The sequence below is a fragment of the Nocardioides cynanchi genome (assembly GCF_008761635.1).
In the GTDB taxonomy this organism is placed as follows: Bacteria; Actinomycetota; Actinomycetes; order Propionibacteriales; family Nocardioidaceae; genus Nocardioides; species Nocardioides cynanchi.
Window position 1 is genome coordinate 387,996 of record NZ_CP044344.1, and the last position, 54,924, is coordinate 442,919.

The following is a 54,924-nucleotide window of genomic DNA, read 5'->3' on the forward strand; positions in this document are numbered from 1 at the left end:
AGGACGGCACGCCGTACCGCGTCTTCACGCCCTTCTCCCGCGCCTGGCGCGAGCACGGCTGGGCCGAGCCCGCGACGGCGCCTCGCGACCTGGCGCTCGGCGACGACCGGAGCGACGACCGGGCCGCCCGGCGGCTCGACGACGCGCTCGCCGACTGCCCGGTCGGCCTGCCGACCGCGGGGGAGGACGCCGCGCTGCGGCGCTGGCGGGCCTTTCGCGACGACCGCCTCGCGGCCTACGCCGACGGCCGCGACCGGCCCGACGTGGCGGGCACGTCCCAGCTCTCGCCGTACCTCAAGGTCGGGGCGATCCACCCGCGCACCATGCTCGCCGACCTCGCGGGATCGCGGTCGCGCGCGGCCGAGGTGTTCACCAACGAGCTCGGCTGGCGCGAGTTCTACGCCGACGTCCTGCACAGCAACCCCGAGTCCGCCTGGCACGACCTGAGGCCCGAGCTCGGGTCCATGGCGTACGACGCCGACCCGGCGCTGGTGAGCGCGTGGCGGGAGGGCCACACCGGCTTCCCGATCGTCGACGCGGGGATGCGGCAGCTGGCCGGGAGCGGCTGGATGCACAACCGGGTGCGGATGATCACCGCCAGCTTCCTGTGCAAGGACCTCCACGCCTGGTGGGGTGCCGGCGCGTCGCACTTCCTGGCCCACCTGATCGACGGCGACGTCGCCAGCAACAACCACGGCTGGCAGTGGGTGGCCGGGACCGGCACCGACGCCTCGCCGTACTTCCGGGTCTTCAACCCCGTCACCCAGGGCAAGAAGTTCGACCCCCAGGGCGACTACGTGCGTCGCTGGGTGCCCGAGCTGGCCCATGTGGCGGGCGCGAAGGCGCACGAGCCGTGGACCGTCGACGACGGCTACCGGCACGGTTACCCCACGCCGGTGGTCGACCACGCCGAGGAGCGCGTCGAGGCCTTGCGCCGCTACGAGGAGGCGCGTCGCTGAGAGCCGCGGGGGGCTCGTTATCCTCGGGCCGTGCAGACCTCCACGCCGCGTGAGCCCCGGATCTGGCGGTCCCTCGCCGAGATCCCGGGCGACCTCGGTCGCACGGTGGTGGTGATCGGCAACTTCGACGGCGTCCACCTCGGTCACCAGCACGTGATCCGCGAGGCCCGGGCCGCGGCCGACGCCGAGCACCTCCCGGTCGTCGCGGTGACCTTCGACCCGCACCCGATGGCCGTGCTGCGCCCCGAGCACGCACCGACGGCCCTGACCGACCTGGCGACCCGTGCCCGGTTGCTCGCGGCTGCGGGCGTCGACGACGTGCTGGCCGTCCCGTTCGACCGCGAGATCGCTGCCTGGAGCCCGCACGAGTTCGCCGAGCGGGTGCTGGGCGACGCCCTGCACGCGACCGTGGTCGTCGTCGGCGCCAACTTCCGGTACGGCGCGCGGGCGGCCGGTGACGTCGCGTCGCTGGCCGCCAGCGGTGAGCAACTCGGGTTCCGGGCGATCGGCGTCCCCCTCGACGGGGGACCGCAGGTGTGGTCCTCGACCTATGTGCGCACCTGCCTGGCCGCCGGCGACGTCGCGGGTGCCGCCGAGGCCCTGGGGCGGCCGTTCGCCGTGCGCGGCGAGGTGGTGCGGGGCGACCGGCGCGGGCACGAGCTGGGCTACCCGACCGCCAACGTGCCGACCGGAGGGATGACGGCGGCCCCCGCCGACGGCGTGTACGCCGGCTGGCTGCAGCGCCTGGACACCGGCGAGACCTACCCGGCCGCGATCAGTGTGGGCACCAACCCGACCTTCGAGGGCGAGCGCGACCGGCGGGTCGAGTCCTACGTGCTCGACCGCGACGACCTGGAGCTGTACGACGTGGTGGTCGAGGTCGCCTTCGTGGAGCGGATCCGGGGCATGGTGCGCTTCGACGGCGTCGAGGCGCTGGTGGAGACGATGGCCGGCGACGTGGCCCGTGCACACGAGATCCTGGGAGTGGCCCGGCCGTGAGCGACCGACGGCCGATCGTCGACCTCACCGACGAGGAGGCCCGGCGCGCCCTGGTGCTCAAGTGGGGCAGCGTGCCGGCCGACGTGATCCCGGCCTGGGTGGCCGAGATGGACTACCACCTGGATCCCGTCGTCCACGCCGCGGTCCGCCGTGCCCTCGACGACGGCGTGACCGGCTACCCGCTGTTCGGCTCCTCCGACGGCCTCGGCGCGGCGTACTCCGGCTTCGCCCGGCGCCACTTCGGGGCCGAGGTCGACCCCGACTGGGTGATCCCGACCGTGGACGTGACCTCGGGGGTGCGGCTGGCCCTGACCCTGCTGTCGGAGGACGCGCCCGTCGTCTACCCGACCCCGGGCTACCCGCCGCAGTTCGGCGTGCCCGGCCTGACCGGTCGCACGCTGGTTGAGCTGCGCGCCGACCCCGAGTCCGAGACGGCCGACCTCGACCTCGACCGGCTGGACGCGCTGCTCGTCGCCGGGGCCCGCACCCTGCTGCTCACCCAGCCGCACAACCCCTGGGGCCGGGTCTTCACCCGCGCCGAGCTCGAGGGCGTCCGCGACGTCGTGACCCGGCACGGAGCTCGGGTGATCAGCGACGAGATCCACGCGCCCCTCGTGCTGCCCGGAGCCGAGCACGTCCCCTACCTGTCGATCGAGGGCACGCACGACCACGCCGTCGCCGTGGTCGCCGCCTCCAAGGCGTTCAACACCGCGGGGCTGCGCTGTGCCCAGCTGGTGGTGCCCGACGACGCCGCCCGGCGACGCGTGCTGGACTGCCCGCCGGCCGCCAACGACTCCTGGTCACCGCTGGGCGTCGTCGCGGCACGGACCGCCTACGAGCTCGGTGACCCGTGGCTGGCCAGCCTCGTCGAGCGGCTCGACCAGCAGCGCACCCTGCTCGGGGACCTGCTCGCCGAGCACCTGCCGGAGGTACGCCGCTGGCCGCACGAGGCGACGTACCTCGCCTGGCTCGACGTCGGCGCCTACGGGTTCGACGATCCGGCCGCGGTTGCCCTCGAGCGCGGCCGGGTGAAGGTCTCGCCCGGGGCCGACTACGCGTCCGACCTGGGCGACCATGTGCGGCTGAACTTCGCCACCAGCCCCGAGCGGCTCACCGAGATCGTGCGCCGGCTGGCCGCTGCCTGGACCTGAGCGAGGACCGCACCGGTCCGGTTACGCGTCGAGGTCCTTCTCGACCATCGCCGCGATCGTGTCGACATCGGCCTCGTTGTCGCCGGACACCTCGACCGTGTCGCCCTTGGCGGCGCCCAGGGTCATGATCATCAGGGCCGAGCTGGCATCGACCGGGTCCCCGCCGGGCATGCCGATCGTCACCTCGGAGTCGAGTTCGCCGGCCGCCTCCGAGATCAGGGCCGCGGGGCGGGCGTGCAGGCCGACGGCCGAGCCGACGATGACGGACTTGGTGGGCATGTGTGCTCCTTCGAGTGGGCGGGACGTGGTCAGACGGTAGCGACGTCGGTGTTGACCGGCCACACCGTCTTGGCAGCGATCACGGCGGCGGCACCGACGAGCACGCCGGCGATCAGGGCGATGAAGTACCCGGCGATGTTGTGCACGGCGAACAGCACGAAGATGCCACCGTGCGGTGCCCGCACGCTGACGTTCAGGGCCTCCGAGAGCGCCCCGGTGACGGCGCTGCCCAGCATGATCGACGGGATCACCCGCAGCGGGTCGGCGGCCGCGAACGGGATGGCGCCCTCGGTGATGAACGACGCCCCGAGAGCCCAGCCGGCCTTGCCGTTCTCTCTCTCCGGGAGGGAGAACAGCGCAGGTCGGACCACCGTGGCCAGGGCCAGGGCGATCGGCGGCACCATGCCGGCGAGCATGACCGCGGCCATGATCTGCAGGCGCGGGTCGTCGGCCGCAGCCGAGGCGGCCGCGCCGACGCCGGCGGCGGCGAAGCTGTAGGCCACCTTGTTGAGCGGACCACCCATGTCGAAGGCCATCATCAGTCCGAGCACGACCCCGAGCAGGACCGCGTTGGAGCCGCTCATGTTGGTCAGGCCGCTGTTGAGCGAGTCGATCAGCTTGCCGATGGGCTTGCCCAGCACCACGATCATCACGAGTCCGACGATGATGGTGGTCAGCAACGGGATGACCAGGACCGGCATCAGACCCCTGGCCCAGGCCGGCACCGTCCAGCTCGCGATCCAGTGCGCGACCAGGCCGGCGAGCACGCCGCCGACGATGGCGCCCAGGAAGCCGGTCGCCGGCAGGCTGGTGGGGTTGGCGGTGGCGCCGTCGGTGACCGCGAAGATGTTCGTGGCCAGACCGCCCATGATGAAGCCCGGGGCGATGCCTGGCCGGTCGGCGATCGCATAGGCGATGTAGCCCGCCAGGGCCGGCACGAAGAACATGAACGCCGTCTTGCCGAAGATGAAGAAGAGCGCGCCCAGGTAGGCGAAGAAGCCGGAGTGGAACAACGCGTGCGGCAGCGCGAGAGCCGTGGGGTCCGGCAGGTTGAGGAACGTGTTGTCCACGGCGATCTTGCCGTAGCTGTTGACGATCTCGTCGCCACCGAAGAGGAACCCGAGGGCGATCAGGAGGCCGCCGGCGGCGACGAAGGGGATCATGTAGGACACGCCGGTCATCAGCACCCGGCGGGTGCGCCCGCCCCACGTCTCGGCTGCTCCGGTCTGCGTGGAGCCGGACGCGGCCGAGCCCTCCACTCGCGGGGCGTTCGGGTCGTCGGCGTAGCGCAGGGCCTCGGCGATCATGGCGTCACCGTCGTCGATCGGCCGCTTGACCCCCGAGGACACCACCGGCTTGCCGGCGAAGCGGCCGCGGTCGCGGACCCCGACGTCGACGGCGAAGATCACCGCGGACGCGGCCGCGATGGTGGCCGGCGCGAGCGGCTTCGAGCCGGCGGAGCCCTGGGTCTCGACCGAGATCGGGACCCCGGCGCGTGCGGCCGCGGCCTCGAGGGCCTCGGCGGCCATGTAGGTGTGGGCGATCCCGGTCGGGCAGGCGGTGACCGCTACCAGCGAGCGCCCGCCGGAGGGGGCCGGGCCGGCGGCGGCGCCGGGCGCGACCGCGGCGGCCGGCTGGTCGCCGACCGCGGCCATCACCAGGTCGACGACCTCCTGGGCGGACGAGGCGCCGCGCAGGCTGTCGACGAAGTCGCGCTTGACCAGCGACCGGGCCAGCTTGGTGAGCAGCTGCAGGTGGGTCGCGTCGCCGCCTGCCGGGGCGGCGATCAGGAACGCCAGGTCTGCGGGGCCGTCCTTCGCACCGAACTCGACCCTCGGCTGGAGCCTCGCGAAGGCGAGCGTCGGCTCGGCGACGCCGGCGGTGCGGCAGTGGGGGATCGCGATGCCTCCGGGCAGCCCGGTGGGAGCGGTGCCCTCGCGGGTGATCGCGTCCTCGGCCAGCTGGTCGGGGTCGTCGGCGCGGCCGGCCTCCCCGACGATGCGGGCCAGGGCGCGGATGACGTCGTGCTTCTCCGACCCGAGATCGGCGTCGAGCCGGATCAGGTCGGCGGTGATCAGGTCGGACATGGGGGTCACCTTCCGGTGGTGAGGGGGAGGCGGGTGACCGTCACGAGCTCGGGTCGGACCTGCCGGGGGTGGGGGATCGTCGTACCCGGGAGGCCGGCGGCGGCGCTGCCGTAGGCGACTGCGAGCGCGAGTCGTTGGTCGGGGCTGCGTCCGGTGACGTCCCCGAGGAGGTAGCCGAACAGGCTGGAGTCGCCCGCCCCGACCGTGCTGACGACCGTGGTCGGCGGGGGCGTGGCGTGCCAGGCCGCGTCCTTGTCGACGAGTACGGCGCCGTGCGGACCGAGGGTCACCAGCACACTCTCCACTCCATGCTCGATCAGCGCCAGAGCTGCGCGCCCGGCGGCCGCCGGATCCGACTCGAGACGGTCGGCGTCGGCGCCGGTGAACGACGCCAGCTCCTCGCCGTTGGGCTTCATCAGGTGGGGTGCGCTGGCGGCGTCCGCCGAGAGGGCGTCGACCAGCGCCTTGAGCGGTGCGTCGCTGGTGTCGACCGCGACCCGTGCCCCGGCACCTCGCAGCGCGGCGACCAGCTCGGCGTACCACTCGGGCGGCGCACCCGGGGGGAGCGATCCGGCCAGGACGATCCAGTCCGCGCTCCCTGCGCGCCGGACCAGTGCCTCGGTGAGCTCGTCGAGCAGCCGGGTCGTGGCCTGGGGTCCGGGGCTGTTCAGCTTGGTGGTGGTGCCGTCGGGCTCGGTGATCGTGATGTTCACGCGCAGGTCGCCCTCGTGGGGCACCGGGCGGCAGTCGATCCCGGCCGCGAGGAGCTCGAGGACGAAGGGGTCCTCCTTGGTGGCGGGGAGCACGGCGATGGACGGGATGTCGGCGGCGACGCAGGCTCGAGAGATGTTCACGCCCTTCCCTCCGGCCTGGGAGATCACCGACTCCGCACGCTGGACGGTGCCGCGCTCGAGGGGTCCGGACAGGTTCACCGTGCGGTCGTGGCTCGGGTTGGCGGTGAGGGTGACGATCATGAGCGCTCCCCGTTCATGCGACGACGATCTCCATGCCGGCTCGGGCCAGCGCGCGGCGGTCGGCCGACGACACCTCGTCGTCGGTGACCAGGACGTCGACCTCGGCCGCCGAGGCGAAGCGGACGGCGGTCTCGATGCCGAACTTGGAGGAGTCGGCGAGCACCACGACCCGGCTCCCGCTCGCCACCAGGGCTCGCTTGACGGCCGCCTCGTCGGCATCCGGCGTGGTCAGGCCGTGCTCGGCGGTCAGGCCGTTGGTGCCGATGAAGGAGACGTCCACGCGCAGGTCGCTGAGGAAGGAGACGGTGTCGGCGCCCACGGCTGCCTGGGTGGTACGCCGGACCCGGCCGGGCAGCAGCCGGAGGTCGATCTGACGCAGCCCGGCCAGCCGGGACGCGATCGGCACGGCGTGGGTGAAGACCGTCAGCGCGTGGTCGGAGGGCAGCAGGGTGGCCAGGCGAGCGGTGGTGGAGCCGGCGTCGATCAGGACCGTGCCGCCGCTCGGTGGCAGCTGGGCGACCGCCGCCCGGGCGATCCGCTCCTTGCGCTCGGTGTTGACCTGGTCGCGCTCGCGGATGCCGGACTCGATCAGCGACAGGGAGCTGGGGGGTACGACGCCGCCGTGCACCCGGCGGACCAGCCCGATCCGCTCCAGGCTCGACAGGTCCCGGCGCACGGTCTCGGTGGTGACGGCGTACTCTCGGGCCAGCTGGTTGACCGACATCCGCCCGCGCTCGGTGACCAGACGCGCGATCGCCTGCTGGCGTTCCTCGGCGTACATGGGCAGCAAGCTCCTCACATCTGTGTCTGTGTGGTTTTACGCCCGAACGTGTTGACTTGTCAAGGGGGGTCAGGAGTAGCGTGTCGCCATGAGCGACCAGTCGTCCACCGGCTCCCTGCACGGCACCCCGGTCGTCCCCGGAGTCGCCTACGGCCCGGCCCTGGTCGTCCGGGGCGAGGTCTCGCCCGAGGCGATCGCGCGCTTCGACGGTGCCGCCCTCGACGAGGACGCCGCCCTCACGGCGTACGACGAGGCTGCCGACGCCGTCGCCACCGGCTTCACCCGCCGTGCCGACAAGGCCTCGGGCGCGGCGGCCGAGGTGCTCACGGCCAGCGCCGGCCTGAGCCGCGACAAGGGGCTGCGCTCGGCGGTCCGCAAGCACCTGCGCAGCGGCGAGGACCTCCTGACCTCCGTTCACGCCGCTGTGGAGCAGTTCACCGCGGTGTTCACGCAGATGGGCGGCCTGATGGCCGAGCGGGTCACCGACCTGCGCGACATCGAGCGTCGGGTCGTCGCCCACCTGGTCGGCGAGCCGGAGCCCGGCGTCCAGATGCCGGAGGACCCGGTCGTCCTGCTCGCCGCGGACCTCGCGCCGTCCGACACCGCCACCCTCGACCCGCGGGTCGTGCTCGCCCTGGTCACCGAGCGGGGCGGGCCGACCAGCCACACCGCGATCATCGCCCGCCAGCTCGCGATCCCGTGCGTGGTCGGCGCCCCCGGGGTCACCGACATCGCGACCGGTACGCCGCTCCTGGTCGACGGCACCACCGGGTCCATCGAGACCGCACCGGACCCCGACCAGGCGCGGCGCCAGGTCGAGGCGGACCGCGAGCAGCGCGCCGCGCTGGCCACCTGGAGCGGCCCGGGCGAGACCGCCGACGGCACCAGGATCAAGATCCTGGCCAACGTCGCCGACGGCGAGTCCGCCCGAGGAGCGGCGGACGGTCCGGTCGAGGGCGTGGGCCTGTTCCGCACCGAGCTGTGCTTCCTGAACCGCACGGAGGAGCCGTCGGCCGAGGAGCAGGCACAGATCTACGGCGAGGTGCTGGCGCCGTTCAAGGGCCGCTACGTCGTCGTCCGCACCCTCGACGCCGGGTCCGACAAGCCGGTGGCCTTCGCGACCCACGAGGGCGAGGAGAACCCCGCCCTCGGCGTGCGCGGCCTGCGCCTCTCCTTCGACAACCCCGACCTCCTCGTGCGCCAGCTCGACGGCATCGCGGCGGCCGCCGAGGCGACCGGCACCGAGACCTGGGTGATGGCCCCGATGGTGGCCACCGTCGCCGAGGCGGCCGAGTTCGGCGAGGCCGTGCGCAGTCGGGGGCTCAAGCCCGGCGTGATGGTGGAGGTGCCGTCGGCGGCGTTGCTGGCGCACCGGATGCTGGAGGTGGTCGACTTCCTCTCGATCGGCACCAACGACCTGACGCAGTACACGATGGCCGCCGACCGGATGGCCACCGACCTGGCCCACCTCACCGACGCGTGGCAGCCCGCCGTGCTCCAGCTGATCGCGATCACCGCCGAGGCCGGCAAGCAGGCCGGCAAGCCGGTGGGCGTGTGCGGCGAGGCGGCCGCGGACCCGCTGCTGGCGTGCGTCCTGGTCGGGATGGGCATCACGTCGCTGTCGATGGCCTCGGCTGCGGTGCGTCCGGTCGGGGCCCGGCTCGCGGCCGCCAGCATGGACCACCTCGAGGACGCCGCCGAGGCTGCGCTGGCCGCCAAGGACCCGATGGCGGCCCGCGCCGCCGTCCGGGCCGTGCTGGACGCCTGAGCGGAGCGAGGAGGGCAGGCCGCGAGCCCGGGGGGCGGTCAGGCCGGAGCGGCCGCCACGGTGACGGGTACGCCGTTCAGGGCGGCGTTGCCCGAGAGGTCCAGCAGCTCGGGGTCGGTCAGGTCGTTGATCGAGACGCCGGCGACCTTGGTGGCGTTGCGCAGCCGGGTGCCGTCGACCTGGTGACCGTAGCCGTGGGGGAGCGACACGACGCCCGGCATCATGTCGTCGCTCGCCGCGACCTCGACGTCGACCGAGCCGACCCGCGAGGTGACCGTGACCAGCGCGCCGTCGTCGATGCCACGCTCGGTCAGGTCCTGCGGGTGCATCAGGAGCTGGTGCCGCGCCCGGCCCCGGGTCAGCCGGGTGGAGTTGTGGAACCACGAGTTGTTGTCCTGCTTGTGTCGGCGGCCGATCAGCACCAGGGCGTCGTCGGGGCGGTCGTCCAGCCAGCGCTGGAGCCGGTCGAGGTCGCCGACCAGCAGCGCCGGGGCGAGGTCGATGCGGTGCTCGGCCGTCTGGAGCCGGCCCGGCATGGTCGGTCGCAGCGGGCCGAGGTCGACGCCCTCGGGATGGCGCCGCAGCCGGCTCAGCGAGACCCGGCGGCCGGTCCGCAGCAGCACGGCGAGCTGCCGGGTCGGGCTGGTGGCGAGGCGCAGCCGTCGGGTGAGCCGCGCGCGGCGACCCGCCAGGCCCGGTGTGCGCGGCCGCCGCGCGGCGATCCGGGCGGCCAGCTCACGGTAGATCTCCCAGTCGTGCATGGCGTCGTCGGGCTTGGCGAACACCGCGGAGCTGAAGCGTGCCGTGTTGCGCACCGCCAGGCCGTGGAAGACCAGGTCGTAGTGGTCGCGCTCCAGGGTCGTGGTCGGCGGCAGGATCACGTCGGCGTGCCGGGTGGTCTCGTTGAGGTAGATGTCGATCGCGGCCATGAAGTCCAGCGAGTCGAAGGCCTCCCCGAGCCGCCGGCCGTCGGGGGTCGAGAGCACCGGGTTGCCGGCGATGCTGACGAAGGCCCGGATCCGGCCCTCGCCCGGGGTCTCGATCTCCTCGCGCATGCACGCCGCCGGCAGCTCTCCGCCGTACTCCGGGAGTCCGCGTACCCGGCTGCGGTAGAGGTCGTAGTGGCCGGGACCGATGAACCGCCGACCGACGACGTCGACGGCGGGCTCGGGGAACAGCACCCCGCCGGGCCGGTCGAAGTGGCCGCCCAGCAGGTTGAGGCAGTTGATGGCCCACTGGCTCACCGATCCGAACCCGGTGGTGGAGACGCCGAGCCGGCCGTAGGCCGCGGCGCCGCGGGCCGCCACGAACTCGTGGGTGATCCGGACCAGGTCGGTCGCCGAGACCCCGCTGACCTGCTCGGCGAGCTCGGGGGTGAACGGGTCGACCAGAGCCCGCACCCGGTCGACGTGGTCGACGTACGACGGCGGGTCGGCCAGGTCGTCGGAGAACAGCGTGCGCACCATCGCCAGCAGCACGACCACATCGGAGCCCGGGCGCACGAAGTGGTGCTCGGTGGCGATCTTGGCCGTCTCGGTGCGACGCGGGTCGAAGACCACGATCTGCCCGCCGCGGTCCTTGATCGCCCGGGCCCGGTGCGGGAAGTCGGGGCTGGTCATCAGGGAGCCGTTGGACGCCATCGGGTTGGCGCCGAAGACCAGGAAGTACGAAGTGCGGTCCAGGTCCGGCACCGGCAGCAGCAGCTGGTGGCCGAAGAGCTGCCAGGCGACCAGCTGGTGCGGGATCTGGTCGACCGACGAGGCGCTGAAGCGGTTGCGGGTGCCCAGCGACTTGACGAACGGCAGCGCGTGGGTCGCCGAGCCGAGCGCGTGGGCGTTGGGGTTGCCGAGGTAGACGCCGACGGAGTTGCGACCGTGGGTGTCGAGTGTGCTCGCCAGCGCGTCCGCCACCCGGTCCAGCGCCTCGTCCCACGAGATCTCGACCCACTCGTCGCCCACCCGCCGGATCGGACGGCGGAGCCGGTCGGGGTCGTCGTACACGTCGGCCAGCGCGACTCCCTTGGGGCAGATGTAGCCGCGCGAGAGAGGGTCGTCGGGGTTGCCGCGGATGCCGGTGACCCGACCGTCCTCGAGGGTGAGCTCGAGGCCGCAGATCGCCTCGCACAGGTTGCACGCTGTCAGCCGGGTGCCGGTGAAGCCCGGCGGCACCGGGTCCTCCGCCAGCCGAAGACTGCTCGGAAGGGTGGGCATCCGGAGATCGGGGGGCACGCCGTCGAGTCTCCCCCATCACGCCGTACGGCGACAGGGACGGCCGCGACGACCTCACCCTCAAGGGTCTGACCGGGCTGCGGACGAGCCGTTAGCGTGCCCGCGACCCGCCCGTCCCGGGCGGCGAATCGAAGGGATGTTCCCCATGGGATACGGACTCGGAGTGTTCCTCCTGGCCGTCGGCCTGATCCTGGTCTACGCGGTGCAGGACGCCATCAGCGCCGTGGACCTCAGGATGGTCGGCTGGATCCTCGTCCTGGCCGGGGTCCTGGTGATCGCGCTGACCGCGCTGACCATGAGCCGCTCGCGGACCGCCCGCACCGTGGCCACGACCACCCACCCCGACGGGTCGCAGACGACCACGGAGCAGGCCAGCAGGCAGGACCCCCCGCCCGCGGTCTGAGTCGCACCAGAGCACAGCACGACCGCCAGGGGCGGGCTCCCGCAAGGGGGCCCGCCCCTCGCTCTGCCCCCTGGCGCACGCTCCGTTCGGGCCGCCTGCCGTTTTGGGCGGCGTACCGGCCCGCTGATAGCCTTCTGCGGTTGCCGTGAAACGGCCGCGGATCCAGAGAGCCTCAGGCGTTCCGGCCTGTCGCGCCGCGCAACGATCAGCGCCCACCGGGGCGGAGAAGGAGCTCGCATGTCGATCGGTACCGACGCCGACACCAAGAAGAAGATCATCGCCGACTACGCCGTTGCCGAGGGCGACACCGGCTCCCCCGAGGTGCAGATCGCGCTGCTCAGCCACCGGATCGCGCACCTGACCGAGCACCTCAAGACGCACAAGCACGACCACCACACGCGTCGTGGCCTGCTGCTGCTGGTCGGCCAGCGCCGCCGGCTGCTGAACTACCTCAACAAGACCGACATCGAGCGTTACCGCTCGATCATCGAGCGTCTCGGCCTGCGCCGTTGACGTCGCGGAGCGGCTGACCCTCGCGGGGCGGCCGCTCCTTTCACGTCCGGCCCGCCGGCAGATCCGGCGACGTGGGTGGCCAGCAGTTGGCCGCTAGGGTCGATCACAACTGAACACATCAGAAACCAGGAGCGACCCGCCCACGTCGGCTCGGTCCTCGGTAGTGGCTCTCGAGATCGACTCCGATCCGCGGGCCTCGATCGAAGACCGGCACAGACACTGGCTCGAGGTCTTCGAGCAGCGGGACGTTCGCGGGGTCGCTCCGCGAAGAGAGAGGGACAGGGAACCTGTCCATGTCAGCATCATCTGAAAACCCGATCATTTCGGCGGTCGAGACCGTTCTCGACAACGGCAAGTTCGGCCAGCGCACGATCAAGTTCGAGACCGGCCTGCTGGCCCGTCAGGCCGCCGGGTCCGTCACGGCGTACCTCGACGACGAGACCATGCTGCTGTCGGCCACCACGGCCGGTAAGCACCCCAAGGAGCAGTTCGACTTCTTCCCCTTGACGATCGACGTCGAGGAGCGGATGTACGCCGTGGGCCAGATCCCCGGCTCCTTCTTCCGGAGCGAGGGTCGCCCCGGCGAGGACGCGATCCTCACCTGCCGGCTGATCGACCGCCCGCTGCGCCCGACCTTCAAGAAGGGTCTGCGCAACGAGGTCCAGGTCGTGATCACCGTGCTCGCGCTCGACCCCGACCAGCCCTACGACGTGCTCGCGATCAACGCGGCGTCGCTGTCGACCCAGATCTCCGGCCTGCCGTTCTCCGGCCCGGTCGGCGGCGTCCGCGTCGCCCTGATCGAGGGTCAGTGGGTCGCCTTCCCGAGCCACAGCCAGCTCGAGGGTGCCGTCTTCGACATGGTCGTGGCCGGCCGCGTGACCGAGACCGGTGACGTTGCGATCATGATGGTCGAGGCCGAGGCCACCGAGCAGACGTGGGACCTCGTCCAGTCCGGCACCCAGGCGCCCACCGAGGAGATCGTCGCCGGCGGCCTCGACGCCGCCAAGCCCTTCATCAAGCAGCTGTGCGAGGCGCAGAGCGAGCTCGCCAAGCAGGCCTCCAAGCCGATCCAGGAGTTCCCGGTCTTCCTCGACTACGAGGACGACGTCTTCGAGGCCGTCGAGTCGGCCAGCAAGGCCGACCTGGTCTCCGCGATGACGATCGCCGACAAGCAGGAGCGCGAGCAGCGCGTCGACGAGCTCAAGCAGAGCGTCCTGGAGAAGGTCGCCCCTCAGTTCGAGGGTCGTGAGAAGGAGATCGGCGCGGCGTTCCGCTCGGTCAACAAGCAGGTCGTCCGCGAGCGCGTGCTGCGCGACAAGATCCGCATCGACGGGCGCGGCCTTGCCGACATCCGCCCGCTCCACGCGGAGGTCGCGATCCTGCCCCGCGTGCACGGCTCGGCGTTGTTCGAGCGTGGCGAGACCCAGATCCTGGGCGTCACCACCCTGAACATGCTCAAGCTGGAGCAGCAGCTCGACACGCTGTCCCCGGAGAAGCACCGCCGCTACATGCACAAGTACGTCTTCCCGCCGTTCTCCACCGGTGAGACCGGTCGGGTGGGCTCGCCCAAGCGCCGCGAGGTCGGCCACGGTGCGCTCGCTCGTCGGGCACTCCTGCCGGTGCTCCCGACGCGTGAGGAGTTCCCCTACGCGATCCGTCAGCTCTCCGAGGCGATGGGCTCCAACGGCTCCACCTCGATGGGCTCGGTCTGTGCCTCCACGATGTCGCTGCTCCAGGCCGGCGTGCCGCTGCGCGCAGCGGTCGCGGGCATCGCGATGGGCCTGATCTCCGGTGAGGTCGACGGCGAGACGCAGTACGTCGCGCTGACCGACATCCTCGGCGCCGAGGACGCCTTCGGCGACATGGACTTCAAGGTCGCCGGCACCAAGCAGTTCGTCACCGCGCTCCAGCTCGACACCAAGCTCGACGGCATCCCCGCCGAGGTCCTGGCCGCCGCGCTGACCCAGGCCCGCGACGCGCGCCTGACCATCCTCGAGGTGATGGGCGAGGCCATCGACGCACCCGAGGAGATGTCGGTCCACGCTCCGCGGATCATCAGCATCAAGGTGCCGATCGACAAGATCGGCGAGGTGATCGGGCCCAAGGGCAAGGTGATCAACCAGATCCAGGACGACACGGGCGCGACGCTGTCCATCGAGGACGACGGAACGGTCTACATCGGGGCGACCAACGGCGAGGCGGCCGAGGCCGCCCGCAACGCGGTCAACGCGATCGCCAACCCGACCATGCCCGAGGTCGGCGAGCGCTACCTCGGCACGGTCGTGAAGACGACCAACTTCGGGGCGTTCGTCTCCCTGCTCCCGGGCAAGGACGGTCTGCTCCACATCACCAAGCTCCGTGCCCTGGTGGGTGGCAAGCGGGTCGAGAACGTCGACGACGTCGTCTCGGTCGGCCAGAAGATCCAGGTCGAGATCGGTGAGATCGACGACCGCGGGAAGCTTTCGCTGATCCCCGTCGTCGAGGACTCCGCGGCGGCCGGTGACGAGTCCGACGACAGCGCCGACGAGCCCGTCGTCGAGGCCGCGGACGCCGAGTGACCCACGTGGTCCCTGCGACGACCGGCCGGCAGCCTGCTGCCGGCCGGTCGTCGGTTTCCCAGGCCAACGGATCGACGCGGACCCTGCTGAAGGGTGACGACGGCGTCGTCCGCCGGACGGTGCTGCCCAGCGGCCTGCGGATCATCACCGAGCAGGTGCCCGGGCAGCGCTCGGCCACCATCGGGGTCTGGGTCGGGGTCGGCTCGCGCGACGAGACGCCGGCCCTGCACGGCTGCTCGCACTTCCTCGAGCACCTGCTCTTCAAGGGCACCCCCGAGCGCTCCGCGCTCGAGATCTCGATCGCGCTCGACGCGGTCGGGGGTGAGTTCAACGCCTTCACCGCCAAGGAGTACACCTGCTTCCACGCGCGGGTCCTCGACGAGGACCTCCCGCTGGCGGTCGACGTGCTCGGCGACATGATCACGTCCTCGACGATCACCGAGGACGACGTCGACGCCGAGCGCGAGGTGATCCTCGACGAGATCGCCATGCACGACGACGACCCCGACGACGTCGCGCACAACCTCTTCTCCGCCCAGGCCTGGGGCGACTCGCCCCTGGGCCGACCGATCGCCGGCACCGCGGCCTCGATCGAGGCGATGACCCGCGACCAGGTCCTGCGGTTCTACCGTCGTCACTACCGCCCCGAGCGGATGGTGGTCGCGGTCGCCGGCAACGTCGACCACACCAAGGTCGTCCGGCTGGTACGCCGCGCGTTCGCCCGCAACGACTTCCTGGCCGGCACCGCCAGCCCGGTCGCCGCCCGCCAGGTCGCGAAGGCACGCCGCGTCGGCTCCGGGGTCGTCGAGGCGACCCGGCAGTTCGAGCAGGTCAACGTCGTGCTCGGCGTGAACGGGATCACCCGCTCCGACGACCGGCGCTTCGCGCTCGGCGTGCTGAACGCCGCCCTCGGTGGCGGCACGTCCAGCCGGCTGTTCCAGGAGGTCCGCGAGAAGCGCGGCCTGGCCTACTCCGTCTTCTCCTTCGCCAGCCAGCACATCGACGCCGGGCTGGTCGGGGTCTCGGTCGGCTGCCTGCCGGCCAAGCTCGAGCAGGTGCTCGAGGTGGTCCGCGCCGAGCTCGCCAAGGTCGCCGACGCGGGCATCACCGCCGACGAGCTGGCCCGCGGCAAGGGGCAGCTCAAGGGCGGTCTGGTGCTCGGGCTCGAGGACTCCGCGTCCCGGATGAGCCGGCTGGGCAAGTCCGAGCTCGTGGACGATGACCTGCTGAGCATCGACGAGGTGCTGGCGCGGGTCGAGGCCGTCACCCTGGACGACGTGCACGCGCTGGCGACGACCCTGTTCACCCAGCCGGAGATCCTCGCGGTCGTCGGACCGAGGTAGGCGCTCACGCCACCAGGTGCAGGTGGTGCTCCGAGCGGGTCACGGTCAGGCTCTGGCCCCAGGTCAGCTCGAGCCGGTCGGTCTCGATGCCGTCCCCGAAGACGACCATCCGCTCCGACTCCACGCGGAGCGCGAGGCCCGCGGCCTCCAGCAGCCCCTCGGTGTACGTCGTGCCGGTGGCGGGGGAGGGCCAGGCCTCGCGCACGAACCACGCCAGCCCGGGGTCGGTGGGGCCGGGGAGCGCGAGCCGGCTGTGGTGCTCGAGCCACAGCGACCGGCACCACCCCGTCGCGCCGGTCCCCGTGGCCACCACCAGCCCCGACGAGGCCTGTGCCTCCCGGCGACCCTCGGCCTCGAGGGTGTAGCGGGCCGTCTGGTGCGACGCCGGCCCCACGAACACCTCGTTGAGGGCCCGCAGCCGCTGGCCGTCGTCGGAGGCCGCCTCGACCATCGTCAGCAGGTCCTGCGGTCCGGCGGAGCGCAACAGGTCACCCACGGCCTCCGGCCGGTGGCGCACGAGCACGCCCGGGTTGCGCGCCGGATCGGTGTCGATGCCGATCACCGGCTGGTCGTCGAGGTACTTCGCGACGTTGGCGACCAGACCGTCCTGCCCCACCACCACGACGACGTCCTCGGGGCCGAACAGGAAGCGATCGAGATCGGCGCGCTCGACGCGTCCCTGCCGCCAGTCCACCGGGACCGCGGCCGTGATCGTCGACAGCGCCTGCTGCAGGGAGCTGTGCCGGGCCTCGACCTCGGCCAGGTCACGGCCCCGGCTGCGCAGGAAGAACTCGACCTGGCCGCGGGTGCCGTGCCGGGCCAGGAGCTCGTCGAGCTCGGTGGCCCGGTGGACCACCACCACCCGGGGCGCGATGCTCATGACGCCGAGCTCGAGCCGAGCCTGGCGAGCAGGGGAGCGAGCAGGTCGGGGGTGAGCACCAGGCTGTCGATGTCGGGCAGCCGGCCCGAGAGCTCACGCAACGCCTCGGTCCACAGCACCTGGTCGGGCAGGTCCCGCAGGGCGGCGAGGTGGGCCGACTCGGCCGCTGCCTCGGCCTCACCGCGGGTTCTGGTCGCAGATGCCTCGCCCTCGGCGAGGGTGAGGGTACGCCGCGCCAGTGCCTCGGCGCCGATCTGGCCGGCGGCCGCCTCCTCCTCGGCCTCGCGCCGGGCGTTGGCGCCGCGCTGGGTGACCAGCTGCTCCTCGCGCCGCGCCAGCTCGATCCTGCTCTGCAGCTCGTTCTCGCTGATCGCGCGCTCCCGCTCGACGGCCACCGCACGCCGCTCATAGGTGGCGCGGTCGGCCTCCTGCTGCACCTGCTCCCGGGCGGGCGTGCGCAGGGCCTTCTCCACGTCGGGCTCGGGCCGGATCGCCACGACCCGTAGTGCGACGACGCTGATGCCGGTCTCGGCGAGCCGCGCGTCACTGCCGATGGCGGAGCCGACCGTGGTGAGCAGGGCGTCGACGCCGGTGACGAGCGCGGAGGTGAGCGGCACGGCCGCCAGCAGGGCGATCGACTGCTGCTGGACGATCTCGGTGAGCAGCCCGGCGACCTGCTCCAGCGGCATCGTCCGCCAGGCGCCGGTGTCGGGGTCGACGGAGAAGTCGATCCGGCTGGAAGCCAGGTCGGGATCGGCGATCCGGTAGGTGACCGTGGCCTGCACCGTGACGTCCTGGAAGTCGGAGGTGCGGGCGTGGAAGAGCATCGGCAGCTCGCGGTCGGCCACCGGGACCTCGGAGAGGACCGCGCTGAGCGGGCGGAACCAGAACGACAGACCGGTGCCCGCGTGGCGCACCCTGCCGTTGCGCACGTGCTGCACGTGGACGGTGGCGGTGCCGCGCAGGTGGCGGGTGAACGGGTAGCGGGTGATGTCGGCCATGTGAATCGTCTCCTCCAGAGGTAATCGTCGTTATGACGATAACGCGAAGAAGTCTTTCTCGTCAAGTCGACGATTAACGGCTACGCTCAGCGCCATGGAGATCTCCGTGACGGTCGACCTGGTCATCCTGACCATCCGGGACCAGCTGCTGCACGTGCTGCTCGTGCGACGTGGGATCCCGCCGTACCGGGGACGCTGGGCCCTCCCCGGGGGCTTCCTCGAGGAGCGGGAGGATCTCTCCGCCGCGGCCGCCCGCGAGCTCGAGGAGGAGACCGGACTGGCGCTGGGCGACGTGCACCTCGAGCAGCTGAGGACCTACGGCGCCCCGGGCCGCGACCCGCGGGGGCGCGTGGTCACCGTCGCCCATCTGGCATTGGCGCCCGACCTGCCCGCACCGATCGCCGGGTCGGACGCCGCCCACGCCGAATGGGTCCCGGTCGACGTCGCCCTGGCGCGCGGCGACCGACTGGCGTTCGACCATCTGGCGATCCTCACCGACGGCGTCGAACGGGCGCGCTCGAAGCTGGAGTACACACCGCTCGGCACAGCGTTCTGTCCTGAGGAGTTCACGGTCGGGGAGCTGCGCCGGGTCTACGAGGCGGTCTGGGGACGCGAGCTGGACCCGCGCAACTTCCACCGGAAGGTGACCGGCTCGTCCGGCTTCCTCGCGGACACGGGGGAGCGGACGAACCGCGACGGCGGTCGTCCCGCCCGGCTGTACCGACGGGGGACGGTCGAGGTGTTGCACCCACCTCTGCTCCGTGGCGACTGAACCGTCCGTGTCGCCTCAGGGACGTTGGACGTCGACCAGACCGTAGAAACCGGGCAGCCGCTGGGGGCCGTCCAGGGTCCACAGCACCTTCTGCCGGCCAGGCTCGTCGGGGACCGTCACCTGCATCGCGAACCTGACGTTCGTGAAGGCCGGCAGGACGGGTCGGCCCTGTCCGTCGTGGAAGGGCACCTGCGCGCAGTTGAGCCGCCAGGTGCGTGCGGTCGTCCCGAAGGCGATCGTGAAGTCCGGGCACGGACTCAGCGGGATGGTCGTCGAGGACTCGAGGACGGCCGTGAAGAGCACGGTGTCACCCGGGTGGGCGTGGCCCGAGATGTGGCCGGTCGCCGACAGCCGGTCGTACGGCGTCACGACCTCGCCACCGACCCGGTGGCGCACGTCGGGGTGCCCGGCGGGAAGGGCGCGCCACGGCACGACCTGGTGGCCGGTGAGGGTGCCGGAGGTCGACGGCCCGGTGGCCGGGTGCGGCGAGGACGAGTCCGCGACCCGGGCGATCATCGAGGCTCCGCCGGCGACCACGAGCACGGCAGCGGCGGCAGTCGTGAGCGGGCGCCAGGGCAACCGACGGCCGGGCAGCCGCTCGCCGAGCCGCTCGAGGGGAACCGCGGGCGGTGGCGGCAGCTCGGCCTGCCAGCGTCGTGCCGCGGCCTGGATCCGCTCGTCCATGAGGTCAGTCATCGTCGTCTCCCAACAGCTCTCGCAACCGTGCCCGGGCCTGGTGCAGGGTCGCCTTGACGGTGCCGGGCGCACAGCCCATCACCTCGGCGGTGGTCGCCACGTCCAGCCCGACGAAGTAGTGCAGGTCGACGGCCTGGCGCTGGCGGCGGCTGAGCCCCTCGACGGCTCGGGAGAGGTCGAGGTCGTGACTCGCCGTCGGAGCGGCGCCCTGGTCCACCAGCTCGACCACCATCCCCGCCGGCTGGCGGGTGCGGTAGCGCCGGCACCGGTCGGCGGTGATGCCGAGCAGCCAGGCGACCGGTGTGCCACGCGAGGCGTCGTACGTCGCCCAGCGTTGCCAGGCGCGGATCAGGGCCTCCTGCACCACGTCGTCGCGGTCCGCGGCCGCCACCTGGCGGGCGGCGTACCGGGTCAGGACCGTCAGGTGGGGCTCGACCCAACGTGCGAAGTCCCCAGGGGTCCCACGCTCGGTCATGTCCCGCCCTCCGGAGATCAAGGTCTCCATACCCGTTCTACGCCACGGGAGGTGGTTTCGGTTTAGTCGGGGCGCCGACCGGTCTCCGCGTCGCCACGCCGTGACCTCCTTGGTCGGTCACGACGGGTCCGCGGGTCTCGACTCGCCCGTCGCGGCTTCGCGGGCTCAGCCGCGGGGCTTGCTCGACCTCCCCGTCGCCACGCCGTGACCTCCTTGGTCGGTCACGGCGGGTCCGCGGGTCTCGACTCGCCCGTCGCGGCTTCGCGGGCTCAGCCGCGGGGCTTGCTCGACCTCCCCGTCGCCACGCCGTGACCTCCTTCGTCGGTCACGACGGGTCCGCGGGTCTCGACTCGCCCGTCGCGGCTTCGCGGGCTCAGCCGCGGGGCTTGCTCGACCTCCCCGTCGCCACGCCGTGACCTCCTTCGTCGGTCACGGCTCGACGGTGACCTTGATCGCCTCACCCTTCTTGACGATCTCGAAGGCGGAGAGCACGTCGTCGAGCGGGATGTGGCGGGTGATCAGGTCCTTGACCGGCACCTGGCCGGTGGAGATGTACTGCAAGGCCCGCTTGTTGTGCTCGGGTGCCGAGCCGTTCGCGCCGTGGATGTGGAGCTGGCGATAGTGCACGAGGTTGGAGTCGCAGGTGATGGTGGGGTCGGTCTTGGGCAGCCCACCGAAGAACGAGATCCGGCCGTTGCGCGCGGCCATCGCGATCGCCTGCTCCTGGGTGACGTTGGCTGCCGTCGCGGTGATCACGACGTCCGCCCCGCGGCCGCCGGTCAGCTCCATCACCCGGGCAACGACGTCCTCCTGGGAGCCGTCGATGGTCTCCTCGGGCTGGACGGCGTCGGCCGACATCTTCAGTCGCTCGGCGTTGACGTCGACGAGGTAGACCGGGCCCGCCTCGTGCACGCCACGGGCGATCCGGATGTGCATGCAGCCGATCGGGCCGGCGCCGAACACCACGACGGTGTCACCCGGCTCGATGCCGAGCAGCTCCTGGGCGTTGATCGCGCAGGCGAACGGCTCGGCGGCGGAGGCCTCGTCGTACCCCACGTTGTCGGGGATCTTGTTGAGCCCGTCCACCTTGAGCACCTGGTGCGGCACGATCATGTACTCGGCGAAGCCGCCGTCGTACTGGTAGCCGACCGAGGTCTGGTTCTGACAGACCGCCATCCAGCCCTTCCGGCACTCGTAGCACTCACCGCACGGCACGGCCGCGATCACCTGCGCACGGTCGCCGACCTGCCACTCGCTGCCGTACGTCGTGTTGACCTCCGCGCCGACCTCGACCACCTCGCCGGCGATCTCGTGCCCGATCGTCCGGGGCGGGGTGAGGTTCTGGTGGCCGTTGTAGAAGATCTTCACGTCCGTGCCGCAGGTGGAGCAGTTGCGCACCCGGAGCTTGATCTCGTCGGGTCCGCACTCGGGCTCGGGCACGTCCTCGAGTCGTACGTCCTCGGGCGCGTAGAACCGCAGGGCCTTCATGGGTGATGCCTCTCGTCGGGTGTCGCGGTGGGGGGTGGGGCGGTCAGTCGTCGTCGTCCTCGGCGGTCAGCAGGGTGAGCACCTCGTCGACATTGGTGGTCTCGCGCAGCCGCTGCGCGGACTCCTTGTCGGTGAGCACCATCGCCAGGGACTGCAGGATGCCGATGTGCTCGTCGCTCTTGCTGGCGATCGCGATGCACACGAAGCACTGCTTGCCGTTCCAGTCGACCCCGTCCGGGAACTGGAGGAACGCCAGCGCCGCCCGGTTGATGTGCTCCCGGCTGGCATCGGTGCCGTGGGGGATGGCGAAGCCTTCGCCCATGTAGGTCGACACGGACTGCTCGCGCTCGAGGATGGCGTCGGCGTACGCCGGTCCGGCCGCACCGATCTCGACGAGCACGGCACCGCACTGGCGCAGTGCGTCCTCCTTGTCGGTGGCGCTCAGGCCGAGGCGCACGGCCTCGGCACTGAGCACGTCGTTGCCGGCGGCCTCAGGACTCAAGGGTGCCGCCGTCCTTGATCGCGTTCTCGACCTTCGCGAACGCCGGGTCGCCCATGAAGATCTGGAACGGGATGACGACAGCGTTGGGGCTGACCATCTTGGCGCGATCGGCGAGGCCGGCATGACACAGCACGACCTGGGCGTCGGCGGGGATGTTGTTGACCGGCGAGTGGACGACCTCGACGTCGTACTTCTTGAGCTTCTTCTTCATGGTGCTGGCGACCATCACGCTGCTGCCCATTCCGGCGTCGCAGGCGATGATCACCTTCTTGACGTCTGAGCCGTTGACCTGCGGCATGGAACTTCCTCTCGTCGGGGTGTGCGGGCCGGGTGCCACTCCATCGTGGCACCCGGCCCGACGGGGGTCGAGGACGCGGTGGGCCTAGCTGCCCACCAGCACTTCCTCCTCCGGCAGGTGCGCCGTCTCGTTTCGTGCCGCTCGTCCGAAGCCCATCAGGGCTGCCGCGACGATGAACGACACGCCCGCGGCGACGACCACATCGGAGTAGACCGCCACCCAGTTGCCGAACCCTCGTGGAGTCTCCGCGATGTAGGCGAAGATCGATCCGGGTGCGGGCGGGCCGACCAGACCGGCGTGCAGCGCGTTGCCGACCGCCAGGCCGGACATGCCGCCGGCGATCGTGGCCAGGATCAGCTGGGGCTTCATCAGCACGTACGGGAAGTAGATCTCGTGGATGCCACCCAGGAACTGGATGATCAGCGCGCCGGGGACGCTGGGACGCAGCGCCTTGGGACCGAAGAAGAAGTACGCCAGCAGCAGACCGGCGCCGGGGCCGGGGTTGGACTCGACCATGAACAGGATCGACTTGCCGTGGTCGAGCACCTGCTGCGAGCCCAGCGGTGTGAAGACACCGTGGTTGATCGCGTTGTTGAGGAAGAGCACCTTGGCGGGCTCCACGATCAGCGACGCGAGCGGCAGCACGTGGTGGTTGACGAGCCAGTTGACGCCGTCGCCGGCCCAGTTGACCAGGTGGTCGACCGGGGGACCGATGACGAGCTTGCCGACGACGGCCATCACCAGGCCGATGATGCCGGCCGAGAAGTTGTCGACCAGCATCTCGAAGCCGCTGGCGACCTTCTCCTGGATCGCGTTGTCGACGACCTTGATCAGGTAGCCGGCAAGGGGACCGATGATCATGGCACCGAGGAACATCGGCACGTCCGAGCCCACGATGACGCCCATCGTGGCGATCGCACCGACCACGGCACCGCGCTGGCCGTGCACCATCCGGCCACCCGTGTAGCCGATCAGCAGCGGCAGCAGGTAGGTGATCATCGGGCCGATCATCTCCGAGAGGCTGTTGTTGGGAAGCCAACCGCAGCCGGAGTGAGAGGCATGGCAGGCGGCGGCGCCGCCCTCGGGCACGAGGAAGAGGCTGGTGATCAGGCCCCACGCGATGAAGGCCGAGATGTTCGGCATGATCATGCCGGCCAGATAGCCCCCGAAACGCTGGACCCGCGCGCGTCCCCCTCCCCCCGCCACGTTCTTGTTGGCCAATGCGTCAGGCAAAGCCATGGTTTCCGTCCTTTCGAGCAGCTGCGTCGCCTCTGTGGCGCCAGTCACATCTGTGTTTCTCTGTATATCTGCCCGTATGTGTGGTCGTCAAGAGTGAAGCAGGCGTTTTGGGCGCGCAAAACCACGCAACCGGGCATCAGTGCGGGCGCCCAGGGTCGGGCCCGATGGGCTCAGCGCGCGAGCGTGGCCAGTCCGGCGCAGGCGACCGCCCACAGCACGCTGGTGAAAGTCCCGATGATGAACCGCTCGGCCGCGCCGGTGTCCTCCTGGTTGCGCAGCTCGGGATAGCGCCCGAGGCCCTTGACCGCGAGCACGATCGCCAGGCCCGGGCCCCAGCCGGCGACGAGCGCCGCGAACACCGCAAGCCGTTCCAGGGCGCCGATCCAGGCGCCGCCGCGCAGCACCTCGCCGGCGCGGACGGTCCGGGCGTCCCGGTCGACCAGTGCGAAGACCTGCGTGGTGACCAGTCCGCCGCCGGTCACCGCGAGCACCCCCGCGAGCAGCAGCACGACGCGCGGTGCCGAGTCGGCAGCCGGGAGCTCCCCGAACCAGACCAGGCCCAGGGCCAGTCCGAGCAGCGACGTGACTGCCACGGCGTACGCCCGTCCCGCGCGCCCGGTGACCAGGCCCGTCGTCGCGATCGCGGCGGCCGCGCCCACCGCGACCAGCTCCAGCCAGCCCGTGCCGGTCATCGTGGTCCCTCCAGTGCGGTGCCGGTCAGGAACTCCACCAGCTCGCGAGCCCGGCGGCCCTCGGCGATGCCGGCAGCAGCGGCCCGCTGGCTCACCGCCGACTGGGTGATGCCCAGCCGGGTCGCGGCCTGGTCGTAGGTGAGGCCCTCGTCGACGAGGTCGGAGACCTGCCAGCCGCGCTCGGTACGACGGGCCAGCAGCGCGGCCCACAGCCAGATCGCCGACTCGAGCGCACGGGTCGCCGGAGAGGCGCCGTTCACCCGCAGCCGCCACGGGCTCGACTTGGCAGCCGTCACGGCCTCGCGAGCGGCGAGATAGGCCTCACCGCGGCCGGCGCGGGCCTGGTCGGGCAGGGGGGTCTCGACCGGGCCGAGCCCGATGCCGATGTTCCAGCCGCCGGAGCGGAGCAGGGGCTCGAGGGCCGCCGGCAGGGCCGCGGGGTCGTCGAGGAGGCCCTGGAGCTCGTCACCCACGGTGCGCTCGAAGGGTCGCAGGCAGGGCACGGCACGGAGGGCGTCGAGCGCCGTCGGCACCTGGTCGAGACCGGTCCGGCTCTCGTCCTGGTCGACGGTGAGCACCACGACGTCCATGTGGCTCCTGTCAGCGTGAGATCCTCGATATTAGAGAATACCCTAATATACAGTCAATATCAGGGACTAACCTAACGCTTGCCGATGATCGCCACGACCGGGGGCGCCTTCTGGTCCACCACGGAGACCCGGAAGCCGCCTTCGCTCAGCGCCGCCGAGGCCTTCTTCACGATGTTGGGCACCAGCTCGGGCTGGGTGGTCTCGTAGAACAGGTGGATCGCGCCCCCGGGCAGCACTCGGTCGTGCAGCAGCGCGACCTCGTCCGCGCAGCCGCGCACCCAGAACAGGTTGACGTTGAACGCGAACACCTTGTGCAGCCGCTTGACCGGCACCCGCAGCGTCGCCAGGTCGATCTGGCGGACGGTCAGCCGCCCGGCGTCGACGTACTTCTGGTTGCGCCGCCGGGTGCGGTCCACGCCGGACTCCGAGCGGTCGATGGCGAACAGCTTCCCGGTGGTGAGTCGGGCGCAGATGAGCTCGGCCGCAGCGCCGGGCCCGCAGCCGATCTCGAGGACGTTGTCACCCGGTTGCGGGTCCATCAGATCCACGGCCCACGCGATGCGCGGGGGGATCGACTGCGCTGGCATGGGCTCAGCCTGCCACTTCGGCGTTCCGAGGTCAGCCACCGGCGCGGCTAACCACTAGGTTGGCTCCCGTGAGTACGGCGATCAGGGTGGGCGTGCTCGGCGCTCGCGGCCGAGTCGGGTCCGAGGTCTGCCAGGCCGTGCGCGAGGCCGACGACACCGAGCTGGTCGCCGAGGTGGACCAGGGCGACGCCCTGGACGCGCTGTCCGCGGCCGACGTCGTCGTCGACTTCACCCACCCTGACGTGGTGATGGACAACCTGCGGTGGTGCATCGCCGCGGGCCTGCACTGCGTGGTCGGCACGACCGGCTTCGACGACGAGCGGCTGGCGGCGCTGCGTGCGCTGCTGGCCGACGCGCCGGGGGTCGGGGTGCTGGTCGCCCCCAACTTCTCGATCGGCGCGATCCTGATGATGCGCTTCGCGGCCGCGGCGGCGCCCTTCTACGAGTCGGTCGAGATCATCGAGCTCCACCACCCCGACAAGGCCGACGCCCCCAGTGGGACCGCACGGCGTACCGCCGGGCTGGTGGCGTCCGCGCGACGGGAAGCGGGCCTGGGTGCGATGCCGGACGCGACCTCGACCGGGGTGGCCGCCGCCCGTGGTGCCGACGTCGACGGGGTCCGCGTGCACTCCGTGCGGGCCCGAGGGCTGGTCGCGCACCAGGAGGTGCTCCTCGGCGGGCCGGGGGAGACCCTCACGATCCGGCACGACTCCCTCGACCGGGCCTCCTTCACGCCCGGCGTCCTGACCGGCGTCCGCGCGGTGGCCGAGCATCCCGGGCTCACGGTGGGGCTCGAGCACTTCCTCGCGATGGTCTGACGCGACGCGACGCGTCAGCGCAGCGTGATCACGCCTGCAGCGTGGGGCTCGCGGCCCGGGGCGACGATCTCCCACCAGTACCTCTGGAGCGCCTCCACCGGAGCCAGGCGCAGCTCGAACCCCACTGGTCGACCCGCCGGGAGGTGAGGACGGCCCCGGGCGTCGCGGTAGGGGGCGTACGCCGTCTCCCGGCGCCCCCGGACCACGTGCGGAGGGAAGAACCGCGTGATCCCGATGGAGTGCAGCGGCCGGTCGGCCCCGAAGTCGCAGGTGTCCGAGATCGAGCCCATCGGCACCGCCCAGGCGCGTCTGGCGTACGTGAGGGTCACCGCGGCGCGTCCCGAGGGAGCGAGGCAGGCGCTGGGCCAGACGAGCTGCGCGAGGGCGTCGGCGCGGTGGGTGAGCAGGACCGGCTCGGAGTACCGCGAGGTGAAGGTGGAAGGGACGCCGGGCAGGGTGTCGCCCTCGACCATGCGGAGCGTCGCTCCGGGGCGCCCGGAGACGGAGCAGGGTCGGTGTCCGTCGGCCAGCGAGAAGCGCAGGGCCTTGACCGTCGTACCCATGGCGGCGCCGTTACCGAGGTCCCTCAGATCGAGGTCGGCGGCCCGGCACGGTCGAGCCGCTGCGGCGCGCGCGGGATCGGGACGGGGCGCGAGTCGGGTGCTGGCGAGGTGCGGGTGGGTGGGCGGGAGGTCGGCCCAGGGGACAGGGGCGACGGTGGTGGCAGCGGCGTGCGGGGACGAGTCCGCGCCCCCGCACGCAGCCAGCGTCAGGGCGCCGACCGCGAGCACGAGTGTCGTCGTACGCCGCACGGGCACCTCCGCGGAACGGGAACGCGGAGATGGGACGCACGGAGCGCCCGACGTTGTTGCGATGCGTTCCGCGCGGCTATCGCTAGACCACGAGCCGGAGCAGGGCGGCGGTCACGGCCGCCACGAGCACGACGGCCAAGAAGGGCGCGCGGAGCAGCAACGCGACGACGGCGACCGCGAGCCCGGCCGCCCGGGCGTCCACCGTGAGGTGCGGGCCGCGGGCGAAGACCTGGACGGCGACCAGCGCGGCCAGCAGGGCGACCGGGATCAGGTCGGCGATCCGCTCGACGAGCGGCCGCTGGAGCACCCGCGTCGGGATCGAGAGCCCGGCCAGCTTGAGCAGGTAGCAGCCCGCTGCAGCGCCGAGGATCGCCCACCACATCACGACGGGATCTCCGTCGCGTCGGTGGCGCCGCGGGTCAGCACGCCGGCCAGCAGAGCGACCCCGCCGGCCACGAGGACCGGGACACCGGCGGCGGTCAGCGGTACGACGCCCAGGGCGACCGCGGCGGCGATGACGGCGATCACCCGGTTGCGGGGGTCGGCCAGCCGGGGCCAGAGCAGGGCCAGGAAGGCGCCACCCACCGCGGCGTCGAGGCCGTAGGTGCGGGGGTCGCCGATCAGGTTGCCGGCGATGGCACCGACCAGGGTGAACAGGTTCCAGAAGACAAAGACCGAGATCCCGGTGCTCAGGAAGCCGACCCGGGCTGCCTCGGCGGAGTCGCGGGTCACCGACATCGCCGTGGACTCGTCGATCACGAGCTGGGCGGCGGCCGGGCGCACCCAGCCGCGGAAGCCGAGCAGCGGAGCCAGCTTCAGGCCGTACAGGGTGTTGCGGGTGCCGAGCATCAGCGCTGTCGCGGCGCCCGAGAGCGGCGCACCACCGGCCGCCGCGACGCCGATGAAGGCGAACTGCGAGGCACCGGTGAACATCAGCAGCGACAGGGCGCAGGTCTGGAGCACCGAGAGCCCGGCCGCCACGGACACGGCCCCGAACGAGGTGCCGTACAACCCGGTCGCCAGGCCGACACCGAGGCCGTCGCGGATGATCCCGCGGCGCTCCGGTTGCGCGGGCGCGGGTGTCGGCGGGGTCACCCGCCGACGGTAGCGAAGGTCAGCGGCGCCGCTCGACGCGGACCGGGCGCGGCTGGGGCTGGTGGATCACGGCGTACGACGCGACCAGGCCGAGCAGTCCGCCGGCCAGCGCACCCATGGAGACGGCGAGCGGCAGCGGGGTCATGTGCGCGACCCAGGCACCCGCAATCACGCCGCCGAGCAGGGTGATCGCGACCAGGACGAGCCTGTGGAGCAGCGGCAGCGGTCCGAACATCGTGGGTCCCCCGATCCTGATCTCGCAGCGGCTGCCGCGACCGCTCCATCGTGACGCGGCGTGGCCAGAAAACCAAGGGTCGGGTCTCAGCTCAGCCGGGTGTGCAGCCTGACCTGTCGCACCTGGCTGGAGCCGCTACCGTCGAGGTCGAGCGTGCGGTGCGCGGCGTCGGCGGCCCACCCCGCCGAGGTGAGGAAGGTCCGATAGGTGTCGTCGTCGGCGACCAGCCAGGCCACGGCGCGGGTGAACCCGTCGGCGAGCATGGTGTCGACCGCGGCCTGGAGCAGCCGGGAGCCGTGACCCTTGCCGCGCTCAGCCTCGTCGACGGTGAACTCCATGAGCTCACCGTCGGTCACCGGGTCGCAGTCGGGGTCGGTGGCGGGAGTCGTGATCGCGAAGCCGACCACCCGGTTGCGCTCGAGCGCGACCAGGGCCCGGTGCCGCGCGTCGGCGGGCCGGGTCAGCGCGTCGCGCCACAGCTGGGCGAAGTCGGCCGGGCGCAGGTCTCCCGCGGCCGGCACCAGCACGGCGTACGACGTCGCCCAGGCACGCGCCTGGATCTCGGCGATCGCCTCCGCGTCGTCGGCCCAGGCGACGCGGACCGAGACGTCGGCCGACGGGCCAGAGGGGCTGCTCATGCCCCCATCATCTCAGCGGGGGAGGTGTTACACCTGACCGGCACAGATGCAGATCGGTGTCACAACGACTGGTAGCGTGGGCTCGATGTACGGCAACGACTTCGGCCACGCCCCCGGCGAGCCGGCTCCCGACGTCCTCCACGACGACGCGGCGTTCACCGCGCTGCTCGCCGACGAGGGCCGGGTCGAGCCGCGCGACGACATGCCCGAGGCCTACCGCAAGACGCTGGTCCGCCAGATCGCCCAGCACGCCCACTCCGAGATCATCGGGATGCAGCCCGAGGGCAACTGGATCAGCCGGGCTCCCAGCCTGCGCCGCAAGGCGATCCTGATGGCCAAGGTGCAGGACGAGGCCGGCCACGGGCTCTATCTCTACGCAGCGGCCGAGACCCTCGGCGTGGACCGCGCCGACCTGGTCGACCAGCTGCACTCCGGTCGTCAGAAGTACTCGTCGATCTTCAACTACCCGACCCTCACCTGGGCCGACGTGGGCGCCATCGGCTGGCTCGTCGACGGCGCGGCGATCACCAACCAGGTGCCGCTGTGCCGGTGCTCCTACGGGCCGTACGCGCGGGCCATGGTCCGGGTCTGCAAGGAGGAGTCCTTCCACCAGCGGCAGGGCTTCGAGATCCTGCACACGCTCTCCCACGGCTCCCCTGCGCAGAAGGCGATGGCCCAGGACGCGGTGAACCGCTACTGGTGGCCGGCGCTGATGATGTTCGGCCCCCCCGACGACGACTCACCGAACTCCGCCCAGTCGATGGCGTGGGGCATCAAGCGCTTCTCCAACGACGAGCTCCGCCAGCGGTTCGTGGACATGACGGTGCCGCAGGCCGAGGCGCTCGACCTCAGCCTGCCTGACCCCGACCTGCGGTGGGACGACGAGACCGGGCACTACCGCATCGGCGAGATCGACTTCACCGAGCTGTTCGAGGTGATCAAGGGCAACGGCCCCTGCAACACCGAGCGGATGGCCCACAAGCGCCGCGCCCACGCCGACGGCGCCTGGGTCCGTGAGGCGGCCGAGGCGTACGCCGCCAAGCAGGCCGCCCGAGCCGCGAGCGTCGAGTCGGTGGCCTGATGGCGGAGCGGACCGGCGACTGGCCCCTGTGGGAGGTCTTCGTCCGGGCGCGGCGTGGGCTCTCCCACGTCCACGCCGGGTCCCTGCACGCCCCCGACGCCGAGATGGCCCTGCGCAACGCCCGTGACCTCTACACCCGGCGCAGCGAGGGGGTCTCCCTGTGGGTGGTCCGGGCCTCCGACATCGAGGCGTCGACCCCCGACGAGCGCGATGCCTTCTTCGACCCGGCGGCCGACAAGATCTACCGCCACCCCACGTTCTACGACGTACCCGAGGGCGTGGAGCACCTGTGAGCGCCCCACTCGTCGAGTACGTCCTCGGCCTCGGTGACGACGCCCTCGTCTCCGCCCAGCGGATGGGCTGGTGGATCAGCCGCGCTCCGGAGCTGGAGGAGGACGTCGCGCTGGCCAACATCGGCCTCGACCAGCTCGGCCAGGCCCGCGTGCTGCTGGCCCGGGCCGGTGAGCTCGAGGGCGACGGCCGCAGCGAGGACGACCTCGCCTACCTGCGCGACGAGCGGGAGTTCCGCAACGTCAAGCTGGTCGAGAGGCCGATGACCGACTTCGGGGTGGCCATGGCCCGGCTGCTCGTCGTGGCGACCTGGCAGGCGCATCTGTACGACGCGCTGCGGGCGAGCTCCGACGAGGTGCTCGCCGGGGTCGCCGGCAAGGCGGTCAAGGAGGTCGACTACCACGTGGACCACGCCTCCCACTGGGTGCTGCGGCTCGGCGACGGCACCGACGAGTCGCACGTGCGGATGCAGGCGGCGCTGGACGCCGAGTGGCCGTACGTCGAGGAGCTCTTCGAGGCGCTGCCCGAGGACTCGTCCGGTCTCGAGGGGGTCGCCGTCGACCCGATCTCGCTGCGTGAGCCGGTGCTCGCCGACCTGCGCCGGGTCGTCGAGCGGGCCACCCTGACCGTGCCCGAGGTCCGGCCGGCGCTCGGTGGCGGGCGGCAGGGCCGGCACACCGAGGAGCTCGGCTACCTGCTGGCCGAGATGCAGCACCTCCACCGTTCCCACCCGGGAGTGACCTGGTGAACCTCCGGCCGCGCACCCTTCCCGATCCGGCGCCCGCACCGGACGCACCGGCGCCGGACGCCCGCCGGATCGCCGGCTCGGTGGTCGACCCGGAGCTGCCGATGGTGACCATCGAGGACCTCGGGATCCTGCGCGACGTCACCGCCGACGACCAGGGCCGCGTGCACGTGACGATCACCCCGACCTACTCCGGCTGCCCGGCGATGGAGACGATCCGGGCCGACCTGGTGGAGTCGCTCAGCTGCGCGGGCTACCAGCGGGTGGACGTCGAGTTCGTGCTCAGCCCGGCCTGGACCACCGACGACCTGACTGACGCCGGGCGGGCCAAGCTCGCCGAGCACGGCATCGCCCCGCCGGGGCCGGTCGGCGCCCGCCCGTCCGGCCCGGTCGCGCTCGCCCTGTCGGTGCGCTGCCCGCAGTGCGGCAGCAACGACACCCGTGAGTCCAGCCGCTTCGGGTCGACCGCCTGCAAGAGCCTGTGGGTCTGCCGGTCCTGCCGCGAGCCCTTCGACCACTTCAAGGCCCTGTAGTGGCTCAACCCCGGTTCCACCCCTTGCGGGTGGCGTTCATCGAGCCGTTGACCGACGACGCCGTCGCGCTCACCTTCGCCGTGCCCGACGACCTGGCCGACGACTACGCGTTCGTGCACGGCCAGCACCTGACCATCCGGGGTGACGACGGCGAGCGCCGCAGCTTCTCGATCTGTACGACGCCGCGCTCGGGTCGGTTGAGGATCGGGGTGAAGAAGCTGCCCGGCGGTGCGTTCAGCGAGGGCGTCGTGGACGGGCTCCGCGTCGGCGACGAGCTCGACGTGATGACCCCGGCCGGGCGGTTCACCACCACGCTCGACCCCGCGTCGGCGAAGACCTACGTCGCGGTCGCGGCCGGCTCGGGGATCACCCCGGTGATCTCGATCGTCTCCACGATCCTCGAGGAGGAGCCGCACGCGCAGGTGATGCTGGTCTACGCCAACCGCACCCACCGCACGGTGATGTTCCTGGAGGACCTGCACGACCTGAAGGACCGGTTCCCGGAGCGCTTCTGGCTCGTGCACGTGCTCTCCCGCGAGGAGCAGGACGTCGAGCTGTTCTCCGGTCGGCTCGACGGCGAGCGGCTGACCCGGATCCTCGAGTCGCTGATGCCGGCCTCCGACGTGGACGAGTGGTTCCTGTGCGGCCCCCAGCAGATGGTGGTCGACCTGCGCCAGGTGATCCTCGACCACGGCGTCGACGCCCACGACGTGCACACCGAGCTGTTCCACGCCGACCCCGCACCGCGGGCGCCGGTGGCGGCGACGTCGACGGTGGAGGGTGCCGCGCACGTGACCTTCAAGCTGGACGGGCGCACCTCCGAGCTCGCCCTCCGCCCTGACGACGTCGGCGTGCTCGAGGCTGCACTCCGGGTGCGCTCGGACCTGCCGTTCGCCTGCCGGGGCGGGGTCTGCGGCACCTGCCGCGCCAAGCTGGTGGAGGGGACGGTCGCGATGGACGTGAACTACGCCCTGGAGCCCGAGGAGATCGAGCAGGGCTACGTGCTCACCTGCCAGTCGCACCCGACCTCGGAGCGCGTGGTCCTCGACTACGACGCATGAGCGGAGGCGGTCCGGCGGTCAGCGGTAGGTCGGCGGGAGCTGCTGACCGAGCTTGACCTGGGCCTTGGGCATCCGCATGAAGCGCATCTGCAGCGACCGGCTCATGGCGTAAAACGTCGTCCCCTGGGTGCTGACGCCGGGGAAGCGGGTCGCCAGCTCCCGGCGGAGCCGGAACCGCAGCCGGACCAGGTCGAAGATGATCAGCACGAACGCGGTCAGCATCGCCAGGTTGGCGTACGACGTGATCGTCGGGTTGCCGGTGTAGGCCAGGAGCAGGACCACCAGCATCAGCGGGATCATCAGCTCGACGACCGAGAAGTGGCTGTCGACGTAGTCGCGGATGAAGCGCTTGACCGGGCCCTTGTCGCGCGGCGGCAGGTAGCGCTCCTCGCCGGTCTTCATCGCCTGCCGCATCTGGGTGCTCGACTCGCTGCGGTTGGCCTTCTGGGCCGCGGCCATCTCCTTGCGGGTGCGCGGCACCTTGGCCCGGGCCTTGGCGGCGGCCTCGGCCTCCTTGCGGGTCGGCGTCGGCCGGCCCTTCTTGTCGGGCGCGGTGACCTGACCGGTGGCCGGATCGGTCGGCCGGTGCTCGGTGTCGGACTTGGTACGACGGAACAACGTGGAACCCTCAGCTCAGGGACTGGATGCGGCCGGTGCGGCCGTGACGCCAGCCTACCGGTGCCGGCTCCGGCGGCTGCCGACCAGGCACCGAGGCGTCGTACGTGAGCCTCGCCTGCCTTGACGCCAACCCATAGGCTGACCCCATGAGCATGTGGCAGCGCATCAGCCTGATCTTCCGGTCCAAGGCCAACAAGGCGCTCGACCGCGCCGAGGACCCACGCGAGACGCTCGACTACAGCTACCAGCGTCAGCTCGACCTGCTCGCGAAGGTACGCCGCGGGGTCGCCGACGTGGCCACCTCGCGCAAGCGCGTGGAGCTCCAGGTCAACCAGCTCACGGCGCAGTCCGCCAAGCTCCAGGGCCAAGCCGAGCAGGCGATCGCCGCGGGTCGCGAGGACCTCGCCCGTGAGGCGCTCACCCGCAAGTCCGGGCTCACCCAGCAGATCACCGACCTCAAGGCCCAGCAGGCCCAGCTCCAGGGCGAGGAGGAGAAGCTGGTCCTCGCCCAGCAGCGCCTCAGCGCCAAGGTCGAGGCGTTCCGCACTCGCAAGGAGACGATCAAGGCGACCTACACCGCGGCCCAGGCCCAGTCCCAGATCGGCGAGGCCATGTCTGGCATCGGCGAGGAGATGGGTGACGTCGGCCTGGCCATCCAGCGGGCCGAGGACAAGACGGCCCAGATGCAGGCCCGGGCCGGTGCCATCGACGAGCTGATCGCCTCCGGCGCGCTCGACGACGCCAGCTCGCTCAACAGCGGCGACGACATCTCCCGCGAGCTGGAGGCGATGAGCTCGCAGTCCGACGTCGAGGCGGAGCTGGCCAGGCTGAAGGCGGGCAAGGCCCCCGACGCGATCGAGGCACCGCAGGACGGCGGCGCGATCGTGGCCGCCGAGCCGGAGAAGACCGAGTCGACGGGCGAGACGCCCGCATGATCGTGCGGATCCTCGGTGAGGGGCAGTACGACCTCTCCGACGAGGCCGTCTCCGCCCTCAACGACCTCGACGCCCAGGTGGAGTCCGCGGTGGAGGCGGGCGACGAGCACGCCTTCGCCGGTGCGCTCACCTCGCTGCTGGACGGCGTACGCACCGCCGGGGTGGCCCACGACGCCGACTCCCTGGAGCCGTCCGACCTGATCCTGCCGATGGCCGACGCCACGCTGGCCGAGGTCCGCGACATGCTCAGCGGCGACGGTTTGATCCCTGGTTGACACTGGGTACATGGCCCGCACCCGTTTCGCCTCAGACACCGGACTCACACTCCGGATGACCTCCGTGATGTTCCTGCTCGGAGGGATCTTCGTCGCGCTCGTCGTGGTGGTGATGCTGGTCCTCCCGGTCGGCTACGCGCCGATCATCGGGATCATCGGGATCGGCATCGCCTGGGGGCAGTGGTACTTCTCCGACACCGTGGCGATGAAGGCGATGCGGGCCCGCGAGGTGACGCCCGAGGAGGCCCCCGAGCTGCACGGTGTGATCGACCGGCTGTGCGCGATGGCCGACATGCCCAAGCCCCGGGTGGGCATCGCCGACCTCTCGATCCCCAACGCCTTCGCCACCGGCCGGTCGCCCGAGCGCTCCGTGGTCTGTGTGACCACCGGCATCCTCGGGATCCTCACCGCCGACGAGATGGAGGCGGTGCTCGCCCACGAGCTCAGCCACGTCGCCCACCGCGACGTCACCGTGATGACCATCGCGTCGACCGCGGGCATCGTGGCCGGGATGCTCACCCGCGGTGCGCAGTACGGCGCGATGTTCGGCGGCGGGCGCCGCAACAGCAACGACAACAACAGCGGCGTCCCGGTCTGGCTGGTCATCCTGGTGGTGAGCCTGGTCGTCTACGCCGTCAGCTTCTTCCTGACCCGGCTGCTCTCGCGCTACCGCGAGCTGTGCGCGGACCGCTCCGGTGCCTACCTGACGATGAAGCCGCGGGCACTGGCCACGGCGCTGCAGAAGATCGCCGGCCACATGAACGGCATCCCCGACCAAGACCTGCGCACGGTCGACTCGATGAACGCGTTCTTCATCTCCCCGGCGATCAAGGCCGGCTTCGGCCAGCTCACCTCGACCCACCCGTCGCTGGAGCAGCGGCTCGAGCAGCTGGCGAAGATCCAGGCCGAGCTCGGTCGCCCGGTCGACGGGTCGCCGGCTCCGTGACGCCGTTCTGGGACGCGATCACCGGGCGCACGACGCCCAAGAAGGCCGACCTGGACTCGCTCTTCCTCGTGCCCAGCGCCGCGATCACCCTGGAGACCTCGGCCGGGCTGACACCGACCGGGACCGGCTCGGTGTGCTTCCGCGCGGCCGACGGCGCGGCGTACCAGCAGACCCAGGACGACGTCATCGCACTGATCCGCGACGACGCGGACAAGCCCGACGTCTCGGTGCAGCGTGACGACTTCGGCTTCACCTGGCTGGTCGTCACCCGCGCCACCTCCGACGTGGAAGGGCTGTGCACCGACCTGCACGCGGTCAACACCAGCCTCGAGGAGCAGGGCTTCGCCGGAGGGCTGCTGTGCACCGTGGTGCCGTTCGCCGACACCACCGGACGCAAGGTCGGGCTGGTCTACCTCTACAAGCAGGGCACGTTCTACGGCTTCGCCCCCACCGGCGCCAAGACCCGCGACAACCTGCTCGAGCTCCAGGTCCGCGACGAGCTCAAGGCGGAGCTGCCGATGGAGGAGGACCTCCAGCGCTGGCTCGCCCTCTGGGGCGCCCCCGGCCTCTGACCAGTCGGCGCACACAGGCACCCCCACCACGCCGAGTCGGCGCAAAGAGGCACTCGAACCGCGCCGAGTCGGCGCAAAGAGGCACTCGGACCGCCCCGAGTCGGCGCAAAGAGGCACTCGGACCGCCCCGAGTCGGCACAAAGAGGCACGCTCTGAGCAACCTCGGACCGGTAAGGATCCGTTCAGGGGGTGACGAGGGGAGCCGGGCGATGAAGGACGCCGACCGGGCGGAGTTCGAGCAGTTCGTGGACGGACACGGCCGCGAGCTGCGACGTACGGCGTACCTGATGTGCGGCGACTGGCAGCGGGCCGAGGACGCCACCCAGGACGCGCTTCTCAAGCTGTACGGCGTGTGGTCGCGGCTGGAGCGGTCCGGCGGGCTTCGGTCCTACGCCCACCGCGCCGTGACCACGGCTGTCCTCGACCAGGGGAGGCGTCCCTGGCGTCGCGAGGTGTCCACGTGGAGCCCGCCCGACTCGGCCTTGGACCCGACCTCGGCGGTGGATCGCCGCCTCGCCGTCCTCGAGGCCCTTCAGGCCCTGCCGCACCGACGCCGGCAGTGCCTCGTCCTGCGCTACTTCGCCGATCTCTCGGTCGAGGACACCGCCCAGCACCTCGGGATCAGCCACGGGACGGTCAAGAGCCAGACCGCCCGCGCGCTGGACCAGGTCCGCACCTCCTTGGTCGCCCTGGGGCTCGATGTCGAACTGGAGGAGCTGTCGTGAACGAACGCATCACCGACCTGCTGGACCACGCCGCCGACGACGGGGGAGCTCCGCTGGGGTTCGACGGCTCCATGATCGCCCGGAGGGCGCAGGCCCGCCGGCGTCGTCGGTACGGCGCCTCCGCCGCCGGTCTGGTGGCCGCGGGAGTCGTCGCAGTGGTCGTGGGCGGCCAGCTGCTGGGCTCCGCCGGCGCCGACAGGGTGGGGCCCGCCGGGTCGACCGGGACGACGGCCACGCCCGACTCGCCCACCACCTCGCCCCCCGCCCTGACCCCCCAGGAGCAGTCCGTGGTCGACCGGTGCGCCGCCGTCGCGAAGCCCGCGCGACTCGGCCCCGGGCGCCTGACCAGCGGCGGGCGCGTCCGCCAGGGGGTGACGATCACGGGCCCGAAGGTGCACACCGTGACGCCGGCCGACCTTCGGGACGGCTGGACCCTCGACACCTACACCGAGGACGCGCAGGGACTCACCGCGACGTTCGTGAGCCCGGGCCACACCCGGTTCGCCCGGTGCAACGTCGCGGCCGGCGGCACCGACGCCGAGAGCGGCGTCGAGGACGGCGGGCCGCTGCCCACCGGACCGGTGCCCCGGAGCTGGCACGGCCCGGACGGCTTCCGGCACCAGGACACCAGCCCGGCCTGGGCCCAGGTGTGCGCGCCGGGTGACGGCAAGGTCTGTCCCCGGGAGCTGTTCGCCGGTGCCTTCGCGTTGTACGACGGCGTGCGGGCCGTGCGCGTCGACGCACCCGACGGGACGGTGCTGCACCCCGTGCTCGGCACCTACACCTACGTGTTCCGGCACACCGAGCAACGGGTCGACCCGCGTCGCGCGGCCGACGACTCGCAGCCACTCCCGTCGATGCCGGTCACCCTGCTCGACGGGCAGGGTCGCCGGATCATCCGCTACGACTACTACCCGTCGTACGTCGTCCCGAGCGGCTGTCCCTCGACCGGGGGCTGCTGATCAGTCGCGGTGGGATCGGCCGGGCAGGTCGAGCATCCGCTGGAGCGCGATCTTCGCGAAGTGCTCGGTGTCGGGGTCGACCTCGATCCGGTTGACCACCGCGCCGTCGACCAGCGACTCCAGGGCCCAGACCAGGTGGGGCAGGTCGATCCGGTTCATCGTCGAGCAGTAGCAGACCTTGCGGTCCAGGAAGGCGATGCTCTGCTCCGGGTGGGCCCGGGCCAGCCGCTGGACCAGGTTGAGCTCGGTGCCGATCGCCCAGCTCGAGCCGGGCGGGGCCGCCTCGACGGTCTTGATGATGAACTCCGTCGAGCCGACCAGGTCCGCGGCGGTGACCACCTCGTGGGTGCACTCGGGGTGGACCAGGATCTTGATGTCCGGGTCGCGCTCGCGCAGCGCGTCGACCACGTCGACCGAGAAGCGGCCGTGCACCGAGCAGTGGCCGCGCCACAGGATCATCCGGGCCGCGGCCAGGTCGTCGGGCGCGACGCCGCCGCCCGGGAGGTGCGGGTCCCAGACGACGCAGTCGTCGAGCCCCATCCCCAGCTTCAGTACGGCGGTGTTGCGGCCGAGGTGCTGGTCGGGCAGGAACAGCACCTGGGCGCCCGGCTTCTGCGCGAAGGCCCACTCGAGCGCGACGTCGGCGTTGCTCGACGTACACACCGCGCCGCCGTGCCGACCGCAGAACGCCTTGATGTCGGCGGAGGAGTTCATGTAGGTGACGGGTACGACGTGCTCGGCCAGGCCGGCGTCGGTCAGCGCGTCCCAGCAGTCCTCCACCTGGGCGAGACGGGCCATGTCGGCCATCGAGCAGCCCGCGGCGAGGTCGGGCAGGATCACCTGTTGGTGGGGCGAGGTCAGGATGTCCGCGGACTCGGCCATGAAGTGCACGCCGCAGAAGACGATGAACTCGGCCTCGGGCCGCCCGGCGGCGTCGCGGGCGAGCTTGAACGAGTCGCCGGTGACGTCGGCGAACTGGATCACCTCGTCGCGCTGGTAGTGGTGGCCGAGGACGAACGCCCGCTCGCCGAGGGTCGCCCGCGCTGCCCGGGCGCGCTCCACCAGGTCGGGGTCCGACGGGGACGGCAGGTCGCCCGGGCACTCCACCCCGCGCTCGGCCGTCAGGTCGGTGCCTCGACCGAGCGGGAGCAGCGGAAGGTCGACGGTGGTCATGGCGCCATCGTAGGCAGTCGGTCCTGGGTCACCGCAGGCCCTACATCAAGGCGCCGTTCGCGAGGTACGGCGCCGGCGGGCGCATGTGGCGCAGGGCCAGGAACCCGGCCTGGTCGAGCTCCAGCCCGGCGGCCAGCCCCACGTCGACGGCCCAGCTGTTCTCCGGGGTGACGTGGCCGACGAGGACGTCGTCGCTGGAGGCGATCGCCTCCCACAGCAGGCGGGCCGCGGTCCGTCGGTCGGTGGCGGCGAGCAGGGCGACGCCGTCGTCGAGGTAGGCGTACCCCTGCCCGCCCGAGGTGTCGCTGACGACCAGCCGGTACTGCTGGAACAGGATCTGGTGGTCCGGGCCGTGCGCGGCACCGCGGGTCCGCCGGTCGATGGAGTCCATCAGGTCGACGTCGCCGAGGCTCCCGTCGCGGACCCGGTCGATCACCGGGATGCGGGACCGGTCCGGCGTACCGCGCAGGAACATCTGCGGATGGAGCGTGAAGCCGGCCGCGTGGTAGCGGCGGACGGCCTTGGGGTCGTTGGAGGCGTTGAGCATCCCGCGCAGCGAGCCTTTGCCGTAGTCGAGCGCCGGAGCGAGCAGGGCCTTGCCGAGGCCGAGGCCCTGCGAGCCGGGCACCACGGCGTACGACGCGAGCAGCCACATCTTCTCCCGCTCGAAGGAGACCACCACGCCGAGCATCCCGGTGCCGTCCTCGGCCACCCAGCACCCGCCGGGGTCGGTGCCGAGCAGGTGGCGGGTCCGGGCGATCCAGTTGGCGCCACGGTCGGGAGGCCGCAGCTGGGGTTCGGGCCAGGCGCGACGGAACATCCGGGTGTCCAGCTCGTGGAAGCCCACCGCGGTGATCCGCTCGGCGGTGGGTACGTCCTCGTCGGTCATCGGTCGGATCCGTACCTCGCCCACCGGACCCATTGTGCCCAACGGGAGGAGCCCAGGTTGAGTGACAGGTCCGCGGTTCGCAAGGTGGGGGTCGAGGAGGAGCTCCTGTTGGTGCACCCCGACTCCGGAGAGCTGGCCAACGCCGCCGGTGCGGTGCTGCACGAGCACCGAGCCGAGCGCGGGGGTACGGCGTCACCGTCGGCCTCGCGCGACCTCGAGGGCGAGCTGCTCCGGCACATGGTCGAGACCCATACCGACCCCTCGACCGACCTGACCGAGATCGGCCACCAGCTCCGGGGGGCACGGCGCACGGCGATCGCGGCGGCCGAGGACTCGGGGGTCGCGGTCGCCGCGGTGGCCACCGCACCGCTCGGGTCGGCTCCGCCGGCCGTGACCGCCAACCCGCGCTACGAGCGGATCGTCCAGGAGTTCGGGGACACGGGTCGTGGCGCCGGGACCCTCGGGATGCACGTCCACGTCGACGTCGCCGACGACGAGGAGGGCGTGCGCGTGATCGACGGGCTGCGTCCGTGGCTGCCGCTCCTGACGGCGCTCTCGGCCAACTCGCCGTACGCCTCGGGGCGCGACACCGGCTACGCCTCCTGGCGCCAGCAGGTGTGGACCCGCTGGCCGACGGCCGGTCCGGCCGAGCCCTACGGCTCGGCAGCGGAGTACCGCCGGGTCAGCGAGACCCTGATCCGGCTCGGCGCCGCCTTGGACGACGGGATGCTCTACTACGACGCCCGACTGTCCGCGTCGTACCCCACCGTCGAGATCCGGGTGGCCGACACCTGCACCGACGTCGACGACGCGCTGCTGGTCGCAGCCCTGGCCCGGGCGCTGGTCGAGACGCTGGCGGTCGCCGACGAGCCGGCCCGGCCACTGCGCAGCGACCTGCTGCGCGCCGCGTGGTGGCGGGCCGCTCGGCACGGCCTGAACGGCGACCTCGTGCATCCGGTGACGAGGGAGCCGGTGCGGGCGGGCGAGGCGCTCCGCGCCCTCCAGGAGGCGGTCGGCCCGGCCCTGGAGTCGGCCGGGGACGCGGCCCTGGTCGAGGAGGGGCTGGCGCGACTGGCGACCGCGGGCACCGGCGCCCGACGGCAGCGGCAGGCCTTCGAGCGCACCGGTGACCTGCGCGGTGTGGTCGCCGACGTCGTCGCGCGGACCGCAGGATCGGCCGGGTGACGGTCAGCCGGTGCGGCCGCGTCGGCGGTGGTCGACCGGCCGGACGCCGTACGACCGCTGGAAGGCGTCGCTGAAGGTGAACGGGCTCGAGTAGCCCACGGCTCGGGAGATCGACGCCACGGTGTCGTCGGTCCCGGCCAGGAGGTCGGCGGCGAGGGCGAGTCGCCAGGCGCTGAGGTAGGCGATCGGTGACTCGCCGACCGCGGCGCCGAACCGACGGGAGAAGCCCGCGCGTGACAAGCCGACCTCGCCGGCCAGCGAACCGAGGGTCCAGGGAGCCTCGGGGCGGTCGTGGATCAGGGCGAGCGCTCGGCCCACCTCCCGGTCGTCGCCGGCGCGGAGCCAGGTCGGGAGGTCGTCGGCGGTCGCCGCCCACTGCTGCACGGCGGCGACCACGAGGGCGTCGAGCAGTCGATCGAGCAGGCTGACCTGTCCGGGTGCCTCGCGCTGCAGGTTGTCGTGGAGGAGCCCGACGAGGGGGCTGTCCCACTCGTCACCGCGCAGCACCAGGGCCGGCGGCAGCGCCGACAGCATCCGGGCCCCGACCTCGCCGACGGAGGAGTAGTTGCCCACGAGCAGCGCGTCCTCACCGCCGGGGTCGTTGCCCCAGGTGCGGATGCCGTGGGTCATCGGCAGGTCGAGGCTGACCCCGACGGGGGTCTCGCTCCGGTTGCCGGGGTGGATCACCGCCAGCGGCTCGCGACCGGGCTCGTCACCCACGTCGTAGGGCTCCGGTCCGCGCACCAGCAGCAGGTCGCCCCGGTCGAGCCGGACCGGCGCGTCCGAGCCCCGGGTGAAGACGGCGGACCCCTGGGTCACCGTCACGACGGTCAGCGGCGCCTCGTCGCGGATCCGGATCGCCCAGGGCCGCGCCATCGGGACTCGGAGCAGGAAGGCGCCGCGGGCACGCGGGGCGTCGATCAGGCTCGACAGTGGGTCCATCCGACCGACCCTAGACGAATTCCGATGTAGCGGGCATCCACACGCAGGGAAAGTCTCACACCGGTGCGTTGCGATGGGTGCATGAATCTCACCCAGACCGCCACCGCCCTCGCCGCCCTCGGCTCCGCCACCTTCGGGGGAGTGCTCTTCGCCTTCTCCGCCTTCGTCATGCCCGGCCTCGACGCCTCACCCCCCGACGCGGCGGTGGTGACCATGCAGCAGATCAACAAGGCCGCGCCGCGGTCGCCGCTGGCCGCCGAGATGGTCGTGACCCTGGTGCTCTGCCTGGTCGTCGCGGCCACCGCCCTGATCCGGCTGCGCAGCCACGGCGGGGTGGGCACCGTGCTGGTGCTGGCCGGCTGCCTGCTGTTCGTGGCGTCGTTCGCGATCACCGCGATCTACCACATCCCGCACAACGACGCCTTCGCCTCGGTCGCCTCCGGCGGGGCCGGGACCGCCCAGGCGTGGCGCGACTACGCCCGGCCCTGGGAGCTGTGGAACCACGTGCGGTCGGCCTCGGCGCTGGCCGGCTCGGCCCTGATGATCGCCGGGCTGCTGGCCCGGGCGGCCTGAGGCGGCACCACCCCGCGACAATGACCACATGCGCGTGCTGATCGCGCCGGACAAGTTCGCCGGCACCCTGACCGCGGTGGAGGCCGCCCGCGCGATCGCGGACGGCTGGCTGCGCCAGGCGCCCGGTGACGAGGTCGACCTGGCCCCGATGGCCGACGGCGGCCCCGGCTTCGTCGACGTGCTGCACGAGGCGCTCGGCGGCGACCTGGCCGCGCTGACCGTGAGCGGCCCGCACGGCGAGCCGGTGCCGGCCACCTGCCTGCTCGGCTCGCAGGGCCGGGCCTGGGTCGAGAGCGCTCAGGCCTGCGGGCTCGCGCTGACCGGCGGGGAGCGCGCCGAGAGCGCCACCACCTGGGGCGTCGGCGAGCTGGTCATGCAGGCGATCGAAGCAGGAGCCACCGACATCGTGGTCGGCCTCGGTGGCTCGGGCACCAACGACGGCGGAGCCGGCCTGCTCGGAGCCCTCGGCGCCACCGCCGACCGACCGCTGGACCAGGGAGCCGCGGGCCTGGCCGGGATCGGGCAGGTCGACCTCGCACCGGCCCGCGAGCGGCTCGCCGGGGTCTCCCTGCTCTGTGCCACCGACGTCGACAGCCCCCTGACCGGCCTGTTCGGTGCCACCAAGACCTTCGGCCCGCAGAAGGGCATCGCCGAGGAGCGGCTGCCGGCCGTGGACGGCATCCTCGAGGCGTTCGCGGCCGTGACCGGGCGTCGTACCGCGCTGGAGAAGGGGGCCGGTGCCGCTGGTGGGCTCGGCTTCGCCCTGCTCGTCCTCGGCGCCGAGCGACGTCCCGGCTTCGACCTCGTCGCCGACGCCGTGCGCCTCGAGCAGCGGGCGCGGCAGGCCGACCTGGTGATCACCGGTGAGGGCGCGTTCGACTTCTCCAGCCGCTCCGGCAAGGTGCCCTACGGCGTCGCCACGGTCGCCGCCGAGGCGTTGCGACCGTGCGTCGCGCTGGCCGGCCGGGTCCTGGTCGGGTCGCGCGAGATGCGGGCCCTCGGCATCGAGTCGGCGCACTCGCTGGTGGACCTGGTGGGGGAGGAGCGGGCGCTGGGAGACCCGGCCGGGAGCCTGGCCACCCTGTCCGCCCGGGTCGCTCGCAGCTGGTCGCGCTGACCTGGCGCGGATCCGGAGGAATAACCTGCCCTGTGCGAGAATTGGGTCAGACGTACGACGGATGGCACCCCCAGCGAAGGAGCAGCAGATGACCGACCAGGTCACCGAAGAGCGCCGGACCGACCAGATCAACCTCAGCTCGGTCGCCGCCACCAAGGTCAAGAGCCTGCTCGAGCAGGAGGGTCGCGACGACCTCGCGCTGCGGATCTCGGTGCAGCCCGGTGGCTGCAGTGGTCTGCGCTACCAGCTGTTCTTCGACGAGCGCACGCTCGACGGCGACGTCGTGACCGACTTCGACGGCGTGGCCGTGGTCGTCGACCGGATGAGTGTCCCCTACCTCAGCGGCGCGATGATCGACTTCGTGGACACGATCGAGAAGCAGGGCTTCACCATCGACAACCCCAACGCGACCGGCTCCTGCGCCTGTGGCGACTCGTTCCACTGAGCCCGCGGGCCCGCTGTGCGGGTCCTCGAATCTGACGAAGCCCCCGTCCGAGTAGTTCGGCGGGGGCTTCGTGCTGCGTGCGACGTCGCGCGGTTCAGTCGAGGTGCAGGTGCAGGGCGTTGGCCAGCGTGGCAGCCGCGTCGGTGATCCGGATCTCGCGCTTGGGCACCTCGCGCGGGTAGTCGTCGTACTCCAGGCTCGGTGCGCCGGCGACGGCGGCGCGGGCCACCCGGTCGAGCCGCAGGGCCCGCCCGACCGCGGCGCAGTCCTCGCGCTGGCGGCTCACCGCGTCGAGCTCGTCGTGGATCAGGTGCGAGGGAGTCGTCGGGACCATGCTCACGACGCTAGCGGCTACCCGTCGGTAGCGGGAGCAGGAGCGATGCTGCGCCGACGATGGGTCCCCCGGCGCGCTCGGTCGGTAGGGTTCCGTCACGTGTCCCTGCTGATCTGCGGCTCCATCGCCACCGACCACCTGATGTCCTTCGCGGGACGCTTCAAGGACTCGCTCGTCGTCGAGCAGCTGGACAAGATCTCGCTGTCCTTCCTGGTCGACGACCTCGAGATCCGGCGCGGGGGAGTGGCTCCCAACATGTGCTTCGGCCTCGGCCGCCTCGGGCTGCGCCCGGTGCTGGTCGGAGCGGCCGGCGAGGACTTCACCGACTACCGGAGCTGGCTGGAGCGGCACGGCGTGGACTGCTCCTACGTCCACATCTCCGAGACCCGGCACACCGCCCGCTTCGTGTGTACGACGGACAGCACCATGGCGCAGTTCGCCTCGTTCTACCCCGGAGCGATGAGCGAGTCCCGGCTGATGGAGCTCGCCCCGATCGTGGCCCAGGTCGGTGCCCCCGACTTCGTGCTGATCGCGGCCGACGACCCCGAGGGCATGCTCCGGCACACTCGCGAGTGCCGGCAGCGCGGCTACCGCTTCATCGCCGACCCGAGCCAGCAGCTCGCCTTCAGCGAGGGCGGTCTGATCCGCGACCTGATCGACGGCGCGACGTACCTGTTCTCCAACGAGTACGAGTCGGCCATGATCGAGGCCAAGACCGGCTGGTCGGGTGCGGAGATCCTCGACCGGGTGGGCACCCAGGTGACCACCCTCGGCGCCGATGGCGTCCGGATCCTGGCCCGTGACGCCGCTCCGATGGAGGTCAAGGCCGCATCAGGTGTCACCGCGGTCGAGCCGACCGGGGTCGGCGACGCCTTCCGCGCCGGCTTCCTGGCCGGGCTCGAGTGGGAGCTGGGCCACGAGCGCGCGGCGCAGGTCGGCTGCGTGCTCGCCGCGTACGTCGTCGAGACGGTCGGCACCCAGGAGTACTCCTTCACCGCCACCCAGTTCGTCGACCGGGTGCGCCGCTCCTACGGCGACGCCGCGGGCGACGAGATCGCCGCCCGGATCGTCGGCTAGAGCGACCGGCGTACGACGTAGCGCGGCACCCCGTCGTCGGCGGTCTCCTCGCCGACGTACTCGTGCCCGGTCATCCGGCACCAAGCGGCCACGTCGACCCGGGCCGCGGCGTCCGTGGTGACCACCGCTAGCAAACCTCCGGGCGCGACGTCGCCGAGGTGGCGAGCCAGCTCGATGATCGGCGCCGGACAGACCATCTCGCGACAGTCGAGCTCGATCACCGGACCCGCCCCCGGAGCTCGGCGACGACCCCGGGAAGGGCCGCCAGGAACAGCTCCACGTCCTCGGCGCTGGTGTCCCGGCCCACCGAGACCCGCACGTTGCCGTGGGTCAGCGCTCCCATCGCGGCGAGCACGTGGCTCGGCTCCAGCGTCGAGGCCGTGCAGGCAGAGCCGCTGGCCACGGCGAAGCCCCGCCGGTCCAGCTCGGTGACCAGCGCCTCGCCGTCGAGGTAGAGGCAGGAGAAGGTGACCAGGTGCGGCACCCGGTCGTCCGGGTCGCCCACCACCTCGGTCTCGGGGAGCGCCGCGGCGGCGGCGCGGACCCGGTCCACGAGGGCGCGCTGGCGGCGGTTCTCCGTGTCGCGGTCGGCGACCACGGCCTGCAGCGCAGCCGCGGCCGCGAAGATCGCCGGCACGTTCTCGAAGCCGGTGGCCCGCGGGTCGGTGCGGTCGTCGGCCGGGAAGGGCTCGCGCCACCTCGCCCCACGTCGTACGACGAGAACGCCGACGCCGGCGGGCCCACCCCACTTGTGCGCCGAGGCCGCGACGGCCGACCAGCCGTCGGGGAGCGGCATCCGCCCGGCCGAGGCGGACGCGTCGACGAGGAGCGGCACGTCGCCGACCCGCTCGGCGAGGGCCGCCACCGGCTGGATCGTGCCGACCTCGTGGTTGGCCGACTGGCAGGCCACGACCGTCGCCGACGTGACATCGACCTCGTCGAGGCGCAGCCGGCCCAGGTGGTCGACGGGAAGCACCCGGCTCGGGGCGCCCGACCACCGGGCTGCCTCGAGCACCGCCGAGTGCTCGACGGCGGTGTGCACGACGGTGTCGCCGCGGCGGCCGCCGCCGCGGTGCAGCCCGAGCAGCCCCCGGTGCACGGCATCGGTCCCGGAGGCCGTGAAGGTCACCTCGTCGGCGCGCACGCCGAGGGCCTCGGCGGTCACCGCGCGGGCGTTGTCGAGCAGCAGGCGGGCCGTCCGGCCCTCGTGGTGCAGCCGGCGCGGATCGGCGTACGACCCGTCCAGCGCAGCCACCCAGGCCTTCCGCGCCGCGGGGTGCAGGGCCTCGCCGGACGCGGTGTCCAGGAAGACCCGGTCCGCGGCCGGCCGACGGCGCTCGGGAGGCGACACGGGGCCCAACCTAACCGGGCGGCGTGCCGGGTGACCCACCACCGCAAGTGGTTCCCCGTTCGGATAGTGTGCGGGCTGTTGGTGAACGCCGAGAGAAAGGCTCGTTCGTGGGTCGGCAAGTCCCTGCTTCCTCGGACGCAACACCTCGTCGTACTCCCAGTCGGGGGACCGGCAGCCGGGTCGGGCTCGTCCTGGTGTCGCTGCTGCTTCTCGTCGCGCTCACCGGCTGCTCGGGACAGACGCAGCACGAGTGGTCCAACCTCGCCATGCCCGACCCCGCGACCTCCCAGGGCGAGCACGTCTTCATGCTCTGGCGCTGGGCCTGGGTCGCCGCGCTGGCCACCGGCGCCATCACCTGGGGCCTGATCTTCTACGCCATCTGGCGGTTCCGCCGTCGCAGCGACGACGAGGTTCCCGTGCAGACGCGCTACAACCTGCCGCTGGAGATCTTCTACACGATCGCGCCGATCGTGATGGTCGTGGTCTTCTTCGTGCACACCGAGCGCACGCAGAACCTCATCCGCGAGGACGTCCCGCCGCCCGACCTGACGGTGTACGTCGTGGGGCAGCAGTGGACGTGGACGTTCAACTACCTGCCCGGCGGCAAGGTGCCGACGCCCGGCAACCAGGTCCTCTACAGCGTCGGTGAGGCCGGCAGCCCTCCGACCCTCTACCTCCCGGTGGACAAGACCGTGGAGTTCAAGCTGCACTCGCCCGACGTGATCCACGACTTCGGGGTGCCGGGCTTCCTGGAGAAGATGGACGTCATCCCCGGGCCGGTCAAGGACGACAACCACTTCTCGGTCACCCCGACCGTGATCGGTGACTACCGCGGCAAGTGCTACGAGCTCTGCGGGGTCTACCACTCGCGGATGCTCTTCAACGTCAAGATCGTCAGCCAAGCCGACTACACGACGTACCTCCAGAGCCTCCAGACGCAGGGCAACGTGTCCGACCAGCCGCTGCTGGGCGGGATCACCTCCCAGACGCAGGCCGGCCTCGAGACGACCCCGGGAGCAGCCAAATGACGGCCACCACCGCGCCCACCACGATGGCGCGTCCGCGGCGCGAGCTCGGCAAGTCGATCGTCCGGGTGATCACGACGACCGACCACAAGGTGATCGGCAAGCTCTACCTCGCCACCTCGTTCGCCTGGTTCCTCGTCGGCGGGATCATGGCCCTGCTGATGCGCTCGGAGCTGGCCAACCCCGGCATGCAGTTCGTCAACGACGAGGTCTACAACCAGCTGTTCACGATGCACGGCACGATCATGCTGTTGCTGTTCGCGACGCCGCTGTTCTTCGGCTTCGGCAACGTCCTGATGCCGCTCCAGATCGGCTCGCCCGACGTCGCGTTCCCGCGGCTGAACATGTTCAGCTACTGGCTGTTCCTGTTCGGCGGGCTGATCGCGGGCTCGGGCTTCCTGACCCCGTCGGGTGCGGCCGACTTCGGCTGGTTCGCCTACACGCCGCTCTCGGACGCCGTCCGCTCACCGAGCGTGGGTGGTGACCTCTGGATCATGGGTCTGTGGATGGCGGGTCTCGGCACCATCCTCGGCGCGGTCAACTTCATCACCACGATCATCTGCATGCGTGCGCCCGGGATGACGATGTTCCGGATGCCGATCTTCGTGTGGAACACGATGGTCACCAGCCTGCTCGTGCTGGTCGCGTTCCCGGTGCTGGCCGGGGCCCTGCTGTCGCTGGAGGCCGACCGACAACTCGGGGCCCACGTCTTCGACACCAGTCACGGCGGCGCCATCTTGTGGCAGCACCTGTTCTGGTTCTTCGGGCATCCCGAGGTCTACATCATCGCGCTGCCGTTCTTCGGCATCGTCTCCGAGATCATCCCGGTCTTCAGCCGCAAGCCGATCTTCGGCTACGTCGGGCTGGTCGGCGCCACGCTCGGCATCGCGATCCTCTCGATCGCGGTGTGGGCCCACCACATGTTCGTCACCGGCAAGGTCGACCTCCCGTTCTTCTCCGGTATGACCTTCCTGATCGCGGTTCCGACGGGGGTCAAGTTCTTCAACTGGATCGGCACGATGTGGGGCGGTTCCATATCGTTCGACACCCCGATGCTCTGGACGCTCGGGTTCCTCACGACGTTCCTGTTCGGTGGCCTGACCGGCGTGATCCTGGCCAGCCCGCCGCTGGACTTCCACGTCTCCGACTCCTACTTCGTGGTCGCGCACTTCCACTACGTGGTCTTCGGGACGGTGGTGTTCGCGATGTTCGCGGGCTTCTACTTCTGGTGGCCGAAGATGACCGGGCGGATGCTGGACGAGCGGTTGGGCAAGGTCCACTTCTGGATGCTGTTCATCGGGTTCCACACCACCTTCCTGGTGCAGCACTGGCTGGGGGTGGAGGGCATGCCACGGCGGTACGCCGACTACCTCCCGCAGGACGGCTTCACGACGCTCAACCAGATCTCCACCGCGGGCGCGTTCCTGCTGGCGGCGTCGACGTTCCCGTTCCTCTACAACGTCTGGATCTCCCGCAACGCACCGCTCGTCGAGGTCGACGACCCCTGGGGCTGGGGACGGTCCCTGGAGTGGGCCACCAGCTGCCCACCACCGCGCCACAACTTCGAGTCGATCCCGCGGATCCGCTCGGAGTCGCCGGCCTTCGACCTGCACCACCCGGAGATCGCAGCCATGGAGATGGAGCAGAACGACGCCCTCGGCGAGACCAACGTGGTCGACGCGCCCAGCGTGGACGGCCGTGAGGAGCACCTGCGCGAGCAGATGGACGGGGGCGACGAGCAGTGAAGGTCGAGGCCTGGATCTTCGGCATCACCACGGCGTTCTTCGTCGTGGTCAGCCCGGCGTACTGGCTGATCGCCGGTGACTGGACCGGCACGTCGGCACTGGTGATGACCACCCTGCTGGCCGCGATGGTGACCCTCTACCTCGGTTTCCACGCCGCCAAGATGGAGCCGCGACCGGAGGACCGCAAGGACGCCGAGATCGCCGACGGCGCCGGCGAGCTCGGGTTCTTCCCGCCGTACTCCTGGTGGCCGTTGTGGTGCGCCGGCGCCCTCGCGGTGATCGTGTACGCCGTGGCGATGGCCGCGTGGTGGCTGGTGATCATCGGCTTCGGGCTGGGCGCGCTGGCGCTGTCCGGCTTCGTGTTCGAGTACTACCGCGGCGAGCACGCCCACTGAGGCCCTGTCCGGGGCTCTTCACAACCGTTCCGGGGTCCGGCACGTCCTAGTGGTGGGTGGTCTCCGACCGCTCGGCGATTCCCGTCCCCCGTGGGGTGCCGGGTTAGTCTGAGGTGTCCGTCTTTACCTTCGGGGAGTTCGATGTCGTTCTTGCGTGTGCGCGCCCTTGCGGTGGCGCTGGGGTGTGCCGGGGTGGTCCTGGCCGGCTGTGGCACGGGCAGTGGCTCGTCGCCACAGAGTGCCGGTGGACCCACCAAGGGAGTCCACACGACGCCCAGCAGCCAGGCTCCGGTGGTCGGTGCGGTGGCCAGCAACATCGCGCGCGGGGCGACCGGTGTGCCCGTCGACCGAGTGGTCAAGGTGAAAGCCGACCACGCGACGCTCGACTCGGTCACGGTGACCTCCAAGGCCGGCTCGGTGCCGGGCAAGCTCTCGGCCGACCAGACGTCGTGGACAGCCGGCGCCCTGCTCGAGCCCGGTACGTCGTACACCGTGCGGGCGGCGGCCACGACCGACGCCGGTGACGCGCTCAACCGGATCAGCCACTTCCGGACGGCCGCGCTGACCCTGGACCAGCAGACCTTCCCGTCGATCACGCCCCTGGACGGCCAGACCGTCGGGGTGGGGATGCCGGTGATCGTGCACTTCGACGTGCCGGTCACCGACCACGCCTCGATCGAGAAGCACCTGCAGGTCGTCTCCGCGCCCGCCCAGAGGGGTAGCTGGCACTGGATCAGCGACACCGAGGTGCACTGGCGTCCGGCGACGTACTGGAAGGCCGGCACCCAGGTCACGGTGAACACCGACATCAACAGCGTGCCTGCGGGCAACGGGATCTTCGGCCAGCTCGACCGGCAGATCCACTTCACGGTCGGCGACGCGCACATCTACAAGGTGAACGCGAAGACCGACCAGCTGCGGGTCTTCAGCAACGGCCAGCTGCTGCGCACGATCCCGGTGACCACCGGCATGCCCGGCTTCACCACCCGGTCCGGGGTCAAGGTGATCGTGGAGAAGGACCGGCGCACCCGGATGAACTCCGAGACGATCGGCATCGACCCCAACAGCCCGAACGGCTACGACCTGAACAACGTCGAGTTCGCGATGCGGATGACGTTCTCCGGGGAGTTCCTGCACGCTGCGCCGTGGTCGGTGGCCTACCAGGGTCACTCGAACGTCTCGCACGGCTGCACCGGCATGAGCACCTCCAACGCCGGCTGGCTCTACCACCTGAGCCGGGTCGGCGACGTGGTCGAGACCACGGGCACCGACCGCCCGATGACGCTCACCAACGGCTACGGCGACTGGAACGAGTCCTTCAAGACCTACGCCCAGGGCTCCGCCCTCCACTGACTCGGCACAAACAGGCAGCCAGAACACGCCGAGTCGGCACAAACAGGCAGCCAGAACACGTCGAGTCGGCACCCAGGGGCAGCGATCTCGAGGCGTCGTCCACAGGGCGCGAGCCGAGTCGGTTGGTGCACTGCCGGCCCGGGCATCCCAGCTGCATGTACTCCTGGCCCTCCGCCTACCTGACCACCGCGGCGCGCGTGCCCGTCGACCGTCCGTTCACCACACGGTGGGCGCGGAAGCAGGGTGTGGATCCTCGGCGGCTCCGCGCGTGGGTGCGCGACGGCCTCCTCGTGGCGCCCGTGCACGGCGTCTTGTACGCCGCCCAGCTCGAGGACTCCCTGGACCTCCGTCTGGAGTGTCTGCGACTCGTCGTTCCCGCGAAGGCCGTCGTGACCGACCGGACCGCTGCCTGGCTCCATGGCGCACCGATGGTCCTCGAGCCCAACGCGCATCTCCAGCTACCGCCGCTGGACCTGTACCTGCCTCCCGGTGGGCGGATCCGACGCGGACTCGTCCGCAGCGGTCAACGCCAGCTCCTGGCATCGGAGATCGAGGAGATCGGCGGCCTCCGGGTCACCACACGGCGGCGCACGATGTGCGACCTCGGGATGCACCTGCCTCGCCGCCAAGCGTTCGCCGCCATGTGCTCGATGCTGAAGGTTGCTGACTTCACCCTGGACGACATCAGGCTCCAGGCTGATGGTCGGTTCAAGGGTCACCGCTGGGTGTGCCAGCTGCGTGACCTGACGCCCCTGTGCGATCCGCGGCTTGCCTCACCCGGTGAGTGCAACCTGGCCCTGATCTGGCACGACACTCCCGGCCTGCCGCCCTTCGAACCGCAGTTCCAGGTGGCCGGGCCGCGTGGCTCGTTCTACCTGGACTTCGCCGTTCCGGAGCTGAGGTACGCCGCGGAGTACGACGGGGAGGAGTACCACGGCCAGGACCGTGCCGAGGCGGACTCCTCGCGACGCGCGTGGCTGGAGGAGACCGATGGCTGGATGTTCGGCATCTTCGTGGCCGCAGATGTCCGCGGGACGGGCCACGTCGCCTCCGACCGCCTGACCCGCGACATCGCCGAGGCGCGCCGTACGCTTCGAAGTCGTCGCCGCGTCATCAGGTGAGGGATCGGCCGCGCGCCTCTCTGCGCCGACTCGGCTGCCTCCGCGTGTCTCTTTGTGCCGACTCGGCCGCCTGCGCGTGTCTCTTTGTGCCGACTCGGCCGCCTGCGCGTGTCTCTTTGCGCCGACTCGGCGGCCTGCGCGTGTCTCTTTGCGCCGACTCAGTGGGAGCGGAGGGGGACGTCCGGGGTGTCGCGCAGGGCGTGGTCGTCGAACTCGTGACCCGACGCCGGGTGGTCGAGGCCGGCCTCGAGCTCGCGGGCGTGCTCGGCGTGATGCCGGGCCTCCTCGAGCTCCTCGGCGGTCGGCTTCTGCACGTTGTCGGCGTACATCGCCCGCGAGAGACGCGCCCGCACCCGGCCGGCGCGGGTGCCGGGGGCGACCACGCCGTTCTCGTCGGTGTCGGCCTCGGGGACGTACACCTCGTCGCGCTGCCGGGCGGTGAGCGTGTAGGCGCTGGCCTCGCTGATCGGTAGGTGGCGCTCGGTGTACCCGCCCTCGGCCGAGCGCATGATGATGCCGCTCTCGTAGCCGTGTAGCAGGCGGTCGTTGTCGGCGCGCTGCAGCCCGATGCACCAGCGCCGGGTGATGAAGAACGCGATCGGCGGCACGATGAAGATCGCGGCCCGCATGAAGTAGGTGATGTGGTTGATCGACGAGTGGAACGTGATCGCGATGATGTCGTTGCCGCCCGCGGCCCAGAAGAGCCCGTAGAGCGTCATCAGCGCCACCATGGTGGCGGTGCGGGTCGGGGCGTTGCGCGGCCGCTGGAGCAGGTGGTGGTTGCGCTTGTCACCGGTGATCCACGACTCGATGAAGGGCAGCATCAGCAGCACCGTGAACATCACCCCGGGCAGCACCTGGATCGGCAGCAGCACGTTCCAGGAGATGGTGTGGCCCCAGATGTGGGTCTCCCAGTTGGGCATGATCCGCAGGGCGCCGTCGGGCCAGCCCATGTACCAGTCGGGCTGGGATCCCGCGGTCACCTTGGTCGGGTCGTAGGGCCCGAACTTCCAGACCGGGTTGATCGAGAGCAGCGCACCCATCAGCGCGGTGACCCCGAAGACCATGAAGAAGAACCCGCCGGCCTTGGCCATGTAGACCGGCAGCATCGGGTAGCCGACGACGTTCTCCTCGGTGCGACCGGGGCCGGGCCACTGGGTGTGCTTGTGGAAGACCAGCAGCAGCATGTGCGCGCCGATCAGGGCCAGCAGCAGACCCGGGATCAGCAGCACGTGGACGGTGTAGAGGCGCGGGATGATCGACTCACCCGGGAACTCGCCGCCGAACAGGAAGAAGTCCATGTAGGTGCCGACCACCGGCGTCGCCTTGATGAAGCCGTCGGCGGCGCGGATCCCGGTGCCGGAGAGCAGGTCGTCCGGCAGGGAGTAGCCCGTGAAGCCCTCGAGGGTGCCGAGGAGCAGCAGGATGCAGCCGATCACCCAGTTCAGCTCGCGAGGCTTGCGGAACGCGCCGGTGAAGTAGACCCGCAGCAGGTGGATCATCATCGAGCCGACGAAGAGCATGGCCGCCCAGTGGTGCATCTGCCGCATCAGCAGACCGCCGCGCACGTCGAACGAGAGGTGCAGCGTCGAGGCGAAGGCCTCGGACATGGGGACGCCCCGGAGCGCGGCGTACGAGCCCTGGTACGTCGTCTCGCCCATGCTGGGCGTGAACCACAGGGTCAGGAACACACCGGTCAGCAGGAGGACGACGAAGCTCCACAGGGCGATCTCGCCGAGCATGAAGGACCAGTGGTCGGGGAAGACCTTGCGCAGGTTCTTCTTGGCCAGCGTCGCCAGGCCGAGCCGGTCGTCGGCCCAGGTGGCCGCGGCACCCGCCTTGCTCGACTTCTGGGCGGTGGCCGGCTTGTCGCGGTTGGTCGAGGCGATCTTGCTGGTGTCCAGTGACATCTCAACCACGCTCCCAGAAGCTAGGTCCGACCGGTTGGGTGAAGTCGCGCCGTGCGGCGAGGTACCCCTGTTCGTCCACCGTGAGCTCGAGCTGGGGCAGCGCCCGGGCAGCCGGCCCGAACAGCACCCGGCCGCTGTCGGCCAGGTCGAAGGTCGACTGATGGCACGGGCAGAGCAGGTGGTGGGTGGTGCGCTCGTTCAGCGAGATGGGGCAGCCGACGTGGGTGCAGATCTTGGAGTAGCAGACGATGCCGTCGACCGACCAGTTCCTGGTCTGCGCCGACACGATCTCCTGCGGGTTCATCCGGTGCAGGATCACCGCGGCCTTGGCGGTGGCGGCGATGCGCTCGGTGCCGTCCACGATCGGCTGCTGGTTGTCGTCGACGGCGAAGAGGATCTCCGGCTCGGCGTTGACCAGGTCGCCGACCTCGAGGTCGGTGAGCTTGATCGGAGTGCCGATCACGTCGCGTACGACGCGCTGGAGGGTCCGACCCTGGGTCTTCCACCACGCCTGCTCGGCAGGCGTCCAGGTGTCGAGGTCCCAGATGGTGTGGTCGAGCTTGTCACCGGGGAGCGGGCCGAGGTCGCGCAGCATGATCACCGGGACCAGGCCGAGCACGCCGCCGGCGGCCAACAGGGTGTTGCGGATCAGGGGACGACGACCCAGTCCGGACTCCTCGAGAC

Annotated in this window: 58 protein-coding genes and 1 pseudogene (2 of these 59 running past the window's edge); 31 read left to right on the forward strand and 28 right to left on the reverse strand. The window is 71.5% G+C overall.

What is annotated here, in order from left to right; genetic code table 11:
• The 3 genes in view from E3N83_RS02050 to E3N83_RS02060 are tightly spaced (at most 30 nt apart) and all read left to right on the forward strand, a layout consistent with a single transcriptional unit that may run on beyond the window.
• Positions 1–959, forward strand: the 3' portion of a protein-coding gene (locus E3N83_RS02050; protein WP_151081747.1) for an FAD-binding domain-containing protein. 406 nt of this gene lie to the left of the window's left edge; only the last 959 of its 1,365 coding nucleotides appear in the window; its start codon lies beyond the left edge, outside the window; the stop codon is at positions 957–959.
• Between the two features lie 30 nt (positions 960–989).
• Complete coding sequence (locus tag E3N83_RS02055) at positions 990–1,958, forward strand: bifunctional riboflavin kinase/FAD synthetase (RefSeq protein ID WP_272950282.1); 969 nt, start codon at positions 990–992, stop codon at positions 1,956–1,958.
• Complete coding sequence (locus tag E3N83_RS02060) at positions 1,955–3,109, forward strand: MalY/PatB family protein (protein ID WP_151081748.1); 1,155 nt, start codon at positions 1,955–1,957, stop codon at positions 3,107–3,109. The genes E3N83_RS02055 and E3N83_RS02060 overlap by 4 nt, the downstream gene beginning before the upstream one ends.
• A 21-nt stretch (positions 3,110–3,130) precedes the next feature.
• On the opposite strand, the gene E3N83_RS02065 is transcribed toward E3N83_RS02060, so the two are convergent.
• Genes E3N83_RS02065 through E3N83_RS02080 form a run of 4 tightly spaced genes read right to left on the reverse strand, consistent with a single transcriptional unit; the run spans position 3,131 to position 7,230 of the window.
• A complete protein-coding gene (locus tag E3N83_RS02065; RefSeq protein ID WP_151081749.1) occupies positions 3,131–3,388 on the reverse strand; it encodes an HPr family phosphocarrier protein in 258 nt (85 codons plus the stop codon).
• 29 nt (positions 3,389–3,417) lie between these two features.
• Positions 3,418–5,475 (reverse strand): PTS fructose transporter subunit IIABC, encoded by a 2,058-nt coding sequence (locus tag E3N83_RS02070; RefSeq protein WP_151081750.1) that lies wholly within the window; start codon positions 5,473–5,475, stop codon positions 3,418–3,420.
• 5 nt (positions 5,476–5,480) lie between these two features.
• Positions 5,481–6,449, reverse strand: a complete 969-nt coding sequence (locus tag E3N83_RS02075) for a 1-phosphofructokinase family hexose kinase (protein WP_151081751.1) — start codon at positions 6,447–6,449, stop codon at positions 5,481–5,483.
• A gap of 13 nt (positions 6,450–6,462) precedes the next feature.
• A complete protein-coding gene (locus E3N83_RS02080; protein ID WP_151081752.1) occupies positions 6,463–7,230 on the reverse strand; it encodes a DeoR/GlpR family DNA-binding transcription regulator in 768 nt (255 codons plus the stop codon).
• Positions 7,231–7,318: 88 nt separating this feature from the next.
• Between E3N83_RS02080 and ptsP the strand changes: the two genes are divergently transcribed.
• The gene (gene ptsP, locus E3N83_RS02085; RefSeq protein ID WP_151081753.1) at positions 7,319–8,998 is read left to right on the forward strand and encodes a phosphoenolpyruvate--protein phosphotransferase; all 1,680 of its coding nucleotides are present in this window, start codon (positions 7,319–7,321) and stop codon (positions 8,996–8,998) included.
• A gap of 38 nt (positions 8,999–9,036) precedes the next feature.
• Here the strand turns inward: ptsP and E3N83_RS02090 are convergent, their stop codons facing one another.
• Positions 9,037–11,226, reverse strand: a complete 2,190-nt coding sequence (locus E3N83_RS02090; RefSeq protein ID WP_238343029.1) for a molybdopterin-dependent oxidoreductase — start codon at positions 11,224–11,226, stop codon at positions 9,037–9,039.
• 145 nt (positions 11,227–11,371) lie between these two features.
• On the opposite strand from E3N83_RS02090, the gene E3N83_RS02095 reads away from it, so the two are divergent.
• From E3N83_RS02095 to E3N83_RS02110, 4 genes are all read left to right on the forward strand, one after another.
• Positions 11,372–11,629: a DUF6458 family protein gene (locus E3N83_RS02095; protein ID WP_151081754.1), complete on the forward strand. Its 258-nt coding sequence runs from the start codon at positions 11,372–11,374 to the stop codon at positions 11,627–11,629.
• Between the two features lie 237 nt (positions 11,630–11,866).
• Entirely contained in the window at positions 11,867–12,142 is a 276-nt protein-coding gene (gene rpsO, locus E3N83_RS02100; RefSeq protein ID WP_151081755.1) for a 30S ribosomal protein S15, read from the forward strand.
• Positions 12,143–12,435: 293 nt separating this feature from the next.
• The gene (locus E3N83_RS02105; protein WP_151081756.1) at positions 12,436–14,700 is read left to right on the forward strand and encodes a polyribonucleotide nucleotidyltransferase; all 2,265 of its coding nucleotides are present in this window, start codon (positions 12,436–12,438) and stop codon (positions 14,698–14,700) included.
• A gap of 5 nt (positions 14,701–14,705) precedes the next feature.
• On the forward strand, positions 14,706–16,043 hold the full coding sequence (locus E3N83_RS02110; protein ID WP_191907909.1) for a M16 family metallopeptidase: 1,338 nt from the start codon (positions 14,706–14,708) through the stop codon (positions 16,041–16,043).
• A gap of 4 nt (positions 16,044–16,047) precedes the next feature.
• Here E3N83_RS02110 and E3N83_RS02115 read toward each other — a convergent pair whose 3' ends face one another.
• Both E3N83_RS02115 and E3N83_RS02120 read right to left on the reverse strand, forming a co-directional pair.
• Complete coding sequence (locus tag E3N83_RS02115) at positions 16,048–16,923, reverse strand: hypothetical protein (protein WP_151081758.1); 876 nt, start codon at positions 16,921–16,923, stop codon at positions 16,048–16,050.
• A complete protein-coding gene (locus E3N83_RS02120) occupies positions 16,920–17,924 on the reverse strand; it encodes an SPFH domain-containing protein (protein WP_151081759.1) in 1,005 nt (334 codons plus the stop codon). Before E3N83_RS02120 ends, E3N83_RS02115 begins: the two co-directional genes overlap by 4 nt.
• Before the next feature lie 94 nt (positions 17,925–18,018).
• Between E3N83_RS02120 and E3N83_RS02125 the strand changes: the two genes are divergently transcribed.
• Positions 18,019–18,696 carry an NUDIX hydrolase gene (locus tag E3N83_RS02125; protein WP_151081760.1) on the forward strand — a complete coding sequence of 226 codons (678 nt, stop codon included), beginning with the start codon at positions 18,019–18,021 and terminating at the stop codon, positions 18,694–18,696.
• 15 nt (positions 18,697–18,711) lie between these two features.
• Here the strand turns inward: E3N83_RS02125 and E3N83_RS02130 are convergent, their stop codons facing one another.
• From E3N83_RS02130 to E3N83_RS02165, 7 genes and pseudogenes are all read right to left on the reverse strand, one after another.
• Positions 18,712–19,392 (reverse strand): hypothetical protein, encoded by a 681-nt coding sequence (locus E3N83_RS02130; protein ID WP_151081761.1) that lies wholly within the window; start codon positions 19,390–19,392, stop codon positions 18,712–18,714.
• Entirely contained in the window at positions 19,385–19,867 is a 483-nt protein-coding gene (locus E3N83_RS02135) for an RNA polymerase sigma factor (RefSeq protein WP_151081762.1), read from the reverse strand. Before E3N83_RS02135 ends, E3N83_RS02130 begins: the two co-directional genes overlap by 8 nt.
• 429 nt (positions 19,868–20,296) lie before the next feature.
• On the reverse strand, positions 20,297–21,355 hold the full coding sequence (locus tag E3N83_RS02140; protein WP_151081763.1) for a zinc-dependent dehydrogenase: 1,059 nt from the start codon (positions 21,353–21,355) through the stop codon (positions 20,297–20,299).
• Between the two features lie 43 nt (positions 21,356–21,398).
• Positions 21,399–23,394: pseudogene (locus tag E3N83_RS20290) on the reverse strand (PTS mannitol transporter subunit IICBA).
• 170 nt (positions 23,395–23,564) lie between these two features.
• On the reverse strand, positions 23,565–24,086 hold the full coding sequence (locus E3N83_RS19890; protein ID WP_191907912.1) for a hypothetical protein: 522 nt from the start codon (positions 24,084–24,086) through the stop codon (positions 23,565–23,567).
• Positions 24,083–24,676, reverse strand: a complete 594-nt coding sequence (locus E3N83_RS02160) for a transposase (RefSeq protein WP_151081765.1) — start codon at positions 24,674–24,676, stop codon at positions 24,083–24,085. The genes E3N83_RS19890 and E3N83_RS02160 overlap by 4 nt, the downstream gene beginning before the upstream one ends.
• A 71-nt stretch (positions 24,677–24,747) precedes the next feature.
• Positions 24,748–25,263, reverse strand: a complete 516-nt coding sequence (locus E3N83_RS02165; protein ID WP_151081766.1) for a class I SAM-dependent methyltransferase — start codon at positions 25,261–25,263, stop codon at positions 24,748–24,750.
• 68 nt (positions 25,264–25,331) lie between these two features.
• Between E3N83_RS02165 and dapB the strand changes: the two genes are divergently transcribed.
• Positions 25,332–26,081, forward strand: a complete 750-nt coding sequence (gene dapB / locus E3N83_RS02170) for a 4-hydroxy-tetrahydrodipicolinate reductase (protein WP_202879298.1) — start codon at positions 25,332–25,334, stop codon at positions 26,079–26,081.
• A gap of 14 nt (positions 26,082–26,095) precedes the next feature.
• Here dapB and E3N83_RS02175 read toward each other — a convergent pair whose 3' ends face one another.
• The 5 genes from E3N83_RS02175 to E3N83_RS02195 all read right to left on the reverse strand — a co-directional run bounded on the left by E3N83_RS02175 (position 26,096) and on the right by E3N83_RS02195 (position 28,861).
• The gene (locus E3N83_RS02175; RefSeq protein ID WP_151081767.1) at positions 26,096–26,893 is read right to left on the reverse strand and encodes a DUF4232 domain-containing protein; all 798 of its coding nucleotides are present in this window, start codon (positions 26,891–26,893) and stop codon (positions 26,096–26,098) included.
• 82 nt (positions 26,894–26,975) lie between these two features.
• The gene (locus tag E3N83_RS02180) at positions 26,976–27,275 is read right to left on the reverse strand and encodes an AzlD domain-containing protein (RefSeq protein ID WP_151081768.1); all 300 of its coding nucleotides are present in this window, start codon (positions 27,273–27,275) and stop codon (positions 26,976–26,978) included.
• Positions 27,275–27,988, reverse strand: coding sequence for an AzlC family ABC transporter permease (locus tag E3N83_RS02185; protein ID WP_151081769.1), 714 nt, complete (start codon positions 27,986–27,988; stop codon positions 27,275–27,277). The genes E3N83_RS02180 and E3N83_RS02185 overlap by 1 nt, the downstream gene beginning before the upstream one ends.
• A gap of 19 nt (positions 27,989–28,007) precedes the next feature.
• Positions 28,008–28,223, reverse strand: a complete 216-nt coding sequence (locus tag E3N83_RS02190; protein ID WP_151081770.1) for a hypothetical protein — start codon at positions 28,221–28,223, stop codon at positions 28,008–28,010.
• Positions 28,224–28,309: 86 nt separating this feature from the next.
• Positions 28,310–28,861: a GNAT family N-acetyltransferase gene (locus tag E3N83_RS02195; RefSeq protein ID WP_151081771.1), complete on the reverse strand. Its 552-nt coding sequence runs from the start codon at positions 28,859–28,861 to the stop codon at positions 28,310–28,312.
• Positions 28,862–28,946: 85 nt separating this feature from the next.
• Here E3N83_RS02195 and paaA point away from each other — a divergent pair, with 85 nt between their 5' ends.
• From paaA to paaE, 5 genes are read left to right on the forward strand one after another with little or no spacing between them, the layout of a single operon-like run.
• Positions 28,947–29,942: a 1,2-phenylacetyl-CoA epoxidase subunit PaaA gene (gene paaA / locus E3N83_RS02200; protein WP_202879300.1), complete on the forward strand. Its 996-nt coding sequence runs from the start codon at positions 28,947–28,949 to the stop codon at positions 29,940–29,942.
• On the forward strand, positions 29,942–30,235 hold the full coding sequence (paaB, locus tag E3N83_RS02205) for a 1,2-phenylacetyl-CoA epoxidase subunit PaaB (RefSeq protein WP_151081773.1): 294 nt from the start codon (positions 29,942–29,944) through the stop codon (positions 30,233–30,235). Before paaA ends, paaB begins: the two co-directional genes overlap by 1 nt.
• The gene (gene paaC / locus E3N83_RS02210; protein WP_151081774.1) at positions 30,232–30,981 is read left to right on the forward strand and encodes a 1,2-phenylacetyl-CoA epoxidase subunit PaaC; all 750 of its coding nucleotides are present in this window, start codon (positions 30,232–30,234) and stop codon (positions 30,979–30,981) included. Before paaB ends, paaC begins: the two co-directional genes overlap by 4 nt.
• Positions 30,978–31,511 (forward strand): 1,2-phenylacetyl-CoA epoxidase subunit PaaD, encoded by a 534-nt coding sequence (gene paaD, locus E3N83_RS02215; RefSeq protein WP_202879301.1) that lies wholly within the window; start codon positions 30,978–30,980, stop codon positions 31,509–31,511. The genes paaC and paaD overlap by 4 nt, the downstream gene beginning before the upstream one ends.
• On the forward strand, positions 31,511–32,572 hold the full coding sequence (gene paaE, locus E3N83_RS02220; protein WP_272950283.1) for a 1,2-phenylacetyl-CoA epoxidase subunit PaaE: 1,062 nt from the start codon (positions 31,511–31,513) through the stop codon (positions 32,570–32,572). Before paaD ends, paaE begins: the two co-directional genes overlap by 1 nt.
• An 18-nt stretch (positions 32,573–32,590) precedes the next feature.
• On the opposite strand, the gene E3N83_RS02225 is transcribed toward paaE, so the two are convergent.
• Entirely contained in the window at positions 32,591–33,190 is a 600-nt protein-coding gene (locus E3N83_RS02225) for a DUF3043 domain-containing protein (RefSeq protein WP_151081776.1), read from the reverse strand.
• Between the two features lie 146 nt (positions 33,191–33,336).
• Here E3N83_RS02225 and E3N83_RS02230 point away from each other — a divergent pair, with 146 nt between their 5' ends.
• The 6 genes from E3N83_RS02230 (at position 33,337) to E3N83_RS02255 (ending at position 37,605) form a co-directional block, all read left to right on the forward strand.
• Positions 33,337–34,125, forward strand: a complete 789-nt coding sequence (locus E3N83_RS02230) for a PspA/IM30 family protein (RefSeq protein WP_151081777.1) — start codon at positions 33,337–33,339, stop codon at positions 34,123–34,125.
• Positions 34,122–34,400, forward strand: a complete 279-nt coding sequence (pspAA, locus tag E3N83_RS02235) for a PspA-associated protein PspAA (RefSeq protein WP_151081778.1) — start codon at positions 34,122–34,124, stop codon at positions 34,398–34,400. The genes E3N83_RS02230 and pspAA overlap by 4 nt, the downstream gene beginning before the upstream one ends.
• Positions 34,401–34,410: 10 nt before the next feature.
• Complete coding sequence (gene htpX, locus E3N83_RS02240; protein ID WP_151081779.1) at positions 34,411–35,346, forward strand: zinc metalloprotease HtpX; 936 nt, start codon at positions 34,411–34,413, stop codon at positions 35,344–35,346.
• Positions 35,343–35,918: a PspA-associated protein PspAB gene (gene pspAB / locus E3N83_RS02245; RefSeq protein WP_151081780.1), complete on the forward strand. Its 576-nt coding sequence runs from the start codon at positions 35,343–35,345 to the stop codon at positions 35,916–35,918. The genes htpX and pspAB overlap by 4 nt, the downstream gene beginning before the upstream one ends.
• A gap of 209 nt (positions 35,919–36,127) precedes the next feature.
• A complete protein-coding gene (locus tag E3N83_RS02250) occupies positions 36,128–36,643 on the forward strand; it encodes a SigE family RNA polymerase sigma factor (RefSeq protein ID WP_151081781.1) in 516 nt (171 codons plus the stop codon).
• On the forward strand, positions 36,640–37,605 hold the full coding sequence (locus E3N83_RS02255; protein ID WP_151081782.1) for a hypothetical protein: 966 nt from the start codon (positions 36,640–36,642) through the stop codon (positions 37,603–37,605). The genes E3N83_RS02250 and E3N83_RS02255 overlap by 4 nt, the downstream gene beginning before the upstream one ends.
• Here the strand turns inward: E3N83_RS02255 and nadA are convergent, their stop codons facing one another.
• A complete protein-coding gene (gene nadA, locus E3N83_RS02260; protein ID WP_151081783.1) occupies positions 37,606–38,778 on the reverse strand; it encodes a quinolinate synthase NadA in 1,173 nt (390 codons plus the stop codon). It lies immediately after the preceding gene.
• Positions 38,779–38,818: 40 nt separating this feature from the next.
• Positions 38,819–39,667, reverse strand: coding sequence for a GNAT family N-acetyltransferase (locus E3N83_RS02265; RefSeq protein WP_151081784.1), 849 nt, complete (start codon positions 39,665–39,667; stop codon positions 38,819–38,821).
• A gap of 57 nt (positions 39,668–39,724) precedes the next feature.
• On the opposite strand from E3N83_RS02265, the gene E3N83_RS02270 reads away from it, so the two are divergent.
• Positions 39,725–40,852: a carboxylate-amine ligase gene (locus tag E3N83_RS02270; protein WP_151081785.1), complete on the forward strand. Its 1,128-nt coding sequence runs from the start codon at positions 39,725–39,727 to the stop codon at positions 40,850–40,852.
• Positions 40,853–40,855: 3 nt separating this feature from the next.
• Here the strand turns inward: E3N83_RS02270 and E3N83_RS02275 are convergent, their stop codons facing one another.
• On the reverse strand, positions 40,856–41,794 hold the full coding sequence (locus tag E3N83_RS02275) for an AraC family transcriptional regulator (RefSeq protein WP_151081786.1): 939 nt from the start codon (positions 41,792–41,794) through the stop codon (positions 40,856–40,858).
• An 81-nt stretch (positions 41,795–41,875) separates the two neighbouring features.
• Here E3N83_RS02275 and E3N83_RS02280 point away from each other — a divergent pair, with 81 nt between their 5' ends.
• From E3N83_RS02280 to erpA, 3 genes are all read left to right on the forward strand, one after another.
• The gene (locus tag E3N83_RS02280) at positions 41,876–42,367 is read left to right on the forward strand and encodes an anthrone oxygenase family protein (RefSeq protein WP_151081787.1); all 492 of its coding nucleotides are present in this window, start codon (positions 41,876–41,878) and stop codon (positions 42,365–42,367) included.
• Between the two features lie 28 nt (positions 42,368–42,395).
• The gene (locus E3N83_RS02285) at positions 42,396–43,484 is read left to right on the forward strand and encodes a glycerate kinase family protein (RefSeq protein ID WP_151081788.1); all 1,089 of its coding nucleotides are present in this window, start codon (positions 42,396–42,398) and stop codon (positions 43,482–43,484) included.
• An 88-nt stretch (positions 43,485–43,572) separates the two neighbouring features.
• On the forward strand, positions 43,573–43,929 hold the full coding sequence (gene erpA, locus E3N83_RS02290; RefSeq protein WP_151081789.1) for an iron-sulfur cluster insertion protein ErpA: 357 nt from the start codon (positions 43,573–43,575) through the stop codon (positions 43,927–43,929).
• Between the two features lie 94 nt (positions 43,930–44,023).
• Here the strand turns inward: erpA and E3N83_RS02295 are convergent, their stop codons facing one another.
• A complete protein-coding gene (locus E3N83_RS02295) occupies positions 44,024–44,263 on the reverse strand; it encodes a hypothetical protein (protein WP_151081790.1) in 240 nt (79 codons plus the stop codon).
• Between the two features lie 99 nt (positions 44,264–44,362).
• Here E3N83_RS02295 and E3N83_RS02300 point away from each other — a divergent pair, with 99 nt between their 5' ends.
• Entirely contained in the window at positions 44,363–45,340 is a 978-nt protein-coding gene (locus E3N83_RS02300) for a carbohydrate kinase family protein (protein ID WP_151081791.1), read from the forward strand.
• On the opposite strand, the gene E3N83_RS02305 is transcribed toward E3N83_RS02300, so the two are convergent.
• Together E3N83_RS02305 and E3N83_RS02310 are read right to left on the reverse strand one after the other, a co-directional pair.
• A complete protein-coding gene (locus E3N83_RS02305; RefSeq protein ID WP_272950284.1) occupies positions 45,337–45,561 on the reverse strand; it encodes a sulfurtransferase TusA family protein in 225 nt (74 codons plus the stop codon). The genes E3N83_RS02300 and E3N83_RS02305 overlap by 4 nt on opposite strands.
• Complete coding sequence (locus E3N83_RS02310; RefSeq protein WP_151081792.1) at positions 45,558–46,691, reverse strand: cysteine desulfurase family protein; 1,134 nt, start codon at positions 46,689–46,691, stop codon at positions 45,558–45,560. The genes E3N83_RS02305 and E3N83_RS02310 overlap by 4 nt, the downstream gene beginning before the upstream one ends.
• Before the next feature lie 194 nt (positions 46,692–46,885).
• Between E3N83_RS02310 and ctaC the strand changes: the two genes are divergently transcribed.
• The 5 genes from ctaC (at position 46,886) to E3N83_RS02335 (ending at position 52,330) form a co-directional block, all read left to right on the forward strand.
• Positions 46,886–47,719, forward strand: a complete 834-nt coding sequence (ctaC, locus tag E3N83_RS02315) for an aa3-type cytochrome oxidase subunit II (protein WP_238343030.1) — start codon at positions 46,886–46,888, stop codon at positions 47,717–47,719.
• Entirely contained in the window at positions 47,716–49,461 is a 1,746-nt protein-coding gene (gene ctaD / locus E3N83_RS02320) for an aa3-type cytochrome oxidase subunit I (RefSeq protein ID WP_151081794.1), read from the forward strand. Before ctaC ends, ctaD begins: the two co-directional genes overlap by 4 nt.
• On the forward strand, positions 49,458–49,856 hold the full coding sequence (locus tag E3N83_RS02325) for a cytochrome c oxidase subunit 4 (protein ID WP_151081795.1): 399 nt from the start codon (positions 49,458–49,460) through the stop codon (positions 49,854–49,856). The genes ctaD and E3N83_RS02325 overlap by 4 nt, the downstream gene beginning before the upstream one ends.
• A gap of 141 nt (positions 49,857–49,997) precedes the next feature.
• Positions 49,998–51,209, forward strand: a complete 1,212-nt coding sequence (locus E3N83_RS02330) for a L,D-transpeptidase (RefSeq protein ID WP_151081796.1) — start codon at positions 49,998–50,000, stop codon at positions 51,207–51,209.
• Positions 51,210–51,364: 155 nt separating this feature from the next.
• Entirely contained in the window at positions 51,365–52,330 is a 966-nt protein-coding gene (locus tag E3N83_RS02335; RefSeq protein WP_151081797.1) for a PDDEXK family nuclease, read from the forward strand.
• Positions 52,331–52,488: 158 nt separating this feature from the next.
• Here the strand turns inward: E3N83_RS02335 and qcrB are convergent, their stop codons facing one another.
• Both qcrB and qcrA read right to left on the reverse strand, forming a co-directional pair.
• On the reverse strand, positions 52,489–54,240 hold the full coding sequence (gene qcrB, locus E3N83_RS02340) for a cytochrome bc1 complex cytochrome b subunit (RefSeq protein WP_151081798.1): 1,752 nt from the start codon (positions 54,238–54,240) through the stop codon (positions 52,489–52,491).
• A 1-nt stretch (position 54,241) separates the two neighbouring features.
• A protein-coding gene (gene qcrA / locus E3N83_RS02345; RefSeq protein WP_151081799.1) for a cytochrome bc1 complex Rieske iron-sulfur subunit crosses the window boundary here: on the reverse strand, positions 54,242–54,924 show its 3' portion. Its footprint extends 442 nt past the window's final position; 683 of the gene's 1,125 nt are visible here — the last part of the coding sequence; its start codon lies beyond the right edge, outside the window; its stop codon occupies positions 54,242–54,244.

What these genes read in the sequence shown, in the direction of transcription:
- E3N83_RS02065 (WP_151081749.1), bottom strand. Translation starts at nt 3,388, where the DNA reads ATGCCCACCAAGTCCGTCATCGTCGGCTCGGCCGTCGGCCTGCACGCC.
- E3N83_RS02070 (WP_151081750.1), bottom strand. Translation starts at nt 5,475, where the DNA reads ATGTCCGACCTGATCACCGCCGACCTGATCCGGCTCGACGCCGATCTC.
- E3N83_RS02075 (WP_151081751.1), bottom strand. Translation starts at nt 6,449, where the DNA reads ATGATCGTCACCCTCACCGCCAACCCGAGCCACGACCGCACGGTGAAC.
- E3N83_RS02080 (WP_151081752.1), bottom strand. Translation starts at nt 7,230, where the DNA reads ATGTACGCCGAGGAACGCCAGCAGGCGATCGCGCGTCTGGTCACCGAG.
- ptsP (WP_151081753.1), top strand. Translation starts at nt 7,319, where the DNA reads ATGAGCGACCAGTCGTCCACCGGCTCCCTGCACGGCACCCCGGTCGTC.
- E3N83_RS02095 (WP_151081754.1), top strand. Translation starts at nt 11,372, where the DNA reads ATGGGATACGGACTCGGAGTGTTCCTCCTGGCCGTCGGCCTGATCCTG.
- rpsO (WP_151081755.1), top strand. Translation starts at nt 11,867, where the DNA reads ATGTCGATCGGTACCGACGCCGACACCAAGAAGAAGATCATCGCCGAC.
- E3N83_RS02105 (WP_151081756.1), top strand. Translation starts at nt 12,436, where the DNA reads ATGTCAGCATCATCTGAAAACCCGATCATTTCGGCGGTCGAGACCGTT.
- E3N83_RS02115 (WP_151081758.1), bottom strand. Translation starts at nt 16,923, where the DNA reads ATGAGCATCGCGCCCCGGGTGGTGGTGGTCCACCGGGCCACCGAGCTC.
- E3N83_RS02120 (WP_151081759.1), bottom strand. Translation starts at nt 17,924, where the DNA reads ATGGCCGACATCACCCGCTACCCGTTCACCCGCCACCTGCGCGGCACC.
- E3N83_RS02125 (WP_151081760.1), top strand. Translation starts at nt 18,019, where the DNA reads ATGGAGATCTCCGTGACGGTCGACCTGGTCATCCTGACCATCCGGGAC.
- E3N83_RS02130 (WP_151081761.1), bottom strand. Translation starts at nt 19,392, where the DNA reads ATGACTGACCTCATGGACGAGCGGATCCAGGCCGCGGCACGACGCTGG.
- E3N83_RS02135 (WP_151081762.1), bottom strand. Translation starts at nt 19,867, where the DNA reads ATGACCGAGCGTGGGACCCCTGGGGACTTCGCACGTTGGGTCGAGCCC.
- E3N83_RS02140 (WP_151081763.1), bottom strand. Translation starts at nt 21,355, where the DNA reads ATGAAGGCCCTGCGGTTCTACGCGCCCGAGGACGTACGACTCGAGGAC.
- E3N83_RS19890 (WP_191907912.1), bottom strand. Translation starts at nt 24,086, where the DNA reads ATGACCGGCACGGGCTGGCTGGAGCTGGTCGCGGTGGGCGCGGCCGCC.
- E3N83_RS02160 (WP_151081765.1), bottom strand. Translation starts at nt 24,676, where the DNA reads ATGGACGTCGTGGTGCTCACCGTCGACCAGGACGAGAGCCGGACCGGT.
- E3N83_RS02165 (WP_151081766.1), bottom strand. Translation starts at nt 25,263, where the DNA reads ATGCCAGCGCAGTCGATCCCCCCGCGCATCGCGTGGGCCGTGGATCTG.
- E3N83_RS02180 (WP_151081768.1), bottom strand. Translation starts at nt 27,275, where the DNA reads ATGTGGTGGGCGATCCTCGGCGCTGCAGCGGGCTGCTACCTGCTCAAG.
- E3N83_RS02190 (WP_151081770.1), bottom strand. Translation starts at nt 28,223, where the DNA reads ATGTTCGGACCGCTGCCGCTGCTCCACAGGCTCGTCCTGGTCGCGATC.
- E3N83_RS02195 (WP_151081771.1), bottom strand. Translation starts at nt 28,861, where the DNA reads ATGAGCAGCCCCTCTGGCCCGTCGGCCGACGTCTCGGTCCGCGTCGCC.
- paaA (WP_202879300.1), top strand. Translation starts at nt 28,947, where the DNA reads ATGTACGGCAACGACTTCGGCCACGCCCCCGGCGAGCCGGCTCCCGAC.
- paaB (WP_151081773.1), top strand. Translation starts at nt 29,942, where the DNA reads ATGGCGGAGCGGACCGGCGACTGGCCCCTGTGGGAGGTCTTCGTCCGG.
- E3N83_RS02230 (WP_151081777.1), top strand. Translation starts at nt 33,337, where the DNA reads ATGAGCATGTGGCAGCGCATCAGCCTGATCTTCCGGTCCAAGGCCAAC.
- pspAA (WP_151081778.1), top strand. Translation starts at nt 34,122, where the DNA reads ATGATCGTGCGGATCCTCGGTGAGGGGCAGTACGACCTCTCCGACGAG.
- htpX (WP_151081779.1), top strand. Translation starts at nt 34,411, where the DNA reads ATGGCCCGCACCCGTTTCGCCTCAGACACCGGACTCACACTCCGGATG.
- E3N83_RS02250 (WP_151081781.1), top strand. Translation starts at nt 36,128, where the DNA reads ATGAAGGACGCCGACCGGGCGGAGTTCGAGCAGTTCGTGGACGGACAC.
- nadA (WP_151081783.1), bottom strand. Translation starts at nt 38,778, where the DNA reads ATGACCACCGTCGACCTTCCGCTGCTCCCGCTCGGTCGAGGCACCGAC.
- E3N83_RS02265 (WP_151081784.1), bottom strand. Translation starts at nt 39,667, where the DNA reads ATGACCGACGAGGACGTACCCACCGCCGAGCGGATCACCGCGGTGGGC.
- E3N83_RS02275 (WP_151081786.1), bottom strand. Translation starts at nt 41,794, where the DNA reads ATGGACCCACTGTCGAGCCTGATCGACGCCCCGCGTGCCCGCGGCGCC.
- E3N83_RS02280 (WP_151081787.1), top strand. Translation starts at nt 41,876, where the DNA reads ATGAATCTCACCCAGACCGCCACCGCCCTCGCCGCCCTCGGCTCCGCC.
- E3N83_RS02285 (WP_151081788.1), top strand. Translation starts at nt 42,396, where the DNA reads ATGCGCGTGCTGATCGCGCCGGACAAGTTCGCCGGCACCCTGACCGCG.
- erpA (WP_151081789.1), top strand. Translation starts at nt 43,573, where the DNA reads ATGACCGACCAGGTCACCGAAGAGCGCCGGACCGACCAGATCAACCTC.
- E3N83_RS02295 (WP_151081790.1), bottom strand. Translation starts at nt 44,263, where the DNA reads ATGGTCCCGACGACTCCCTCGCACCTGATCCACGACGAGCTCGACGCG.
- ctaD (WP_151081794.1), top strand. Translation starts at nt 47,716, where the DNA reads ATGACGGCCACCACCGCGCCCACCACGATGGCGCGTCCGCGGCGCGAG.
- E3N83_RS02330 (WP_151081796.1), top strand. Translation starts at nt 49,998, where the DNA reads ATGTCGTTCTTGCGTGTGCGCGCCCTTGCGGTGGCGCTGGGGTGTGCC.
- E3N83_RS02335 (WP_151081797.1), top strand. Translation starts at nt 51,365, where the DNA reads ATGTACTCCTGGCCCTCCGCCTACCTGACCACCGCGGCGCGCGTGCCC.
- qcrB (WP_151081798.1), bottom strand. Translation starts at nt 54,240, where the DNA reads ATGTCACTGGACACCAGCAAGATCGCCTCGACCAACCGCGACAAGCCG.